The 57,671-nt window shown below is 49.6% G+C and carries 46 protein-coding genes (1 of these 46 running past the window's edge); 23 read left to right on the top strand and 23 right to left on the bottom strand.

The features are described 5' to 3' along the window. Window positions 1-671 precede the first annotated feature (671 nt). The 6 genes from QGP82_RS10455 to QGP82_RS10430 form a co-directional block, all read right to left on the bottom strand. Window positions 672-1,307, bottom strand: a complete 636-nt coding sequence (locus tag QGP82_RS10455; RefSeq protein ID WP_499058895.1) for a DUF6232 family protein — start codon at window positions 1,305-1,307, stop codon at window positions 672-674. Between the two features lie 17 nt (window positions 1,308-1,324). Then, complete coding sequence (locus QGP82_RS10450; RefSeq protein WP_499058893.1) at window positions 1,325-2,524, bottom strand: HlyD family secretion protein; 1,200 nt, start codon at window positions 2,522-2,524, stop codon at window positions 1,325-1,327. 48 nt (window positions 2,525-2,572) lie between these two features. After that, window positions 2,573-4,813 carry a peptidase domain-containing ABC transporter gene (locus tag QGP82_RS10445; protein ID WP_499058892.1) on the bottom strand — a complete coding sequence of 747 codons (2,241 nt, stop codon included), beginning with the start codon at window positions 4,811-4,813 and terminating at the stop codon, window positions 2,573-2,575. Window positions 4,814-5,500: 687 nt separating this feature from the next. Continuing rightward, window positions 5,501-6,004, bottom strand: coding sequence for a DUF937 domain-containing protein (locus tag QGP82_RS10440; protein ID WP_163660322.1), 504 nt, complete (start codon window positions 6,002-6,004; stop codon window positions 5,501-5,503). 57 nt (window positions 6,005-6,061) lie between these two features. Further along, window positions 6,062-8,989 carry a DUF4912 domain-containing protein gene (locus tag QGP82_RS10435; RefSeq protein ID WP_499058890.1) on the bottom strand — a complete coding sequence of 976 codons (2,928 nt, stop codon included), beginning with the start codon at window positions 8,987-8,989 and terminating at the stop codon, window positions 6,062-6,064. 63 nt (window positions 8,990-9,052) lie between these two features. After that, window positions 9,053-9,445: a hypothetical protein gene (locus QGP82_RS10430; RefSeq protein ID WP_163660318.1), complete on the bottom strand. Its 393-nt coding sequence runs from the start codon at window positions 9,443-9,445 to the stop codon at window positions 9,053-9,055. Window positions 9,446-9,738: 293 nt separating this feature from the next. On the opposite strand from QGP82_RS10430, the gene QGP82_RS10425 reads away from it, so the two are divergent. From QGP82_RS10425 to QGP82_RS10390, 8 genes are all read left to right on the top strand, one after another. Further along, window positions 9,739-12,720 carry an AAA family ATPase gene (locus QGP82_RS10425; protein ID WP_499058888.1) on the top strand — a complete coding sequence of 994 codons (2,982 nt, stop codon included), beginning with the start codon at window positions 9,739-9,741 and terminating at the stop codon, window positions 12,718-12,720. 218 nt (window positions 12,721-12,938) lie between these two features. Continuing rightward, window positions 12,939-14,387, top strand: a complete 1,449-nt coding sequence (locus tag QGP82_RS10420) for a glycoside hydrolase family 13 protein (protein WP_499059259.1) — start codon at window positions 12,939-12,941, stop codon at window positions 14,385-14,387. 53 nt (window positions 14,388-14,440) lie between these two features. Further along, window positions 14,441-15,637 carry an esterase-like activity of phytase family protein gene (locus QGP82_RS10415; protein ID WP_499058887.1) on the top strand — a complete coding sequence of 399 codons (1,197 nt, stop codon included), beginning with the start codon at window positions 14,441-14,443 and terminating at the stop codon, window positions 15,635-15,637. 41 nt (window positions 15,638-15,678) lie between these two features. Next, window positions 15,679-15,825 (top strand): hypothetical protein, encoded by a 147-nt coding sequence (locus QGP82_RS10410; protein ID WP_163660313.1) that lies wholly within the window; start codon window positions 15,679-15,681, stop codon window positions 15,823-15,825. A 185-nt stretch (window positions 15,826-16,010) separates the two neighbouring features. After that, window positions 16,011-16,418 (top strand): Gp49 family protein, encoded by a 408-nt coding sequence (locus QGP82_RS10405; protein WP_163660311.1) that lies wholly within the window; start codon window positions 16,011-16,013, stop codon window positions 16,416-16,418. Between the two features lie 320 nt (window positions 16,419-16,738). Next, window positions 16,739-17,938, top strand: a complete 1,200-nt coding sequence (locus tag QGP82_RS10400; RefSeq protein WP_163660310.1) for an NAD-dependent epimerase/dehydratase family protein — start codon at window positions 16,739-16,741, stop codon at window positions 17,936-17,938. Between the two features lie 263 nt (window positions 17,939-18,201). Continuing rightward, window positions 18,202-19,332, top strand: a complete 1,131-nt coding sequence (locus QGP82_RS10395) for a glycosyltransferase family 4 protein (RefSeq protein WP_163660308.1) — start codon at window positions 18,202-18,204, stop codon at window positions 19,330-19,332. Window positions 19,333-19,684: 352 nt separating this feature from the next. Next, window positions 19,685-20,755, top strand: coding sequence for a WD40 repeat domain-containing protein (locus tag QGP82_RS10390; protein ID WP_163702357.1), 1,071 nt, complete (start codon window positions 19,685-19,687; stop codon window positions 20,753-20,755). Between the two features lie 99 nt (window positions 20,756-20,854). Here QGP82_RS10390 and QGP82_RS10385 read toward each other — a convergent pair whose 3' ends face one another. The 3 genes from QGP82_RS10385 to QGP82_RS10375 form a co-directional block, all read right to left on the bottom strand. Continuing rightward, entirely contained in the window at window positions 20,855-21,310 is a 456-nt protein-coding gene (locus QGP82_RS10385) for a phosphatase domain-containing putative toxin (RefSeq protein WP_163702359.1), read from the bottom strand. Between the two features lie 28 nt (window positions 21,311-21,338). Next, window positions 21,339-22,484, bottom strand: coding sequence for an ACR3 family arsenite efflux transporter (gene arsB, locus QGP82_RS10380; protein WP_490793379.1), 1,146 nt, complete (start codon window positions 22,482-22,484; stop codon window positions 21,339-21,341). A 220-nt stretch (window positions 22,485-22,704) separates the two neighbouring features. Continuing rightward, a complete protein-coding gene (locus QGP82_RS10375) occupies window positions 22,705-23,718 on the bottom strand; it encodes an ArsJ-associated glyceraldehyde-3-phosphate dehydrogenase (RefSeq protein ID WP_499058883.1) in 1,014 nt (337 codons plus the stop codon). Between the two features lie 538 nt (window positions 23,719-24,256). Here QGP82_RS10375 and QGP82_RS10370 point away from each other — a divergent pair. Genes QGP82_RS10370 through QGP82_RS10350 form a run of 5 tightly spaced genes read left to right on the top strand, consistent with a single transcriptional unit; the run spans window position 24,257 to window position 29,324 of the window. Continuing rightward, on the top strand, window positions 24,257-25,888 hold the full coding sequence (locus QGP82_RS10370) for an ABC transporter substrate-binding protein (protein ID WP_499058880.1): 1,632 nt from the start codon (window positions 24,257-24,259) through the stop codon (window positions 25,886-25,888). Beyond that, a complete protein-coding gene (locus tag QGP82_RS10365; RefSeq protein ID WP_250564694.1) occupies window positions 25,879-26,883 on the top strand; it encodes an ABC transporter permease in 1,005 nt (334 codons plus the stop codon). Before QGP82_RS10370 ends, QGP82_RS10365 begins: the two co-directional genes overlap by 10 nt. Further along, a complete protein-coding gene (locus QGP82_RS10360) occupies window positions 26,880-27,740 on the top strand; it encodes an ABC transporter permease (RefSeq protein ID WP_499058876.1) in 861 nt (286 codons plus the stop codon). The genes QGP82_RS10365 and QGP82_RS10360 overlap by 4 nt, the downstream gene beginning before the upstream one ends. Before the next feature lie 2 nt (window positions 27,741-27,742). Further along, the gene (locus QGP82_RS10355; RefSeq protein WP_163660293.1) at window positions 27,743-28,672 is read left to right on the top strand and encodes an ABC transporter ATP-binding protein; all 930 of its coding nucleotides are present in this window, start codon (window positions 27,743-27,745) and stop codon (window positions 28,670-28,672) included. Next, complete coding sequence (locus QGP82_RS10350) at window positions 28,659-29,324, top strand: ABC transporter ATP-binding protein (protein WP_163702369.1); 666 nt, start codon at window positions 28,659-28,661, stop codon at window positions 29,322-29,324. The genes QGP82_RS10355 and QGP82_RS10350 overlap by 14 nt, the downstream gene beginning before the upstream one ends. Window positions 29,325-29,392: 68 nt before the next feature. Here the strand turns inward: QGP82_RS10350 and QGP82_RS10345 are convergent, their stop codons facing one another. Further along, the gene (locus QGP82_RS10345) at window positions 29,393-30,853 is read right to left on the bottom strand and encodes a serine hydrolase (protein ID WP_499058874.1); all 1,461 of its coding nucleotides are present in this window, start codon (window positions 30,851-30,853) and stop codon (window positions 29,393-29,395) included. Window positions 30,854-31,120: 267 nt separating this feature from the next. Between QGP82_RS10345 and QGP82_RS10340 the strand changes: the two genes are divergently transcribed. Both QGP82_RS10340 and QGP82_RS10335 read left to right on the top strand, forming a co-directional pair. Continuing rightward, complete coding sequence (locus QGP82_RS10340; protein ID WP_163660287.1) at window positions 31,121-32,386, top strand: sensor histidine kinase; 1,266 nt, start codon at window positions 31,121-31,123, stop codon at window positions 32,384-32,386. Beyond that, window positions 32,383-33,018: a response regulator gene (locus tag QGP82_RS10335; protein WP_499058871.1), complete on the top strand. Its 636-nt coding sequence runs from the start codon at window positions 32,383-32,385 to the stop codon at window positions 33,016-33,018. The genes QGP82_RS10340 and QGP82_RS10335 overlap by 4 nt, the downstream gene beginning before the upstream one ends. Window positions 33,019-33,055: 37 nt before the next feature. Here QGP82_RS10335 and QGP82_RS10330 read toward each other — a convergent pair whose 3' ends face one another. Then, window positions 33,056-33,901, bottom strand: coding sequence for a response regulator transcription factor (locus QGP82_RS10330; RefSeq protein WP_163660283.1), 846 nt, complete (start codon window positions 33,899-33,901; stop codon window positions 33,056-33,058). A 543-nt stretch (window positions 33,902-34,444) separates the two neighbouring features. Between QGP82_RS10330 and QGP82_RS10325 the strand changes: the two genes are divergently transcribed. Next, window positions 34,445-35,002: an RICIN domain-containing protein gene (locus tag QGP82_RS10325; RefSeq protein ID WP_499058868.1), complete on the top strand. Its 558-nt coding sequence runs from the start codon at window positions 34,445-34,447 to the stop codon at window positions 35,000-35,002. A 107-nt stretch (window positions 35,003-35,109) separates the two neighbouring features. Here the strand turns inward: QGP82_RS10325 and QGP82_RS10320 are convergent, their stop codons facing one another. Together QGP82_RS10320 and QGP82_RS10315 are read right to left on the bottom strand one after the other, a co-directional pair. Next, on the bottom strand, window positions 35,110-36,174 hold the full coding sequence (locus QGP82_RS10320) for a hypothetical protein (protein WP_499058867.1): 1,065 nt from the start codon (window positions 36,172-36,174) through the stop codon (window positions 35,110-35,112). Window positions 36,175-36,179: 5 nt separating this feature from the next. Beyond that, window positions 36,180-38,012 (bottom strand): purple acid phosphatase family protein, encoded by a 1,833-nt coding sequence (locus QGP82_RS10315; protein ID WP_163660277.1) that lies wholly within the window; start codon window positions 38,010-38,012, stop codon window positions 36,180-36,182. A gap of 332 nt (window positions 38,013-38,344) precedes the next feature. Here QGP82_RS10315 and QGP82_RS10310 point away from each other — a divergent pair, with 332 nt between their 5' ends. Beyond that, entirely contained in the window at window positions 38,345-39,187 is an 843-nt protein-coding gene (locus QGP82_RS10310; protein WP_499058865.1) for an energy transducer TonB, read from the top strand. Here the strand turns inward: QGP82_RS10310 and QGP82_RS10305 are convergent. Further along, the gene (locus tag QGP82_RS10305) at window positions 39,161-40,708 is read right to left on the bottom strand and encodes a site-2 protease family protein (RefSeq protein ID WP_499058863.1); all 1,548 of its coding nucleotides are present in this window, start codon (window positions 40,706-40,708) and stop codon (window positions 39,161-39,163) included. The genes QGP82_RS10310 and QGP82_RS10305 overlap by 27 nt on opposite strands. A gap of 108 nt (window positions 40,709-40,816) precedes the next feature. Between QGP82_RS10305 and QGP82_RS10300 the strand changes: the two genes are divergently transcribed. The 6 genes from QGP82_RS10300 (at window position 40,817) to hpsP (ending at window position 48,731) form a co-directional block, all read left to right on the top strand. Then, the gene (locus tag QGP82_RS10300) at window positions 40,817-42,085 is read left to right on the top strand and encodes a pentapeptide repeat-containing protein (protein ID WP_499058861.1); all 1,269 of its coding nucleotides are present in this window, start codon (window positions 40,817-40,819) and stop codon (window positions 42,083-42,085) included. Between the two features lie 266 nt (window positions 42,086-42,351). Then, a complete protein-coding gene (gene hpsL, locus QGP82_RS10295; RefSeq protein ID WP_163702384.1) occupies window positions 42,352-44,034 on the top strand; it encodes a hormogonium polysaccharide biosynthesis protein HpsL in 1,683 nt (560 codons plus the stop codon). Window positions 44,035-44,054: 20 nt separating this feature from the next. Then, window positions 44,055-45,083 carry a hormogonium polysaccharide biosynthesis glycosyltransferase HpsN gene (gene hpsN / locus QGP82_RS10290; protein WP_163660265.1) on the top strand — a complete coding sequence of 343 codons (1,029 nt, stop codon included), beginning with the start codon at window positions 44,055-44,057 and terminating at the stop codon, window positions 45,081-45,083. Window positions 45,084-45,116: 33 nt separating this feature from the next. After that, window positions 45,117-46,283, top strand: a complete 1,167-nt coding sequence (gene hpsO / locus QGP82_RS10285; RefSeq protein ID WP_499058857.1) for a hormogonium polysaccharide biosynthesis glycosyltransferase HpsO — start codon at window positions 45,117-45,119, stop codon at window positions 46,281-46,283. Between the two features lie 190 nt (window positions 46,284-46,473). Continuing rightward, window positions 46,474-47,511: a hypothetical protein gene (locus QGP82_RS10280; protein ID WP_499058855.1), complete on the top strand. Its 1,038-nt coding sequence runs from the start codon at window positions 46,474-46,476 to the stop codon at window positions 47,509-47,511. Window positions 47,512-47,537: 26 nt separating this feature from the next. Then, a complete protein-coding gene (hpsP, locus tag QGP82_RS10275) occupies window positions 47,538-48,731 on the top strand; it encodes a hormogonium polysaccharide biosynthesis glycosyltransferase HpsP (RefSeq protein WP_499058853.1) in 1,194 nt (397 codons plus the stop codon). Window positions 48,732-48,755: 24 nt separating this feature from the next. On the opposite strand, the gene QGP82_RS10270 is transcribed toward hpsP, so the two are convergent. The 9 genes from QGP82_RS10270 to QGP82_RS10230 all read right to left on the bottom strand — a co-directional run. Then, window positions 48,756-49,319, bottom strand: coding sequence for a hypothetical protein (locus QGP82_RS10270; protein WP_499058851.1), 564 nt, complete (start codon window positions 49,317-49,319; stop codon window positions 48,756-48,758). Between the two features lie 9 nt (window positions 49,320-49,328). Continuing rightward, entirely contained in the window at window positions 49,329-49,592 is a 264-nt protein-coding gene (locus QGP82_RS10265; protein ID WP_499058850.1) for a hypothetical protein, read from the bottom strand. Between the two features lie 85 nt (window positions 49,593-49,677). After that, window positions 49,678-51,156 (bottom strand): hypothetical protein, encoded by a 1,479-nt coding sequence (locus QGP82_RS10260; protein ID WP_499058848.1) that lies wholly within the window; start codon window positions 51,154-51,156, stop codon window positions 49,678-49,680. A gap of 49 nt (window positions 51,157-51,205) precedes the next feature. Continuing rightward, window positions 51,206-51,739, bottom strand: coding sequence for a hypothetical protein (locus QGP82_RS10255; protein WP_499058847.1), 534 nt, complete (start codon window positions 51,737-51,739; stop codon window positions 51,206-51,208). A 38-nt stretch (window positions 51,740-51,777) separates the two neighbouring features. Continuing rightward, the gene (locus tag QGP82_RS10250) at window positions 51,778-53,499 is read right to left on the bottom strand and encodes a hypothetical protein (RefSeq protein ID WP_499058845.1); all 1,722 of its coding nucleotides are present in this window, start codon (window positions 53,497-53,499) and stop codon (window positions 51,778-51,780) included. Window positions 53,500-53,508: 9 nt separating this feature from the next. Next, window positions 53,509-56,019, bottom strand: coding sequence for a baseplate J/gp47 family protein (locus QGP82_RS10245; protein ID WP_499058842.1), 2,511 nt, complete (start codon window positions 56,017-56,019; stop codon window positions 53,509-53,511). A 4-nt stretch (window positions 56,020-56,023) separates the two neighbouring features. Continuing rightward, entirely contained in the window at window positions 56,024-56,467 is a 444-nt protein-coding gene (locus QGP82_RS10240) for a GPW/gp25 family protein (RefSeq protein ID WP_499058840.1), read from the bottom strand. A gap of 23 nt (window positions 56,468-56,490) precedes the next feature. Continuing rightward, a complete protein-coding gene (locus tag QGP82_RS10235) occupies window positions 56,491-57,147 on the bottom strand; it encodes a polymer-forming cytoskeletal protein (protein WP_163660245.1) in 657 nt (218 codons plus the stop codon). 3 nt (window positions 57,148-57,150) lie between these two features. Beyond that, window positions 57,151-57,671 carry the 3' portion of a phage baseplate assembly protein V gene (locus tag QGP82_RS10230; RefSeq protein WP_499058837.1) on the bottom strand. The gene runs 331 nt beyond the window's last position, so 521 of the gene's 852 nt are visible here — the last part of the coding sequence; its start codon lies off the right edge, out of view; the stop codon is at window positions 57,151-57,153.

Raw genomic sequence — 57,671 nt, 5'->3', positions numbered from 1 at the left:
AGTGACCGGCAATCCACACCGAATCGACAACAAACAATATTAGGGCTTATGAGTCACACTGATGTAATAACAATATGGAAGGTCTGTAGTAGATTCTGTGGTAGAAGACCTTAGATGTGATTCAACCCCACCGTGCCTAGCTAGGACAAGATACTATGGACCAATTTTTTAAGTGGTTTTCAACTGGGAAATCTACGAAAAACTTAAGTACTATCGCGTAGATATTCTAGATACTTGCAAAACTGAGTAGCTCGTTACGGTTGTTTTACATCCCCACCAGCAACTTTGAAATATATTGACAACTCAAATACAACATTGTTCAAAACAATATAGGGTCAATTTGAAAATTGGTTGGTTTGCAAATGTTACTGATTTAGAGACAGCCAAAAAGCTAGTTTAATCTAATTTTGATCACGTATTTAAAGCTTCTGTAAAGACTGTGGCAAATAGTTTGAAGATTGTAGTTTTGCCCTTGTCAAACGTTGCTAGCGTATATTATCGACAATCAATATAACAGCCTAGATAGAACTCAGGAGGACATTGTCCTGAAGTATCCTAAGTAAATAGATGTCAGTGTGTTGCCCCTTCTTCAACCGTTAGACGCTTGCGCTTAAATCATCACCCCATTATTCCATCACTCATCCACCCCTCTACAGCCCCAACCTGGGTCTTTATGCCTTATGGAGGGTTTCGCCTGTGTACATATTAACCATCAGGGACTCATCGTTAAGATTGACCTGATCTAGACGGCGAAAAAGAATTTGATATAAGGTCTGAATTGCCTTGAGACTATGGCTTGTAATGACAACTTTTGACTCAGTCTGCATGGTCATGACAAGCCCGAATTCACCGCGTCTACGTTGTTCAATCCACCAATTAAAATACACGGCATACCCCAGACTACTGATGAATAGGAGCATGCCAAAAACGTGCACTAGCCAGGGTAGAGAGCCAATAACTAGCACTACACCAATTGTGGCTATAATCCCAGCAACAAAGTTACTGAGCTTTTTTTGAATGACGGATCGCCTGCGATGCAGTTTTACGATTTGCAGTGAGTCAATGTTCTTGATAGGATAGGCAGCCTCACCATAGAGTAACTCGGTGGCAGTGACCAAAGCTTCATCCCAAAAAATTTCTACCGTGTGGGAGCTAGGCTGAGACGCTTGCTTATCTACATGAAGCCTTGGGGATAGGGGGGCTGTATCCAGTACTAGTTCATTAGCTACTAGGGTCGCATCTCTAAGCGCTAATTTACCCTGTGACAAAGGCATTTCTTCTAGTTGTCGCTTGTCAGGCTGTACCACGGTAGTTTCTCAATAACTTAAATATTGCTGCTGAAACGCAGCTTCCTCAAAAAGAAGTTAAATAGCTTCTCTTGTCCAGTGATGATTGTTAGTTCCCCCTCCATCCCAGGTAACAACTCACAGGCCTCTGATCCGACAGCCTGTAGGGCCTGTTCTGTGGCTTCTACAGTGACTATGTGAGAGGTATCTGAAAGATTATCTGATTTGACTAGATCAGTTGCCACATCTGTTTGTGCTGATTCGATTAAGCTAATTTGGCCTGGTAAGGAACCAAATCTAAACGCAGCACATTTGGGTAAATGTAGCTTTGTAGGATGGCCGATTTCAATGTTTTGAATATCGTTATTAGGTAATAACGCCTTAATCACTAAACCTGTTTCATTGGAAATAACTTTAGCGATAGGTTCATCGGAAGCAACGGTCTGCCCTAACCTTTCAAGCTCTAAATCATAGACAGTACCTGCTTGGGGAGCACGAATTGTTAGGCTGTCGATTAATTGTTGAGTTTGTTCTAACTCTTTTTGTTCCTGCTTTAATTGGCTTGTAAGATTTTTTTGATATTCCAAGAGCATGTTCTTAGAATATTCAAATTGTGGCAGGTTATTGTTAGTTCCTATTCCCCCTGGCACCAATTGTTTTAACCAGCTAGACTCTGCTATACGTCTCTGTTCCAGGGAACTTAGCTGACCTTCAACTTGGGCTAAGCGCTCTTCAATCCCAACAAGCTGAGTTTTGATGCGAGTGGCTTTAGCAAGCAGTGTTGTATTTTTTAGAGTAGCAATCTCTTGATCTGGTTTTAGGGAGTCGTAATCCTTAACGAGAATCTTGTCAACAACTCCTCCCATACCTGCTTTGACAGACCGGATATCACCAATGGGCTCAACTACAGCTTCAGCTTTAACCGTTGTGTTGTAAGTGATTAAAGTAGATGCAAATGCCCCTATACCCAGTAAACTTGCCAAGCCTAAACCGCCAAAAATCAGTAGGCGGTTAGGGGACGGCAAAAAATCATCGACTACAGGTGATGCCAGAGACTGGGCCTCTTCTACAGATGTTTGCCGCGCTTGATATTCTTGTTTTGCTGGTAGGGTGCCTAAAGGTGATTTTGCTTGCTCAATTACAAGCTCAATGTCAGTAACGGACTCAATCGCTGTTGTTTTTTTTATTTGACTAGGCAACTCAAACATAGAATTTGAAATAGCATCATCATATTTCATGGGCCACACTCACATTGCCAATTATTATAAGTTTTTTGTGTAATTTGATTAGTTCTCTCGACGTCCTGGGAGAGAGGAAATATCAGAGATTGTTTTAGTGTTACTTGCCACGAGACGCTTAATTCCCCCTGAAGAGTAAGGTGATGACCCGTCTAGAAATTGTAAGTGACCACCTTCTTGACTGAGTAAGTATTCAGGCGAGCCAGCAATATCTGCTTCCCCGTTGTTAATGACGGTAACCCAATCAGCGATGCGGGTAACACTGGCGCGATGGCTAATTAGAACCGTTGTATGCCCCTTGCGATGCACTAACAGTCGTTGGAGTAGGTCAGCCTCACTGAAGGGATCTAATGCAGAGGTAGATTCATCTAAAATTAGGACAGCTGGTTTCAGCGCTAAGGCTCGAGCAATGGCCAAACGCTGTAGCTGACCTCCCGATAGATTAGATCCGGACTCTCCCAAAACGGTAAGATAGCCTTCTGGTAACTGGTCAATAAAAGAATCTGCGCCCGTAATGCGGCAAGCTGCGACAATCTCGTTATAGGTGGTCTTAGGTGCACAGAGCTGAAAATTTTCTAGAATTGAACGACTCCAAAAATGAGTCGTCTGGGATACTAAAACAATCTGTTGACGAACACATTCAGAAGATAAATCCCGTAGATTGTGTGGACCGACCAGTACTTCGCCTGACTGATAGGGATGTAGGCCCGCTAAAATCTTAGCAATCGTACTTTTTCCAGAACCAGAGGCTCCAACAAGGGCAGAGAATTTACCACCAGGAATTGAGAGGGAAAATGTTTCTAGTAAATTGAACCGCCCCGGATAGTGGAAGGTGACTTTCTTAAAGGTGATATCTCCATCTGAGGGAATTTCAGCTAAGGGCTTTAGCCAATCATCTGGATTTTCATCCTCGACATCAATAACGTCATCAAATCGTTGAACTGATGTCTTAACTTCCATAAATCTGTCTGAAAATTTAACCAGAAAACTAATAAATTCCAGAAAGCTATAGCTCATGATACTAAAGGCTAGGAGCTGCCCTAAGGTCAATTCCTCTTTAATCACCATGGAGGTGCCCAGCCAAAAGATACCAATTTGCCCAACACCTGATGTCAAAGTTGCTAACTGGCCAGTAAAAAAACTGAGTTGTACAGCGTCAGCTTTTTTACTAGCTAAATTACCAAATCTTCCCTGTATTTCTTTCCAAATTTGGGGCTGGGCCGTTGTTGTCTTTAATGTCATAGCCCCTCTGAAGATTTCCACCAGCATGGCCTGGTTCTTAGCTTTCAGAGATAGCAGACGTCGAATACGGATCTGAAATATAGGGAGTAATGTCAAGGTTGCTCCTAACATTAGGGCCGCTGTTAGCAGTGAGAAGGCTGTCAGACGATAGCTGTAGAAAAACAGCATGCAGCCAAGGGATACGGATGCTGTAAAAAGTAACCCAGGTAGCTGAACGGCTCCATCAACAATGAGCTCATTAATACGGGAAATATCTTTGAGACGACTAGCAAACTCACCGCTACGTCGAGTTTCATAGTAATTGAGCGGTAGCTTTAGTAATTTACGCCCAAACTCTAGGGTAATTCCTAGTTCTAATCTTTGAAAGATATTGGCGACTAACGTAACTTGGACTAGATTTAATAAGCTTTTAATGATAAAGAAGCCCAGAGCCGCTAAAGTCACCCTAGGCAACAGATGAATATCACCTGCAATTAGCACATCATCTGTGATGAACTGAATCAGAAATGGAAAAATTAGGGATAAAAAGCCAATGAAGAGACCGTATACTATTATTTGAATTAATGAAACGCGATAAGGCCAAAGCTTTTGTAGAACACCAATAACTCTGCTGGGTTGATCGGTTGATAAGCGATAAAATGGTTCATCGGGTACCAGCAAAAGCATGGCACCATCCCCCCAATTGCGCTTGATTTCGTCCGCACTGAGGTGGCGAATGCCAATACTTGGATCCGCTATAACGTATTTATTTTGTTCTTTTCCGTAGAAAACAACCCAGCGCTCCCTACCCCAGTGAATAATCGCGGGTAAAGGCAGGCGATGTATGCGATTAAAAATATCATCGGTTGCCTGACCAGAACGAGCTTGAAAGCCTAAGGCTTCAGCCCCTTGTTGCAGACCTAGTAAAGATGAACCCAGCTGGCCAGTTCCTACAAGTTCACGGACATGTGACAGAGGAAGTTTTTGACCATAGTGCTTGGCGATCATTGCAATACAGGCAATTCCGCAATCTTCTTCTCTAGGTTGATTAACAAATGAGTACTTCATAGGATTACGGTGTATGTGCCTTGGGGCCAATCACAAAACTTCCGGATATCAGATTCAATACCACAGGAGAAAAATACAGATAGAACCTATTTGTGATGATGAACCTTGAGGTAATCTTCGATAGATAACTCTTACTACCTGAAACGAAACCACCAGGATCAGAGCCGCTAAATTCAGTTAGATGGCGGATATTCTGGCTGAAATTCTATTTTTTAGTAGCTTTGAATACCGCCAATCAAGACTTTTCTCAACTACCTCCCTTAATACAAACATCATTAGTAATGAATAGCGATCCTTGAAAAAATCAGACAGGTAAACCTATGACCCATTCAAATGCATATGACAGCAAAAGTGGTCAATGTGTTTCTACGGAAGGATGGGGGCTTGTATAAATGTGCCCTAATGCTCAGTGGACTATGCAGAACGCTACTGCAAATAATGTTCTAGATTTGCACCTGTCAAGTAGGACGATAAAAAATTATGTATGTTTCCAAAAATCCAAGATTTTCGATAAAGTCTCTGCTTTTATACGGATTAAATGTAGTATGTTTTTTGGGGGCATACTACCTGTCTCAATACTTGGGCATGGTCTCAATACTTAAGCATGGATAGGATGCTCGCGAAAGTTTGCTATTTCACATCTAATTTATTGGAGATTCACATACTTAAGCAGCCTTATATGCTTAGTCAGGCTAAAAATCGCTCTGCAAATTTCATAACATGGCCTAAATCCGTATTTTTCCCACGATTGCTGTCTAAAAACACACTTAGCAGAGAGTTGATTCCACCGACGCTGCCTGGTGTTGGTGCACCCATGTTAAACAACTGCATCACAATGGGTAGTAGTTGTGGGAACATAGCCTGGGCCGTAGAGGCTTGCATTCCAGTTTTTTGGGCGACTGTGTGGGCGAGTTGTTCCTGTAGCTGTGGAGAAATGATCGATGTTAACACTGAGGCATCATCTGTGCGACCCAGCATGGAGGCTAGTTGCCCAGCGCCGAACTGAGACTGTTTTTGTTGTAAGACAGGCTGTAGAGCTCCACCTAAAACAGTCATCATGGACTGCATTTGATGGGGATTAACGCCCTGACTACTGGCCAACTTTTTCACTGATGTGATTATTTGTTCTAACTGACTGATGTTGGCCTGCTGGTTGGGATCGTTGATTGCACTTAATACTTCGAAAAACATGGTTTTATTCTCCAAAATGCTCTCACTATTTGTATTCCAATAGAGTTGTTGTGCCACCTATTGCTTGACTATTGACAGGGTGACCTCACCTGAGTTGTCATCTGGATAGGTGTCTAAAAAGAAGGCGCAAATTTTAACACGCTCTCTAACATCCAAAATTAGGGTGTCATCATATCCATTGAGTGTGGTCCAGGTGGAACTGACGGGAACCCCAGTTTTTTGATTGATGACTGTACCTCCATGAACCCAAAGCAACACAAAAGCTTCCCCTGGGTGACTGTCGTCAGCGTCATAGTTGAAGACTCCATCTCGAAGCTGCAATGTGTACATGCCCGAAGTTAACTGATAAGTGCTGGCAACATTATGTTCAATGTGGTGCAGCTGACCTTCATCAAACATAATGGCATTGTTGCGGCTATGGACTTGAACAGTTTGAGTAGAGCCTTGATTTAAGGGGGGGACTTGTGGTGTATCAAGGTTGTTTCCATCTGTGGGATCGGCCTGCCGAGCTTTGACTGTGGCGGCGGATAGACTGCCAGTGGCCACAGCGGCGGCGACTGGAATGGGGGATGTTTGCTCAGGGACTGTGTCTGCTAAATCAGCCGTATTGTCGGATTGGGTTAAGACTTGAGAGGGGGTCACTGGGATGGATCGAGCCAACGTTAGCCAGTCTTCAGAGGCTGTTTGGTAACCGACCTCTGCTACATACTCACTGTGATCGTTGGGTAGATGAACGGTGCGATCGCAATCCGACTCCGATAGACCATAGGTAAGTGTGCTGTTGGGCGACTGTCGCTCGATATCAATAGCTGTGACATCGTGAATACGCAACTGATAAGCCTGCCCCCCTGCTGCTTTGAGGGCCGATTTTGCTGTTTCAGGAACTTCCCAATAGGCATATGCCTTTTGAGAGCTGTGCGGAGCCATGACAATCCGACTGTTGGGGATGGCTGAGTTTGCAGCTTGTCCGACGGTAGCACCTGCGACCGCAGCAGCACCTCCCAGCACAGCAGCACCAGGAAAGTTGCCGGTTAACGTACTTTCTTGACGACCGCCAGCTTGTACCAAATTTGATTGAGCTAAGGATAGCCAGCTACCTGAGGCAGTCTGATAACCAACGTCTGCGATGTAGTCGTGACCTGACGTAATGGGGAAATGGGCATCCCTATCCGCCGCTGCACACTCCACCTGAGCAGCAGGTTCCGGTAAGGCTGCATCGGTGGGTCTATCGGTAACATCGTAGAGCTTCGCCACCAGAGTTTCACCCCCTTGAAGCTGAGCATCCGCCAAGTGTTCTTTGGGAATTTCCCAGTAAGCATAGGCGTTTTGCCCATTGCGCGGCGTGAGAACCATGCGCCCCGCTGTTGCAGACGGTTTTGCTTTACCCCTTGCTAGCTTAGTTCCTAGGGCCGCAGCTCCTCCCGCCAGAGCCGCCCCACCTAAAACCGCACCTCCCAGAGCACCAGCCATGCCTTGACCACTAGGTTTTGGTGCTTTAAGCTCGGATAGATTAGAGGCAACTGGCTTGACGTCAGGACGGACAGGTATCCGTATGGGAGCTGATTTGGTAATGGGTAACCATTGATTATCGTTGGTCAAATATCCCACTTCTGCACAGTAATTGCGACCGTCCCCTTCAATCGGTAAGTGGAGATCAGGGGTGGACTCCAAACAGGGTAACTCCGCTGTGGGGGTAGGCAGAGGCGAATTTTTACTGCGTCCAGTGACATCGTAGAGGCGCAGCATCATGGTTTCTCCCCCTTGCCGCTTTACTTCAGCCAAATGCTCTTGGGGAATTTCCCAATAAGCATAGGCATGCCGATCGTTTCGGGGAGTTAATACCATACGAGGTTGGACTGGACTCTCTGCCACGGATGCAGGGGGAGCACCACCGCCGCTTTTTAACAGCCACCACAGCAAACCTCCTAATAACGGAATCGCGAGCAGTGGCAGTAGCCAAAATGGAAATCTACCGGTCTCTCTACTGGTTGTTGCCCCCGCTGGTGGATCAGCTGCTGTTGTACCGGGAGCAGTCGCTGATGTATCAGCATCGGTGGGAGCATTACCACTGGCTGATGTTGCGGTTGGTGTATCGGTTGGTGTATCGAGGCCAGATGCAGCGTCTCCAACAGCAGGAACCTTTTCCCCTAGTTCAGTGGTTGCAAATCCTAAAAAAGCAAGGGCTGCGGGACTAGCGCCTTCTTTATAAACAAAGGCACGATATTGAGAATAGGGATAGCGGGGATCATCTGGTAACGTTTGGTGCATGGAGATGATGGTCACATCATCGCGTTCGGCCACCTGGGACACCACCGCATAACCAATACCATCAGCGCCAAGGGCTGAAATCACACTTTCAGTTTCATCATCTGATACTGGATCAGCGATGGTCCCTGTTGTGAATGGCTGTCCTTCAAAGACGTTATAGGTACTGAAGGCCCGTCGGGTATCACTATAGCCAGGTCGATCAACTAAGCGAATGGGAACATTCGGACCGCCCACTTCAGACCAATTGGTAATGTCTCCTCGAAAGATACGGGCAAACTGATCAAAGGTGAGATCGCCTTCAAATCCGTTCTCTGGGCCAATGATAATGGCCAGTTTTTCCCGCTGTTCCAGAGGAACTTCTATGGCACCCTGCGATTTTTCTGCATCCGTTAACGGTCGACCTGTGGCCAGGATATCAATGTCGCCATTAATCAGCGCTTGAAATGCTTGATCTGTGCGGCTGGTATCGAGCTCAACATCCACATTGGGAAACTGTTTCTCAAATCGACTCTCTAAATCTTCGTTGGTGAGGCGCATGCTGGTGGAACCATCCACCTTGAGAGTTGTACCATCTGGTAGAGCATTGGGAATCGGAAAGCTTTCAGGAGGCGCTTCAAACGATTGAGCGAACAAATTTTGTCGCGAAAAGCTCTCATTAAGCACCTGGGAAACTGCTATTGTTGCAACAATAATTTTGGCGAATTTAACCAAAGACATCTTTCGGTACACGTTTTTGATCCAAATGTATGGAATACGAGAGATGGGCAGACAAAACCACGCTCAGAGGGTGGTGACAGATAGGGTTAATTCACCACTGTGGTTGCCTGTGCTGGTATCGAACAAAAAAGCACACAGCGTTGCTGGCTCAGTCACATCCATTGTCAAGGCGTCATCGTAGCCATTTAGCGACGCCCAGGTGGCAACAACTTCCACATTTGTTTTTCTATTCATAACTTTGCCACCATAAATCCATAGCAAAATCCAGGGTTCGGCCTTGGCCCCCGTGCCCGTTGTGTAAGAAGTCTCGTTTTTCAGAAGCTTGACAATGTTAGTGCCAGGATTTAGCGTCACCGAAACACCCTTATCTTGAATCGCATTCATTTGTTCGGGACTTAGGCGATAACAGTTATATCGACTATGCACTTTCAGATCTGTAACTACGTCAGCTTCCATGGTTTCAGCCTCCTTTAATCTGCCAGTGAAAAATTACAAGTCCATTTTTAAGGACAGATAAAGTTTTCTATCCACTTAGTCAAAACGGAACCTTATCGGTTATGGTTTTTGAACTTTGCTACAACATACGGCGAATTTAGCCCAAGAATAATCTCTCTTAAGGATAAAACTGGAATTACAGGGCGTTATAAGTAAACCAGATCGATGGGATCGCTAGTTATTTAAAAAACAGATCGCAAGTACTAAAGATCGTATGTACTTGCTATGGTGGGCATAGGCTGTAAAGCTATGCCATGATTCCCAAGCGTCTAACCCTAATTAACTTTTTGAGCTATCGAGAGGTTACCCTCGATTTTGCGGGGTTGCATGTGGCCTGTATCTGTGGCCCCAATGGTGCCGGTAAGTCTTCGTTGCTAGAGGCGATGGCATGGGTGATTTGGGGACACAGTCGGGTGGCCACCGATGATGACGTTATTCACCTAGGTGCCAAAGAGGCCAGGGTAGAGTTTACCTTTGAGCACCAGGGCCAAGTTTATCGAGTTTTGAGGGGACGCAGACGCAAGCAAGGCTGTTTACTCGAATTTCAGATACAGACAGAAAATGGATTTCGCAGTCTGACCCAGCGGGGAGTGCGGGCAACGCAGCAGCTGATTCTTCAATATCTGAAGGTGGACTACGAAACGTTTATCCATTCGGCCTATTTGCGGCAGGGCCGAGCGGATGAGTTTATGTTAAAGCGCCCAGGTGAGCGGAAGCAGATTTTGGCTGATTTGCTAAAGCTGAGTCAGTATGACCGTCTGGTGGAAAAAGCGCGGGAGCGGGGGCGTGACTATCAGGCTGAAATTAAAGTCTTAACTACAACGCTAACTCAGGCGGAGGAGCAACTGGCAGAACGCAGTGCGATCGCAACCCACTATCAAACATTGCAGCAACAGGTTACAGACATCCAACAACAGCAGCAGGCGGCTCAAGAACAGCGCGATCATCTGCAACAACAGCAACGGCAGCGGCAGCGGCAGCAACAGTTATTGCAAACCCTGCAACAACAACTTGAGCACTTACACCAAACTAAAATGCTGCGGTATGCAGAGCTACAGCGGGTTGAGGAGCAGTTTAATGCTTTTCAGGTGGAGTTAAATGCAGCTACCGAAATTGAAGCAGGCTATGGTCAACTGCAACAGTTGCAGGTCCAAGAAGAGGAGTATGCCCAACGCTTTCAGCAGTATCAGCAAACCCAGACTAAACAGGTGCAGTTGCAGGCCCAACGCCAGGAACAACGAGCCGCATTACAGACCGCCATTGGCCAAATGCAGCTGAAACTTGCCTCACTAGACGAGACAATTGCGGAGCTACAGCAGGGTCTAAGTCAGCGGGAAACCGTGAAGGTCAGTTTGACACGGCTCCATGCTGCTCGTCAGCAGCTGCGCCTATTGGACCAACGCCAAATGGATGTCACACCGTTACTACAGCGACGGCAGCAGGTTCACACCCGACTGAAACAAGCATCGGCACGATTGGAAGCCCGTTTAGAAGCCATCAGTCAAACCCAGGCTACCCTCACCCCTCAGCAACAGCCGAAACTCCATCAAACCCTGGCCCAGGTACAGCATCAGCTCACCTATCTAGAACAACGTCGAGCCTATCAAGCTCAGGTTCGTCAAAAAGGTCAAGAGCGACGAGATTTTATGGCACAGCTCCAAAGTGAGCAGCGTCAGATTGAGCAGCAGCTGATCCAGTTAGAACAGCGGCTAGCGGTGCTGACCCAGCCAGCCGCAAACTGTCCTCTATGTGAGCGCCCCCTGGCGGATCATGGCCCCCAGGTGATTTCCCAACTACAACAGGAGCGAGACACCTTACAAAAGAGAGTATGGGTGATCCGTGAACAGTTAACCACCTCTGAACGAGAGATTCAGGTGCTCCGGCGGGAATATCGAGCCCTGGAAGCAGAGCTAGAAAAGTACGGTATGGTGTTGCAAAAGCAGGGGGCTCTCAAGGCTCAACTCAGCTCTGCAACAGAAGTGACCATGCGGCTCAAAGCACTGGAGCAAGAACGGCATCATTTAGAACAATGTTTAGATTCAGAAGACTATGCAGCTGACTTACAACAAGAATATCAACAGCTAGAACAACAACTTACCCGATTAAATTATGATGAGCGCGATCACGCCCTCGTTCGTAATCAAGTTGAACAGCTACGTTGGGCCGAATTTAAGCAAGCGGAATTATCTCAAGCCGAGCGCAAATTAGAACGACTGTTGGCGGAACGACCTGAAAAAGAAAATGAGTTAGCGGCATTGCGATCGCAACTCGACACCTTTGATCAACAACTCCCTCAAGAACTATTGCAGTTAGAGGAAACCCTGGCAGCGCTGGATTACTCCTCTGAGCATCACCAACAGCTCCGGCGACGTCTACACGCCCTGCAACCCTGGCAGCTGCGCCATCAGACATTACAGCAGGCCCGCTCCACATTGCCTGATCTAGAACAGCAGCGCCACACCTTATCCACTATTCAAGCGGAACAGCAGCAACAATGCGAGATGCTACAGCAACAGATTGCCAATACTGACGTCAACCTTATTCCTGATGCCACCGAGCAAATCCAGCAGTTGGATGTTACGTTGGCCCAACTGCAAACCCAGCGAGAAGCACACATTAGCCAGCTGGGTCGTCTAGAACAGCAGCTACAGCAGTTGGATGCCCTACAGCAACAGGTCGATCAACAGCGGCAACGACTCCACAGTCATCAGCATCAGTACAGGGTGCATCAAGAGCTGCAGCATGCGTTTGGCAAAAACGGCATACAGGCATTGATGATTGAAAATTTACTCCCCCAGCTAGAGGCAGAAACCAACCAAATTCTGGGACGTCTCAGTGCCCATCAGCTGCATGTACAGTTTGTCACGCAGCGTTCGGGGCGTAAAAAACTGATTGACACCTTAGATATTCTAATTGCCGATACCCAGGGTACAAGGGCCTACGAAACCTATTCTGGTGGTGAAGCGTTCCGGGTCAATTTTGCCATTCGGTTAGCCTTGGCCCGGCTTTTAGCCCAGCGATCTGGCATGGCGCTGCAGATGCTGATCATTGATGAGGGGTTTGGTACCCAGGATCAGGCAGGGTGTGATCGATTAGTGGCAGCGATCAATGCGATCTCACCTGATTTTGCTTGTATTTTAGCCGTGACCCACATGCCCCATTTTCGAGAGGCCTTTCAAACCCGCATTGATGTGATGAAAACGGAAGCGGGCTCCCAGGTACGACTATCGGGATAATGTAATACGAAAGGGAAATACGGAGGGGAAATACGAAGGGGACCTACAGGGGGGATCGACAGTCAGCGCTGGGGATCAACTCCCTCTGCCACGGCCTCTACATGGCCTCTACATGGCCTCTACATTCAGGTAGCAACCATATCTTTAAGCATCCTAACGTCTAAACGATTTTCCCTAACAAACCGCTACCCTAAGCGATGCAGTCTGCCATAGCTTCTATGCAAATCCAAACTCCTGACTGGGTGAAACATGCCGTCTTTTATCAGATTTTTCCGGACCGGTTTGCCCGCACCCAGCGACAATCCCGACCTCCTATGATGCAGGTGCCTTTGGAAGCGTGGCAGGTACCGCCCACCCTCAGCGGGTATAAAGGGGGTGATTTATGGGGTGTGGCCGAAAATCTAGACTACCTCAACGACTTGGGTGTGAATGCCATTTACTTTACCCCCATCTTTCAATCTGCCAGTAACCATCGCTACCATACCCATGACTATTATCAAGTCGATCCGTTGCTGGGGGGCAATGAGGCCTTTTTTGATTTACTAGAAGCCGCTCACCAACGAGACATCAAAGTTGTTCTTGATGGTGTTTTTAACCATGCTAGCCGTGGATTCTTTTTCTTCAATGACATCCTTGAAAACGGTCCCACATCTCCCTGGTTAGACTGGTTTAAGGTAGAAGGGTGGCCCTTATCTGCCTATGATGGAGCTAAACCTGCTAATTACGAAAGCTGGTACGATAACCGAGCCCTACCGGAGTTTAATCATGATAATCCCCAGGCTCGCGAGTACATCATGCAGATCGCTGAATACTGGCTTCGTCAGGGAATTGACGGCTGGCGATTGGATGTCCCGTTTGATGTAAAAGCAGAGGGTTTCTGGCAAGAATTTCGTCAGCGGGTAAAGGCCATTAACCCAGAGGCCTATATTGTGGGAGAGATATGGACCGATGCCCGCCAATGGCTTGATGGCACAAAGTTTGATGGGGTAATGAACTATCTCTTTACGGGACCAGTGCTGGCCTTTACAGCTAAAGATCGAGTTGTTATGTCCCTGGTGGAGAGACCCGCCTACTTTCCCTATCCTGCCCTCGATGCCCAGGGCTATGCCAAAAAGATAGACGAGTTGTTAGCCCTGTATCCCTGGGAGATTCAATTAACCCAGTTAAATTTGTTATCAAGCCACGATATTGCCCGTGCCATTACTGTTGTTAGCGACGATCAGCGGAGTTTTCAACTGGCTGTGTTGTTACAAATGACCTTCCCTGGTGCGCCCAGCATTTACTACGGTGATGAAGTAGGATTGGCGGGTGCCCACGATCCAGACTGTCGTCGTAGTTTTCCTGATAAACCAGATTGGCATCAAGCTTTGTTAGCCTTGCACAAAGAACTCATTGCCCTGCGGCATCAGCATCCTGCCCTACGTACCGGCTCCTATCAAACCTTGGTTGCTGAAGACGATCTTTATGCCTTTGCCCGCAGCCATGAAGAAGAAACAATTGTAGTGGTGGTGAACACAGGTAGGCAGCCAGACATGGTTACCCTACCAACGTTGCCAACGTTAAGGAAGGACATGGACGTTCTTTGGGGAGAGATTGAGTTCACCAGCGAGACTCAGCAGGTCAGACTCCCACCGCAGTCAGGAGGAGTCCTAGGTACATCAATTTAGTGGGCCGCTTTTACAGACGCTTTAATGAGCCGTCTGCTACCCTAGGAGGGTTTATGAAGCTTTTGTTAGAGGCGTGGGTAATGAACAGGCTGAAACAACGGGGGGGAAGCGGTTTTTTAGGTTTTTTAAACGCTTTTCTGTGGATAGGATTGTTGGCGGTTGTTGTCAGTAGCTGTGCCGTTTCCCAGGTCAGTGCCGAAGAACGTTTATTTCTGGATCTATCGGTAGAGGCTATTAACCATATAGTGCTGCCCATGGAAGACTTTGAAGGGACTCAAGTCGGCGGGCTATCAGCGATTGCCTACGATCGCGATCGCAACCAATACTATGCCCTCTCTGACGATCGCCAACGCCCGCGATTTTACACCCTCAGCCTGGCGCTGAAGCCGTCTGGCATCCAGGCTGCCAGGGTAGAAGCCGTCACTGATCTACAAGACCAGGATGGCAACTCCATTGCGCCTCTGGATGCTGAAGGCATGGTTCTTACCCCTAGCCGCAGCTTAATTGTTTCCAGTGAGGGCTCCCCTCAGCAAAAAATCCCACCAAAATTACAGGAGTTTGATCTAGAAACTGGGCATCTCAAAACTAACTTTCGTATTCCAGAACGGTACTTGTTAGCCTCCCAGGATGGCGAAATTTCGGATCCCCAAACCCAGGGCATTCAAGAAAATATTGGATTTGAAGCATTGACCCTGAGTGCTCCCGGTGGCTCCTATGAACCCTTTCGACTATTTGCTGCCACCGAAGGCCCACTGTACCAGGACTTAGATGTTGACCCAGATATTCCTTTTAAGAACCGCTGGCTCCACTACCTGATTGATCCCAATTTTGTCGGCACAGGGCAGTCTACACTGCTGTCAGAACACTTGTATTCCATGGACCCTGCTCCCCTGGGGGCACTGCTTAATGGGTTATCGGAAATTTTATCTATCGATGTGGGCGGGCACTTTTTGGCCATTGAACGGGCCTTTGGCCTGCAAGGACTATCCATTAAGCTCTATCAGCTGGCCACTGGAGTGGCGAGTGATGTCAGTGCGATCGCAACTCTCAAGGGTGACACCAGCGGCATCACCCCCATTCGCAAGCGGCTTGTGGCAGATTTAACGCCTTTAGAGCCAGATAATCTAGAGGCCATGACCTTAGGCCCGAAACTGTCAGATGGACGTCAAAGCCTGATTATGGCCAGCGACAATAACTTTGACAATCGGCAGGAAACGCAGATTTGGCTCTTCACCTTAAGCGGTCTCTAAAGACAACCTCTTACAAACGCCACTAGTCTCGAAACTAATCAATGCTTTACAGGGCACATCACACAGCGCGGGAATGCTGGCGTGGGGAGCGATTAGCTGCGATCGCAGCGGTAATCAGCGTTAGCATTGGCACCTTTGACCGATGGCTAGTACGTGACAATATCCGGGAAACTTACGAACGGGGATGAATCATCGTAACGGATAACGTTGCAACGTCACGCTATGACCAGGCTCTAGCCGGTAATGTGACCGCTGCTATCTGCGGGCTGAAGGTCAGCTAGGATGGCCTGATCAGTCGCCTCGAAAAGCAAGAAACTGCTCAAGTAGTGTTCTACATGCCCGACAAAAAATGAGCTACGTAAGGAGAAGCCTCATGCATCAAACTTACATCGGTGTCAAAGAAGTGGAAGCTAAACCACTCAAAAAACATGGTCGAGATGGATATGAGGTGATCTATCCTGATGGGTATGTGAGCTGGAGCCCGAAAGCCACCTTTGAAACCGCTTACTTTCCCATTAGTGACAGCACCCGCATTTCTGAAACAGTGGTAGAGGCCTTTATCGATGATACGGAAACCCTCACCTTGGGAGAAAAAACCACCATTATCAGAGCCCGGTTAATTAATGGATTTGAACTATTTGCTCATTCTGCCTGTGTCGATGCAGCCAACTATAACGAGGTGTTAGGGGCTGCCGAGTGTTTGCAAAAAATCGAAGCTCAGGTATGGCACCTTCTAGGCTTTACCCTCCGGTGGGCCAGAACTGGAGTACCCACCGATTAAAACCGCTTAACTAAAGATGTGATCACCCTGGGGGTTAAGCAGTGCGATCGCAGATGGACAAGGTTGAGGCAATGGATACAAGTACACTAACCAGCAGCGACTCCGGTCGCCACTACTCCAACCGACGCCCAGAACGCTAAACAAAAGTGACGATCACAGCCAACATCGATCCTGGGAATGTCCATATACACAGACGCTCTCTTATTTTCTCAGAGGTGAGAGAAAATTTTGGTTCTTTGAGTTTTGCAAATCTTGGTTTACGCTTGGTAGGAATCGCCCAACAACTCTAGGGCGTGTGAAGGAGGCTTAAGCGCTAAAGGATGAAAGTAATCGTATTAGGGGGAGATGGCTTTTGCGGCTGGCCCACTGCACTGCATCTATCCAACGCAGGTCATGAAGTTGCCATTATTGATAACCTATCGCGACGTAATATCGATAATGAGCTAGAAATTGCTTCTTTAACTCCCATTAGCTCCATGTCTACTCGCCTATCGGCGTGGCAAGAAGTCAGTGGTAAAACCATTGACTTTCATAATCTCGACATTGCCCAAGAGTATGACAGACTCTTGCATCTAATTTGTGACTACGCTCCGGATGTGATTGTGCACTTTGCCGAGCAGCGGGCTGCCCCCTACTCCATGAAGTCAGCAAAGCACAAGCGTTTCACCGTTGATAACAACCTTAACGGCACCAACAATGTCCTATGTGCCATCGTTGAGTCTGAGCTAGATATCCATGTGGTTCACCTCGGTACCATGGGTGTTTACGGCTACGGCACCGCTGGTATGAAGATTCCCGAGGGGTATCTGGATATCCAAGTAGTGACCGATTCGGGTAAGGTCATCGAAAAACAGATTCTGCATCCAGCTAATCCTGGCAGTATCTATCACATGACCAAAACCCAAGATCAGTTGTTCTTCGCGTACTACAACAAGAACGATCAAGTACGGGTGACTGACTTACACCAGGGAATCGTTTGGGGTACCAACACCCGTGAGACTGCCATGGATGAGCGGTTGATCAATCGTTTTGACTACGATGGTGACTTTGGCACAGTGCTGAACCGTTTCTTGATGCAGGCTGCCATTGGTCATCCGCTAACTGTTCATGGCACCGGTGGTCAAACACGGGCATTTATCCATATTCAAGACACCGTCCGCTGTGTTGAGCTGGCCATTGATAACCCACCGGCCAAGGGTGACCGCGTTAAAATCCTGAACCAGATGACAGAAACCCATCGCGTGCGGGATCTAGCGCGCATTGTGGCTGACATTGCGGATGCTGAAATTCAGTATATGGAGAACCCCCGTAATGAAGCGGCAGAAAACGAGCTAGTCGTTGACAATCAGTGCTTCTTAGATATGGGGCTCCAGCCTACCCAACTGGACAAAGGTCTAATGCTGGAAGTAACAGAGATTGCCAAGAAGTATGTTGGTCGCTGCGACACGTCCAAGATTATCTGCACATCCAAGTGGACTAAGAAGTCTACTGCTGCACCTACCCCCATTCCTGCAGGTTAGGTCCCAGTGATTACGGTCATGTGATTACTGGATAGGCAGAGTATGGGATCAGGGAGTCGCTCCCCATTGATTCTATGCTCTGTTTTTTTATTTTAGGGGCTCATCCCATCTCAAAGCTCACTATCGATCAATGCAATCGATGTTGCCTAGGATATTGCCAAAAAAAAGATTTTATGAAAGCTTGAGCCTGAGGCAATTTCGCGATTGAATAATCAACAGCTCAGTATTTTTTGATACATCTGCATTCAATCATTGCTAACCGTATGCGCATTGCTCTGTTTACCGAAACATTCCTTCCCAAAGTTGACGGTATCGTAACCCGTCTCAAGCATACCGTCGAACAGCTTCAGGCCTTAGGGGATGAGGTATGCGTGTTCTGCCCTGAGGGGGGGCTAACGGAATATAAAGGGGCCAAGGTGGAGGGTGTTTCTGGCTTTCCCATGCCGTTATATCCAGAGCTGAAGTTGGCTTTGCCCCGTCCATCTATTGGTGAGGCACTAGAAGCATTTCAGCCTGATTTGGTGCATGTGGTTAACCCAGCGGTCCTGGGCTTAGCAGGCGTCTACTATGCCAAGGCCTTAGAAATTCCGCTTGTGGCTTCTTACCACACGCACTTGCCTAAGTATCTAGAGCACTATGGCTTCGGGATGTTTGAGGGCATGCTGTGGGAGCTACTCAAAGCAGTGCACAACAATGCACGGATGAATTTGTGCACGTCTACAGCAATGCAGCAGGAGCTAACTGAACACGGTATTGAAAATGTCAAGGTTTGGCAGCGGGGTGTCGATACAGACCTATTTCGCCCGAGTCTGGCCAGCCGAGAAATGCGTGGGCGGCTGAGTGAAGGCCATCCAGATGCACCATTGCTGCTGTATGTGGGACGTCTATCTGCTGAGAAAGAAGTGGATAGAATCAAGCCAATTTTGGAGGCGATTCCAGACGCTCGCTTAGCTCTGGTGGGTGACGGTCCCTATCGAGAAGAACTGGAGGAGCATTTTGCAGGAACCGCGACTAACTTTGTCGGCTATCTTGGGGGTGAGGAATTAGCGTCTGCCTATGCCTCTGGCGATGCGTTTATTTTCCCATCTCGAACAGAGACGTTGGGATTGGTGCTGTTAGAGGCGATGGCGGCAGGCTGTCCCACTGTGGCCGCTAATGCAGGCGGCATTCCCGACATTGTTACCGATGGTACCAACGGATTCTTGTTTGATCCTCAGGATGAGGAAGGGGCAATTAAGGCGACACAGCGTCTGTTGGCGACCCGTGCTGAAATTGAGTTGTTGCGCCGCAATGCTCGCATGGAAGCTGAGCGTTGGGGCTGGCGTGGGGCCACGCAGCAGCTACAGAAATTCTATGCTGAGGTGCTTGCTGCTGAAATACCCATGGTGGCTTAATAAACGGGGGGATGTCCAACCTCCATTTCATTCATTGACATTTAGATCATACTCAGGTAGCGTCCAGACAAATCTCATCTGGGCGCTGTATTTTTGTGTTGAGTGGATCGTATGCCAGTTCTTGGTTCTTGGTTTTGAGTTGTGGAACTATGACATTGCTCAGTTCTGACATTGCCAAGTATGGAGGGCTCTGAACTGTAGACATGCCTTTGGGAACTGATATTAGATGACTATGCTAAATTCAGAAATATGTGATTGTTGATACTCAACGTGGGATGTCTGGTCTGTTCACTTGTTGTTAGCAATGGGATAGCTGTCTTAAGTAAGACATTTAAGACATTAGGGACGCATCATGAACTATCTAAATGGCTGGCTACGACCATGGTTTACTGAACTGAACCAGCGACCATTGTTATGGGTACCCGGTATTGCTGGATTAGTCGCGGCGCTGGCGCTGGTCATACCGGCAAGCCTAACCCGTACTGTAGAGCCCACGCCGACCAACGATAGTGGATCTGCACAGCTGTCCATTGTGCCTAAGACTCAATGGACATTGGCCCAGTATTTTCAGGGGGATAGCCCAGTATGGACAGTGGTTACCCATACCCAGGAAAGCGGTCTCTCTCTTTTAATTGGCGGCGAGGCTAATGGCCAAATAAAGGTGTGGGATCGGCAAACGGGTGACCGTCTGCACACTCTCATCGGGCATGAGGATGCGGTTAGGACCTTAGCGATATCAGCAGCTGGCCACTGGCTGGTTAGTGGCGGCGGCGATGGTTTGAAGGTGTGGCGATTGGAAACGGGAGAACTGCTGTATAGTCTTCCGGTTAAAAATTCCCCCGTATGGTCAGTGGCTTTGAGTCCTGATAATCAGATATTGGTCAGCAGTGACTATGCTGGCAATATTACGGCCTGGGATTTTAGGACTGGCGAACAGCTTTACAACAGAAATATCAGCGAGCCCGTGTGGTCAGTCAAGATTACACCCGATGGTAAATCCTTGATCAGCGGTGGTAGCGATCGCATCATTCGCCAATGGGATTTGGCCACCGGTACCCTCCTAAACAAGCTCACCGGCCATGACGATACTGTGCGCTCACTGGCCATTAGCCCAGATGGTGAAACCCTGGCCAGCGGCAGTTGGGATCAAACCATCAAGCTGTGGGATTTGACAACCGGTACGTTGCAAACCACCCTGACTGACCATAGCGATCGCGTCGTTGCTCTGGATATTAGCCCCGATGGCCAAATCCTGGCCAGTGGTAGCGTAGACACGGCGATCAAGCTGTGGGATTTATCCAGCCATCAGGTAATTCAAACATTGGATGACAACGATAATTGGATTTTGTCGGTGGACTTTGACGTTTTGGGACAAACGCTGATTAGCAGCGGCAAAGACCAACCCGTCAAGGTGTGGCAGTAAGGTTGGCAAAATCCAGCGCCTCCCTGACGGTTCCCCTTACCAAGGGGAACCAGTTGTTGCCAAAAGTTTCACAGGATCGCTCACGTATCTGAACAGGCCTTAATCCGAGAGACTTTTGAGAAAGTTAATTTGTGCTTCCCTCAGCTCCACCGCTGGATTAACCGTCAAGATGGTATTTAAAGCCTTTTCATAGCTGTCTCCTGCCTTGATTAATAATGCAGCCAGCACCGTACCGGTACGGCGACGACCGCTGGAACAGTGGATAGCCACGGCATGCCCCAGACAGGTTTGCGCATCTACAAAGGTTTTGATTTGTTCCACCTGCTCCAGACTGGGGGCTTTGCCACCGAGGATGGGTACCCAGATATGGGGAATTTGATGCCGTTGGTAAAGCTCCAAATTGCCATCATCACTCATCAGTGAGACCAGTGCGCCAATGCCCTCACCCATCAGCTCTGCTAGCTCTGCTTCAGTGGGTTTGCGCACACCAGCAAGACGCTCGGGGATAACCCACCACAGCTGCTGAGAAATGGGGGGCAAGGACAGGTCTGACATGGTGGTCTTTGGGAATAGCTCTAAATATCTAGGAAAGGGGACGGATACAACGGGGGTCAGGCAGGGTGGCTTTGTGGGGTTCACGGGAGAACCAGAACGCTGTGCGTTTGCACAGGGCCACTAGCATGAGCATAACGGGTACTTCGATCAGCACACCTACCACGGTGGCCAGGGCCGCACCGGAGTTGAGGCCAAACAGGGTGACGGCGGTTGCGATCGCAACTTCAAAATGATTGCTAGCCCCAATCAGCGCCGCCGGTGCAGCATCTTCGTACACCATGCCCATTTTTTGAGCGGCCACGTAGGTAATTAAAAAGATAAAGTTTGTCTGCAGAAATAAGGGCACCGCAATCAGCAAAATATGTAGCGGATTACGAACAATCAATTCTCCCTTGAGGGCAAACAGCAAGATCAAGGTGGTGAGCATGGCCAGAATCGCCACCGGTCCCAAGTACTTCAAAAACACATTCTCAAACCAGGCTTTGCCCTTGTGTCTTAGAATCCAGGTACGTGAGATACTGCCTGCCAACAGGGGTAGTCCCACGTAGATGAGCACCGACAGCACAATGGTTTTCCAAGGAACGATCAGGTCATTGGCAGAGAGTAGCCATCCCCCCAGAGGGGCGTAGAGAAACAACATGGCCAGCGAATTAATAGCCACCATGACTAACGTGTGGCCCTGGTTGCTATAGGATAGGTAGCCCCACATCAGCACCATGGCTGTACAGGGGGCAATCCCTAGCAAAATTGCCCCAGCAATGTAGGAATTGGCCAGGGTCACTTCACTGCCGCGAATAATCTCGGTGCCTGTGAGTATTGGTTGAAATAACCAGCCCAGGAAAAACTGGGCCAGCACCACCATGGTGAAGGGTTTAATCAGCCAATTAACAACCAGGGTAAGCAGCACTGGTTTTGGTGTTTGAGCCGCTCGTTTAGCCTGGGAAAAGTCAATTTTCACCATGATGGGATACATCATGAAAAACAGACAGATGGCAATGGGAATCGATACTTGATAAACACTCATGGCATCCAGTGTTTGGGCCACACTGGGAAAGACTCGCCCGAGGAGAATTCCGGCAACGATGCAAACGGCTACCCAGAGGGTGAGATAGCGTTCGAAGATATTGAGTTCACCACCGGCCTGGGGGGGAGCTTGGGAATAATCGCTGGTCATGGGATACGTCCTGATTTGGTTATGAAAAAAGTGTGTGTGTAAGGCTCGAAAGTGAAAAAAGAGCTTTAGTTTGTCCTCCCCTTTCGAAGGGGATATGCCGTAGGTGGAGGGGTTTCTTCGATACTTCGCGCTAGTGTCGAGACCCCCTGTAGTCCCCCTTCTAAAGGGGGACAGCTCTCTAGAATTGAAGTTATAAAAAGAATTCTTTTTGCATTAGCCATTAACTGCCAGTCCCCAGTGTCTCCGCCACCTTTCGTGTCAGCTCAGCCATGCGGCAGGCATATCCCCACTCGTTGTCATACCAGGCCAAAACTTTTACCTGGGTGTCGTCGACCACCATGGTGGATAGGGCATCAATGATGGATGAGCGAGGATCATCCCGGTAATCAACGGATACTAGAGGTCGTTCCTCATAACCCAAAATGTCCTTGAGTTCTCCTGCAGCAGCGGTTTTAAAAAGCTGATTGACTTCCTCGACGGTGGTGGGTCGGGCGACTTCAAACACGCAGTCCGTCAAAGAGGCATTGAGTAACGGCACCCGTACGGCAATGCCGTTAAGTTTACCCTTGAGCTCAGGGTAGATGATGGTGATGGCCGTAGCTGACCCAGTGGTGGTGGGAATCAGGGATAGGCCGGTGGCCCTGGCCCGCCGCAGATCGTTGTGGGGTTTGTCGACGATGGTTTGGGTGTTGGTTTGGTCATGAATTGTGGTGATCACGCCATGTTTAATGCCCAATCCTTCTTTAATGACTTTGACAACGGGGGCCAGACAGTTGGTCGTGCAAGAGGCGGCTGTTAATAAATGATGCTCGGCGGGATTGTAGAGATGATCATTGATGCCGTAAACAATATTGAGTGCCCCCTGTTTGACTGGGGCCGCGACAATCACCTTTTGAACCCCGCGCCTAAAATAAGGCTCTAACCGGTCGGGCGTACGAAACTGACCGGAGCACTCTAGAACGATGTCTACACCCAGGTCGTCCCAGGGGACTTCGCCGGGGGTGGCATGGTCGCTAAAGGTAACGGATTTGGTATCGATCAGGATGCGATCGCACCCAGCCGCTTCAACGTCTGGAGTCCAACGCCCATGAACAGAGTCAAACTTGAGTAAGTGGGCGGCAGCGACAGTACCACCAGTAATTTCATTGATATGGACAATGTCCAACTGTGGCCAGGCAGCCCGCAACACCAGGCGACCAATTCTGCCAAAGCCATTAATTCCAATCCTCACCATTACCCGGTCACCTTGAAACTGCGTAGACTATATTAATTATTTCAATTTTAGTTGAAACTTAAAGTTGTCTGCACGACAATTAGGCAACTCTATTCAACAGATACAGCAACAGATAAGAGCTAATCAAGTATTACGTCTGTATCAGAGAAGAGATTTTGAAGCACTACAGGCATATGCGGTACACATGAGTCGAAAAGCTTATAACCACAACAAAAGGAGGTCTAACGATAGATATCTCGATAGAATCGTCCGATAGTTCAAAACCAGCACCCAAAAATCAAGGGGTTACTCAAATCAAAAATCTTACTTAAAAGATTGGATTTATGCCCCTCAGGGGCATGGAACCCCTGGGAACTGTTCCGATAACCTATGGGGCAGACGAGAGTCTTCAGGCTTAGCGATCGCACCCGTAGTTGATTGAGAAAGTCTTCTACCATCTCATGACCTGCCCGCTCCACTGCGGAGACCACCAAGCGAGCTAAGAGATCTGTTGACCCTCGTCTAAGCCCCCACGCAATTAATAGGGTGTAAGCTCGCCATGGGTAAACGAAAACAGATATTACTTGGGTCTCTGGGAACCGCTTTGCTGGGAGCCGTTTTAGTCGGCTGCGGGGCTGGTCCAACGGGGTCTGGGACAGAGGAGCCTGCTGCCCAGACAGGATCAGCACAGCAGATTGTCCTAGCGATCGCGGGCGAAAGTGAAGAAGGCTACGACCCCACTTTGGGCTGGGGGCGCTATGGTTCCCCCTTGTTTCAAAGCACGCTGCTAAAGCGAGATGCTGACCTAAACATTATCAATGACCTCGCAACAGACTATAGGGTGAGTGGGGATGGGCTGACTTGGACCGTGACCATCCGCGATGATGCGATCTTTTCCGATGGTGAACCCGTGACGGCGTCTGATGTGGCCTACACCTTCAACCAGGCTGCTACAAGCGGCGGGCTGACGGACGTGACCGTTCTAGAAGAAGCGGTTTTTATCGATGACACCACCGTCGAACTGCGCTTAAACGAACCCCAAAGCACGTTCGTGAATCGCCTGATTACCCTCGGCATTGTGCCAGAACATGCCCACGGTCCGGAATATGCCCGTAATCCCATCGGTTCGGGCCCTTACCGGATGGTGCAGTGGGATGAAGGGCAACAGCTGATTGTCGAGGCCAACCCCAACTACTACGGCGAGTCTGCCGGTATTGATCGCCTCGTCTTTCTGTTTGTGGAAGAGGATGCCGCCTTTGCTGCGGCCAAAGCGGGAGAGGCGCAGGTGGTGAGTGTGCCCCAAGCATTAGCCGTGCAAACCATTGAGGGCATGACGCTTTACGATGTGACCAGCGTTGATAACCGGGGTCTGATGTTTCCCTTTCTGCCAGCGTCAGCCGGTGAAACAACCCCCGATGGTGACCCGATTGGCCATGATGTGACGGCGGATCCGGCCATTCGGCAGGCGGTGAACTATGCCATTGATCGCCAAGCTTTGGTGGACGGGGTCCTCGAAGGCTACGGGTCCGTTGCCTTCGGTCCTGTCAGTGGTCTCGCCTGGGAAGAACCGAGTGCGACCATCGAAGATGCTCAGCCCGAAAAAGCTCAAGAGATTTTGGCGGCGGGCGGCTGGACAGATAGCAATGGCGACGGTGTGTTGGAAAAAGACGGTCTCACGGCTGAATTTACGATCCTCTATCCCGCCAGCGATAGCACTCGGCAAGCGCTGGCCCTGGCCACGGCAGCAATGCTCAAGCCCGTTGGCATTCAGGCAAACGTCGAGGGTAAAAGCTGGGATGAAATCGAGCCCGCCATGCACAGCAATGTGGTGGTATTCGGCTGGGGCAGTCACGACCAGACCGAGATGTACAACCTGTACCACAGTCAGGCCGCCCAGGGAGATTTCTACAATGCCGGTTACTACGCTAACCAAGCCATTGATGAAACCCTGGATCTGGCCATGGGCGCACCGTCAGAAGCGGAGGCGATCGCCTTTTGGAAAGCAGCTCAGTGGGATGGCGACACCGGATTTACCGCTAAAGGCGATGCGGCTTGGGCCTGGCTGGTCAATCTAGACCACACCTACTTTGTCAGTGACTGTCTGGATATTGGTCAACTCCAGGTTGAACCCCACGGCCACGGCTGGCCGATTACGGCCAATATCGCTGAGTGGGAGTGGACATGCAGCTAACAATATTGACCTTTACGGCCCAAAAGCTGTTGCGACTCGGCCTCTTGCTGCTGGCAGTGGCCATTTTCACCTTTGTGTTGCTGAGCCTATCCCCAATTGACCCGGTGCAGGCGTATATCGGTGCCGACATGATGCGCATTAGCCCGGAGCAGCAACAGCTGATCGCCGAGCGCTGGGGTTTGGATCAGCCCATGGCGGTGCGGTTTTGGGATTGGCTAGGGCAGCTGCTGCAGGGTAACTGGGGCACCTCGATGGTGTTTAACCAACCCGTGGGCGAGGTGATTGCCAAGCGATTTTGGGTGTCGGTGCAGATGCTTGCGATCGCATGGCTGCTGTCCGGCACCCTTGGCTTAGGCCTGGGCATCCTGGCGGGAGCTTTGGCGGGCTCCTGGATCGACCGAGTGATTCGCCTCTACGCTTACACGATGGCCTCATCGCCCACCTTCTGGGCCGCGCTGTTACTGCTGATTATCTTCTCGGTTTCGCTGAGAGTAACGCCCATCTGTTGTGCTGCACCCCCCGGTGTTTTGGCAGGCGATGTCACCCTCTGGCAACACCTGCACCACCTGCTGCTGCCTGCCATTACCCTCAGCATCATCGGCATTGCCAATATTGCCCTACATACCCGACAAAAGCTGATTGATGTACTACACAGCGACTACATCCTGTTTGCCCGTGCCCAGGGTGAACCGCTCTGGGGCATCATTCGTTACCACGGATTTCGCAACTTAATCCTGCCCGCGTTGACCCTGCAATTTGCCTCCCTGAGTGAGCTTTTTGGCGGGTCGGTGCTGGTGGAGCAGGTATTTGCCTATCCCGGACTGGGGGAAGCCACGGTACAGGCCGCCCTGCGAAGTGACATTCCGCTGCTCGTCGGCATTGTTTTTTTCAGTGCGCTGTTTGTTTACACCGGCAATACGATAGCTGACTTGGCCTATCCCATCGTTGATCCGCGCATTCGGCTGGAAAGTTCACTGGGGAGTTCACAGTCATGACGATTACAGTTCCTTTTGACCCTGTCTCCCGCAGTCTCCGCAATAACCGGCGACAGCGCACGCTTTGGGGGATTGCCCTGTGTACGTTGTTTTTACTGGCAGTCATTTTTAGCACCTGGGTAATTGGCGATGGCGGCCTTGGCCCTGTGCTATCTCAGCGTAATCAAGCACCCTCTCTAGCCCACCCCTTTGGCACCGATTGGCTGGGGAGAGATATGTTCAGCCGCTCCCTCCACGGCCTGTCCCTCAGCTTACGAATCGGCCTCCTCGCCGCCGCCATCAGCGCCCTGATCGGCACTGGCTTGGGTTTGGCGGCGGGCACACTGGGGGGCTGGGTCGATGCCGTGATCACCTGGATTATTGATGTCTTCTTTAGCCTGCCCCACCTGGTTCTGCTGATTTTGATTGCCTTTGCTGTTGGCGGGGGCACCCGTGGGGTAATCATTGCCGTGGCGCTCACCCACTGGACAAGTTTAGCGCGGGTGATTCGGGCGGAAGTCTTGCAGGTGAATAGCGCTGACTATGTAAAGATCTCCCACCGCTTTGGCCGATCGCCCCTCTGGATTGCCCGACATCACATGGTGCCCCACATCATTCCACAGCTGATAGTGGGGCTGATTTTGCTCTTCCCCCACGCAATTTTGCACGAAGCGGCCCTGTCATTTATTGGCATTGGTCTGTCGCCCCATATTCCGGCAATCGGCATTATTTTGGCGGAATCCATGCGCCACCTGTCAACGGGATACTGGTGGCTGGGTGTCATGCCGGGGCTGCTGCTACTGCTGTCGGTCAAATCGTTTGACTGGCTGGGAGAAAATATGCGCGCGTTGCTGGATCCAAAGACAAGTCAGGGGTAACCATGCTCACCATCTCAAACCTGGGGATTACGTTTACCCAATACGATCAAGGACTGCACCGCAAGCGGCTAACGGTGATTACTGATTTGGATTTAACTGTCCAGGCAGGAGAACTGGTGGCGGTGGTGGGTGCCAGCGGTTCCGGGAAAAGTCTTCTGGCCCATGCTCTTTTGGGGATATTGCCGGAGAACGCTCAGCTCTCTGGGACGATGGAATTTCAAGGAAAACCATTAACCCAGAAGCGATGCGAGGCATTGCGGGGTAAAGCGATCGCACTTATTCCCCAATCGGTTGGCTACCTCGATCCGTTAATGACCGTCGGGCGGCAGGTGCAGCGGGTGGGGCAGCTCAATGGTCTCCCTGCGCGCTCAGCCAGAACCCTGGTGGAGCGCACCTTTGCTCGCTATGATTTGCCCGCTCATACGCCAAAGCGCTACCCGTTTCAGCTCTCGGGTGGGATGGCGCGGCGAGTTCTGGTCTCAACCGCCGTCATGACCCAGGCTCAGCTTGTGATTGCCGATGAACCGACGCCGGGTCTGCACCCTGACGTGGTGACTGAAACCCTCAATCACCTGCGCGAACTGGCTCAGGGGGGTCGAGGCGTGATGCTGATTACCCACGATATTGAAGCGGCCTTACAGGTCGCTGATCGGGTGGTAGTTTTCTATGGCGGCACCACGGTTGAAATCGCCAACGCTCAGGATTTCACAACTGGTAATCTGCGCCATCCCTATACCCAGGCTCTCTGGCGATCGCTACCTCAAAACGACTTTGTGCCGGTGCCGGGGAATCAGCCAAGCCCTGACCAGCTGCCGGTGGGCTGTCTGTATAGCGATCGCTGTTCCTGGAGCACGGCTGACTGTAAACGGGCGCGACCAGAACTGCAATTTATTCGTCAAGGTTGGGTGAGGTGTATCCATGCTGAAGGGTGAAGGTCTGTGGTTTCGTTATGGCGCTAAGCTGCCGTGGGTGGTGCGCGATCAGTCGCTTGCGATCGCACCAGGAGAAGTGATAGGTCTGATCGCCCCGTCCGGGTATGGCAAAACCACACTCGGTAAACTCCTCGCTGGATATCTGAGGCCCAGCCACGGGCGCATCACGTTAGATCAACAACCGCTGCCAGGAGGCTACTGCCCCGTGCAGCTGGTCTTTCAAAATCCTGAGTTGTCGGTCAACCCGCGCTGGCGCATCGACCGCATCCTGCGAGAAAAACATCCGCCCCAGCCCCACATCCTGGATGCCCTCGGCATTCATCCCGGTTGGCTGACCCGCTATCCCCATGAGTTGAGCGGTGGAGAACTGCAACGGGTTGCGATCGCCCGCGTGCTTAACCGCAACACCCGCTATCTGATTGCCGATGAAATGACGGCTATGCTTGATGCCAATACCCAGGCCTTGATTTGGCAGGCGGTCCTAGAGTTTGCTCGCCAACATAGTGTTGGCATCATCGCCATTAGCCACAATCAGCCATTGCTACAGCGGATTTGCCAACGAGGTTGTTTGGTCGCTGAGCAGACTATCGTTAATCTCGTGTCCGAGAGACAACCTTCCCATCGTCGTTGCGGCACCACCGCCAACTCCTAACGCCTATCTGATTCAATCCGAAAAGATCGCTCTGCCACCTTCACTAACCGCAGTTTATAGACTTACCATTAGTCGTCTAACCTGGGTGCAAAGAGTTCATAACCATGGTCGAATAGGGTAAACCCTTCGACGGTGCCATCATCACTGAGGTTGAACTTGATGAGAATGTCCACCACCTGGGCAAAAAACTCGGTTTCTGAGCTGGGATAAAGGATCACCGACGCTTGCCCTGTGGCTTGGCTGACAAGCTGGTTGTTCTCAACTCGTAGTTTGACCTGGAGCTCGGGCAACAGTTGATAGGTGCCGACATACTGCTCATAAAGGGCGGGGTCCAAATCAATGACCTCACGCTGTCGAGGCATGGTGTAGGGTTCGTCTAAGAGAATAGCGGCTAGCCCTTCAGCTATAGAGTCCGTGGCCTGATTGGTCAAGTTGAGGAGCACACTAATGGTTAAGTTCTCTTCGGGATAATGCATCAGGCTAGAGCGAAATCCATTGATGCCACCACTGTGGTGAATCCGCTGTCGGCCAAGATGGGCATCGCTCACCAAGCCATAACCGTAGAAGGCATCGGGCTGATCCTCAGCGGACTCCATTTTGGCCACTGGCTGGGCCAGCAAGTCAATCGATGCTTGACTCAAAATGGGTTGTTCCAGCTGCTGATCACCGTAGAGCCATTGATTCCAAATGGCGAGGTCTCCTAACGTGGAATATAGGCCCCCTGCCCCCTGGGGGATACTCATGTCGATGGGGTCGGCTTGCAAGTAGAGATCAGGCCCTGCAAATGTGTACCCCTGGGCCAAATCGGGAATCACCGCATGGGGAATCTCATAGCCTGTATTATTCATACCCAACGGTGTAAAAATGTTGGCCTGCACATAGTCGGCATAGGTTTGCCCAGAGACCGTTTCTAAAATCTGGGTTAGCAGAACGTAGCCAGAGTTGCTGTACTTAAACTGGTCTCCAGGATCAAATTCTAGGGGCAAATCTTTGAAGCGATCCACCAACTGGTCCAGGTTAGAGGGCAGTCGCAGCCATTCCTGGATGTCAGGGAATATCTCTCCATCCAGATATTCTGGAATGCCTGAGGTGTGGGTTAACAGATGATGGCTGGTGATGCGATCGCCATCTGGATAGTCAGGGAGATAAGAGGAAATAGGGGCTTGTACATCTAATCGCCCCTGTTCTTGTAACTGGAGGATAGCAACGGCGGTAAATTGTTTGGTAATAGACCCGATGCGGAATTTGGTCTCTACAGTATTCGCGACTTGATGTTCGCGGTTGGCTAAACCGTAACTACAGGTAAATGTTGAAGCAGTACCGTAGTCAATGGCAACATTGCCCGAGAGCCGCCCCGTTTGGTCATAGGCATCTAAGTACGCGTTGATTTCATCGATGGTATCAGCTGTCAGGGCAGTTTCTGTTGAAGATGTGGCGCACTGATCGACCAGTGCTGGTGCGTTTGCAAGCATAGGTGCATCCTGGGGTTGTAAGAACTGTAGCGTTGTTAAATCCGACGATGAAGCCATGGCATTGGCGCTCCAAGCGAAGCCGACAGCCATGCCTATCAGTGAAGCTAATTGAAGTCGCCTGCCCATTGTCCCGTTTTATACCTGTCTTAGTAGCAATGTATGTGTACTTTAACGACGGGGAGCATGCGGTTCCATAGTGAAAGGTCATGCGTTGTCATGACCTTTGTCATGGAGCCAATCAGGCGAATGGTTTAGCATTAAGCAACGGTAAACCCTAGTTAAGTCAGCCACAGCCCAATTACCCTGCTACACCATCAACCAAGCATGAACGCTGTTAGTCACGTCCCCAGATTAGGCGAAAAGACCAAGCCCCTATCAGCCGCTAGCGCCAATCTGTCCCCATCTATTCCTAAAACCCTGCGGTATGTGGAATGGACGTTTGTGTTACTGGTGGTTCTGCGCGTTGGGCTACTGATGCTCAATAAACCCCTGGGGTATGAGATGGGTCCAGGAGACTATCTTGGTTTCACTGTGCTGGGGGTGCTGGTCATCCTTAGCATTGTTTTTCCCCTACAACAGCCCATGGGGCTACGGCGGGGATACATTCTGTTAGAAATTGTTGTTTTACTGATTAGTCGTCTGTTCACTAATTGGGGATTTGATCCGTTTTTGTATCTTGTCCTGGTCAAGAGCTGTTTCTTGCTAAGTCGTCGCGATGTCATTTTTACAACAATCCTGGCGGGGATTGCGTGGCAACTTAGCCTGGCCCAGCGAATTTTTCATGAATTCTCTATCCCCACAGAAGAACTGCGAGCCCAGTTTGAGGAATCCTTAGCAGCTCCTAAAGCTCTGTTAGTGTTGGATGTGATTATCAACAGCACCACTATTTATGTGATTACTTGTTTGTTAACCATTTTGTTGTGTTGGGCAGTTTTATCTGAACGTAAAAGCCGACAACAAGCGGCGGCACTATCCCAGGAAGTGGAAACCCTGGCAACAGATTTAGAACGAACTCGCATTGCCCGAGATATTCACGACTCCCTTGGGCACACGCTGACCACCCTTAATGTTCAATTAGAAGTGGCTCAAACTTTATATTCTCAACAACCTGACCAGTCTTTGCAGGCACTCAATCGAGCTAAGATACTTTCTAGTCAGTCTCTACAGGAAGTACGACGGGCGGTTTCAACCATCCGCCATGGCACGTTTAATTTGCCCGATGCGTTGACGGGGTTAGTGGAGCAGATTCAGCAGGCCCACGCTACTGAGCCCCTGAAAATTGAAACTCGCATCAGCTTGCCAACCTTGCCCCTACAGGTAAACCAGCAGCTGTTTCTAATTATTAAAGAAGGGCTAACAAATATCCAAAAACATGCTCAGGCATCTACCGTAAAGCTGTGGGCTCAGCAAACCACAGAGGGCATTGCCATGGGTCTGGCGGACGATGGTGTTGGCTTTGTGCCTGAGGCATCTAACTCAGGCTATGGATTGCGGGGCATGCAAGAACGGGTACAGTTACTGGGAGGGCAAATGACAATCCAGAGTACTCTTGGAAAAGGCACATTAATTCAGGTTACAGTGCCACAATGATTCAGATTTTGTTGGTGGATGATCAATCAATGTTTCGGCAGGGATTGGCGTCGTTGCTATCCCTGGAGGATGATCTTGAAATTGTCGGTGAAGCGAATCATGGTCAGGAGGCCATTGCTCTGGTCCAGCAACTGCAACCGGATGTTATTTTGATGGATGTGCGCATGCCAGTGTGCAACGGTGTGGAAGCGACCCATGAGATCCATCAGCGGTTTCCGTGGATTCGGATTTTGGTGCTGACTACGTTTGATGAGGATGAGTATGTATTTGAGTCGCTGGAAGCAGGAGCATTGGGGTATTTGCTGAAGAGTACCCCGGCGAAACAGGTTGCGATCGCAATTCGTAACCTTCACCAGGGCTACAGCCAGTTAGGACCCACCATTGCCCCCAAGGTGTTTTCCCATGTCAAATCAGATAATGGCACCAAAACAGATGTGGACATCCTTTTTAATAATCGGGAGATAGACATCCTCAAGCTATTGGGCCAGGGCCACAGCAATCGCGAAATTGCCGCTGCTTTACACCTGACGGAAGGTACGGTCAAAAACCATTTGACTAATATTTTTAGCCAGTTGGACGTTCGCGATCGCACCCAGGCAGCTCTCTGGGCCCACCAGAATCTGCTGTCCTAAAGCCTCAGGTCTACCCTTGAGATCTCAACATTAGACCCTAAAAAGTACTTTGGTGAGAAAGATGCTTGATCAAAATCTCCAGAACAGATTTTGCCTTGATGGGTTTACTCAAAAAATCTGATGCCCCCACCATTTTTGCCCGCAACCGTTCAGGGATTCTGTTTTTATTGGTCACAATGATGATAGGCGTGTTCTGAAAGGAAGAGATGCGTCGAATTTGGGCACAGAGTTCGTAACCATTTGCCACCGGCAGCACTAATTCTAAAAAGATTATTTTAGGCCTCAAGTCCATGAGCAGAGACACTGCCTGTAAGGAATCAGAAATATTAGCGTAGCTATAGCCAGCCGCTTGAACAATGTCCCCCAGTGCTTGACTATCTACTGCACTATTGTCCACATAGACCACCGTTACCTGGCCTACCTGACTTTGAGCATAGGGTGTCTCCTTTGGCCCCCTGTGCGACGTTGATGCAGACATTGATGCAGAAGATGGATTACCGCTACTACCGGTCAGCTCTTTGGCAACTTTATCCAATAAGGATTCTATTCTTTGCAAAATGTGTCTAGCAGCAGCGGGCTTTCTGACATAGGTGTCAAACCCAGTCTGTATCAAAAGTTGACCAGTAACCGTTGGCTGCGCCAGGGCAATTACAGGAATGAGCCATGTGGGACTAGACTCTTTAAGAATCTTAATCGCTTGCCAACCATTAAGTCCCTGGGCATCAATATCCATGACAATCAGGTCAGGAGCCTCCTCAACGGCCAGTGATAAGCCCTTATCACCACGATGGGTACTGACTACCTCATAGTCATATAGCTTAAGGGCATGCTCAAGGATCTGACGGCTTGCCCTATCTTTGTCTATTAATAGGATTTTAGCCATAAAACTATTTACAAAATTAGCCAGTCCCTTTGCAGGGCTTAGCTAGCGGCATTCTTTATCGTTGAGATCCCTTTGTCTTTGAATACTCAGATACGGCTTCAAAAATTATTTCTGAATATTCAAGGGCAAAGAAAATTAAGGAATAGCAAACCATATTGTACCTGCCCTTTCTACGAATTTACACAGATACGCTATAGAACATTTAATGATAGTCCATTTAACGCATGCTTTCAGGAAAAATCAGGCAGAATCAGCACCTTCACTTAAAACGCAACTTTTTCCAAAGTAGTGATTTTACTTACGTACATTGAGCGATGGTAATTAATTTCACACAGTTGATCCTCAGGAAAACGATCAAAAATGTTGTTTGAACGCTTGGTCAGGGTAAATACACAGAACGCACAGTCACAAAGTTCACACTGATCCCATTGTTTTTCCGGGAGAAAATCTTTTAGTTGTTTTCTACTATTTTCGACAAGGGTGCATTGGCTAAAAATTGTCGCTAACGGCATCCCATATGGTGAAAAACAAAAAAGAGACTCTATGAATTTCAAGAAGATTCTCACGGTAGCAGCGGTCTCCCTAGGTGCTACATCCATCGCTCTTTCGGCTTCTAAAAATGTTGCCGATGCTCAGGTGGGCTACTTTAAGCTAACGACGATGTTTCTTGAAGATGAAGACAAGTGTTTAGAAGGGAATCGGTTAGCCCCTGAGTCTGTGTTAGAAGGTGCGGCGTTTATGGATGATTGTCAAAATGTGTCAGGTCAATTTTGGAAAATAATTCCGGCTGATGGTGATTATTTTAAGTTGACAACGATGTTCCTTGAAGGTGAAGGTAAGTGTCTTGAGGGAAATCGTCTGGCCCCTGACTCTGTGTTAGGGGGGGCTGCCTTTATGGATACTTGTCAAAACGTGTCGGGCCAGCTGTGGAAGAAGATCCCGGTTGGCGATGGTTATTTTAGGCTAACAACCATGTTTTTGGAGAATCAGAATAAATGTCTTGAGGGGAATCGGTTAGCCCCTGAGTCTGTGTTAGAAGGCGGAGCCTTTATGGATGATTGTCAAAATGTGTCGGGCCAGCTGTGGCGGATGGAGGAGTAAGGGGATGGGGTGGGTTAACCGCTGCTGCTGTTAGACAAGCAGGTGGGTAAATACAGGGAGCGGTCAATGGCGATAACTATTCAGGGGTATTTACCCATCCTCCAACTCTACAACCCGGAATCTCTTACCTTATAATCAATCTCCTCCACCGGCAGATTCTCGCCCTCGCCATCGCCATACCGCAACTGCAACCGCCGCTCCTTGGCATACTCCACCAGCTGACCACCATACTTGTCAGCCTCGGTCCCCAACCCCTGGATCTGGATCTTGCCATTAAACACCGTTGCCCGTGCCAGATAAATCACCAGATCATCCCGCGAAGGGCGATTGACCGTCACACTGGCCGTCAAGTGCGCCACCCCCCGCTCATCTAACTCCTGGGGTAATGCCATGGCCGTATTCCGAATTCCCCGCACCGCCACAATTGCCGACGCAACGGCCATGGTAATATCCACCCCATCATCCGTAAAAATCTTATTATTCGAGAGATACTGAAAATTACGTTCCCGCAGATCATCTCGAATGCGGCGATGGATCAAATTATCTGGATGATACTGTTTCAGCGCTCCCACAATCGCCCCGCAGGCTGCCCGAGGTTCACGCCAGGGAGACTCACGAGTGATGCCATACATCTGGTTTTCACCGTCCCGCAAACGACCCACGTGGGTTTTAAGATCAATCGCCACCAGCGATATGGACTGCGGATTACCTGCATACACCCGCTGCTTTAGCTGTTCATCTAACTCATGGGCCACCGTCACATGGGCCAATGTCGCCCCATTATCTGTACCCCCGCCAGCTGGGAAAAATGCCTCTAGTTTTAGCTCGCCAATTTCTGACAGCGTTGCAAACCGGGAGGCAACCACGTCACGATAGCGTTTGGTTGCCTCCCCCTGGTGGATGCGATCGCCACAGTTGGTATAGGCCAATGTCGTCACCACACTGGGCAAATTCATGTCCGCCCCGCAGGCCTTAATATCCGTTGGACTCGCCGCTGCAAACTGGAGTTCATCTCGCAAAATTTGCAATCCTTTGATCAGGGCGTAGCGATCGCTAACAATTTCATTAAGATAGTTGTGGTACGCATTACGCTCCATGCCAAAGCTAGCGCCAAGCTTCCAAAAATTGTCTACTCGACGCTGGGTGGCTGCTACATCAAACGGGGTGGTCATGGTCGTTATCTCTCTCGCTGGCCAAGGTTAAACACATCAAAAGGGATGACAGCGGATTCAGGCTTGCGCGTATCAAAGTAGTAGCTGGTGATGGTTCCCAAACCCGTGTCTAAAATACTGAAAGCCGTAATATCATTACTGGCAATATAGGGCATTGGATTGTCAAACTCATCTGTTAGGGGCTTCAGGGTGGGCATGATGGGAGTTAACCCATTGGGGTCACCAGTGGCAACATAGGTTTCTTTAAAGCGGCTGTCTTGGGGCACCGGTCTCGGCCTGGCCTCCGTGTGAGCGTGATAGGTATTACCCACATTAGAAGACTCTAAAAAGTGCATACCGCTGTCGCCTTTAAAGCGGTTCCAAATATGAGAGTGCCCATAAAACACCAAATCGGTTCCGGCCTCGTCTAATAGCGGTACCAGATATTTAATGATGTGATCCTCTTCTTTGGGATACTCATAGCGAATACCGGTGAGATTCCCTTCATCGCCATAGTCGTAGACAGGAACCGGAGTGGTAAATGCAGGTACTACATTATCCCCCAGGGTGTGGGCTGGATGGTGCAGCATAACAATCTTGTACTTAGCCTGCTGGAACTCGTCACTGGCCAGTTCTGCCTGTAGCCATTCATACTGGGGGCTGCCGGGTTCAATGCTTTCAAAAATCATTTGACCATGGCCCCAGTTTTGAGGGTTACCCAAATCAACGGCCCGTTCCTGGTAGCGCCCCCGAGTTTCATCATCCACCTTAAACATGCGCCAAATCTGGGTCACATAGAGAGACACCAGACGTACATCGCCAAAGGTGGTGGCGTAGTATCGTTGGGTCTGACCATTATCACGTTGGGCTTTGGGGAGAGAGAAAATCTCGTTGTAGGTATCGATGTTAAAAGAATTTTCTTTAAGCCAGTGTCTTTCTACAGCCTCATTTTCGGTGGGGTTAAAGATAGCTTTGTGTTGATCGTACAGGTCTTTAGCGGCATTCCAGGGAACAGGATCGTTGAACTGTTTATTTAAAGCAGTTGTGGTGCTGTAGCGCCCCATGACTTCATGGTTGCCCACGGCTGTAAATAGGGGCGCATTTTGAATGATTTTCCCCCCTTTGTAGACAGTGCCTTCTTCGTTTTCATCGTTGATCAGGTTATAGCTGGCTCGTCCCTGCAAGCAGGGGAAGAACGCACCCCCACGGGCATCATCAAACCACTCGGAAGCGCGGTCGGGTATGTTCACCAGGTCGCCTGCCAGGAATACACCATCCACCTGGCCAATGGTTTCTTCTACTTTTTGTAGGTTGGCGGCGGTCATCGGCATCAGCTGATGATCGGACGTGAGCAGGATTTTAAGGGGCTCACCTGCCGGTGGTAAAGCCCTGAGGGAGAATTGATCGCTTTGAACAGTGGTGCCATCGTCCGTGGTGCTAGCAACTGCATAGGGAACGGGTAGACCAGGGCGTAATCCACTGATTTCAGCCTCGTGTCGCCAAATGGGGCGTTGAGTAACGGCCTCATAGGGCTCAACGGTTTTAGATTCGGCATCCTCACGGGTGCGGCTAAGCTGGGTGGTGTCGGCAAAGACCGTCTGATCGCCAGGGCCGTACATGACTTTGTGGTCGCTACCTGCAAATTCGGTAAACCAGACTACGCGTATCGATGACTCTGTTGGAGATTGTAAAAATGGGTCTGTGAGCAGGGTGACTTGGGGGGGCATGGATAATGGCTGTTGAAGGGGCACTATCGGTCGGTTGGTCAACTGTACAAATAGCACCACGCCCAGGGAGAAAAATAGTCCCAAGGCTACTAAGGTTCCGGTTTTGGTTTTTCCGGTTTTGGCTGAGGCCATAGAACGTTCCTGTGGGTTCCCTAACCTATGTCAGGGGGTAGGTATGCAACTCAAGTCTAGATAGTAGCCAATTAGTGCCCCAGATCTGAGTGACTAACGTCAATGCAATTTAATGGGGGCTAATTTACCCTTGTACAAATGCTATGTAAGCGTTAGATTTACCCCAATTCAAAAATTGTCTAACGGTGTATCTATTTCTAACGTCTGCAAGGAATGATAGATAGGTAAAGTGTTTGGAGAATTAACGTCTGCTTTTGCTGGGCTGACCTTTTAATCACGCTTTAATTCTGATGGCGCATGGGCATAGTTGACGGTTATTACAGCAATCTTTTATGACCAAGTTTCGCTTACCAAAATTGAATAGTTGGGTAACGACCTTGGTGCTGGCCTCCATTGGTTTGCATGGCCTGGTGCTGGCCCTACCGATGCCAGATCTGATTGAAGAAAAACCGGACGTACCTGAAGAAACTGAACCAGAGGTCATTCAAGTGGTGACATTGCCAAAATTGGCACGCACGCCTGGTTCGTCTAAGCCGCCTTTACCTGAGCCTCCACCGGAAGAACCGCTCCCGGTGGAGGAGCCAGTTGATGAGATGGTTCTGGCGAATCCGGAGATCTTAGAAGAGTTGGAAGAGATTGAACCGGAGCTGGATGACTTCAGTGAGTGGGAGGAGGAACCAGGTTTCGATGAGGAGCTATTGGATGAGGGTGATGGTGGAGATGAAGCCCCCCCTGAGCTAACTCTGGATGAACGTATTGCCAGCCTAGATAGCTACACTGATTTTGATGACACCCAAATTGGCAATACCCCTGTCCTGACGCAACTGGGCAAGATGGCGGAGCAGGGTTCTTTGCCTGCACGGCTACGGGATTTAGAGCGAGCGTTATCTGAAGTTGAGGTACCCCTGCAGGAGTGTTTAGAAAATCCCCCCGGTACCTCGGTGAGTTTTGTGGTTGAGGTGGGTCCTGATGGCACCTTAATCCATGATCCGAAACCGTTGAATAGTTCTGGTTACCAGGTGTTGGATGAAAAAGCGCTGGAGATTGCCCGCGATGCGGACTACGCTGCTTATCACGCGATGGGCAAAACAAAAGCCTATTCCTTTAATATTGAAATTGACTATGAGGCCTGTAATTTGGCCTCTGGTTTAGCCAATGCCGAGGCGGCCAGCTAAGGCGGGGCTTAGGGGTAATAGGGTGGCCAGCATCAGGAATAAAATCAGCAATGCCAGGGCGGCACGGGTATCGTCTGGTTCACTAATGTCGTCAAGGCAGGGGCGTTCTTCACCGCGCTGCAAAAACAAAATTAGGGCTCCCCAATAGAGGGCAAGGGGATTCGCCAGGGCCACAAAAATTAGCAGGATGAGGGTAACGGCTGTGGCTCGTCCGGCAATCTTGCGACCATAAATGGCTTGAACAATACGGCCACCATCAATACGTCCGGCAGGCATCACGTTTAGCGCCGTAATGACCAGCCCCAGCCACCCCATCAGCACCAGGGGGTCAACGTCTATCAGATCGTTGTTTTGTAGGGTATCGCCAAGAATTGTACGGGCCAGGGTGCCCACCAGTATAGATTCTTGAAAAAAGTCTACCGGTAGCTGATAGAGGCTACCGGGATGGGAAAGCCCTAGACCCACTAGCAGCATTGCCAGGGATAATAGGCCACTGGCTGCTGGTCCGGCAAAGGCAATGTCGAACAGCACGGTGCGATTGGGTAGCACCGACTCAAACCGAGTCAGGGCACCAAAGCTACCTAGCTGCCAGGCGGGCAGGGCAAAGGGCGGACTGAGTTTGATGTTGTAACGTTTGGCTTGCCAGCGATGGCCGATTTCATGGATGGCCAAAATGGCGAAGATGGCGAGGGCAGTGGGTAATACTTCTGGCCAGCGGCCTGGTTGCTCAAACAGGTCAAAGTCCTTGAGTAGGGCTCCGGTTTCCAAGCTGGTGATAAATGTTGCGATCGCAAGCGCCACTGCCAACCCCTTTTGACGGATGTCAGCGGGTTTGGGATCTGTCTTGCTGGGCAGCGCAATGATGGCAGGTCGGTCTTCGGGGCCGTTAATTAAAAACAGCCGATACCGATCGTCCTCAAACTGGTTTTTCAGCTGAGCATTGAGGGCATTGATTGTCGTTTCAGCCTCGCCCCGCAGGTTGCCTTTAAAGAAAACACCGGCTTGATAGGGAACCGTCTCCGTTCTAAAGAAGGTATCGACGCCAAAAATAGATTCAATGGCCGCTAGATCCTCTGCTGGGATCGCTGGAGGCGTTTGGGGTGGGGCAGTTGCCTCAGGGGCACCGCTCTCGTCACTCTCCGTCTTAGGGCTCGTGGGGGATTCCCTACCTGCCTCCAGGTCTGGCTCGACCACGACGTCTACCGTCGGCAGGGGTTCGTTTTGGGAGACTGTAATGGGATCTTTAGCCTGGGCCTGACCTTCAGGGGCTGCTTTGGCCAGGGTTCTTAACTGCCGTCCTAAATATATGTAGATGGCAGTTGAAACCATCACAGCGACCAGGACCCAGGCAATGTTGAGATAGATGCCAAAGGTAAACAGTCCAAAAAATATGAGCCAAGGTAGCATCAGCACCACTGACTGTAACCAGGCGAAAATGCCCAACTTGCCGTCAGGACGGGCTCTGATAAATCCCCAAATGAGAATGCCAACTGCGGCTACTAAAATTAGAACCGTTATCATTGCGCAGAAAAACCGACAACACCATTAAAACTCTGCTGATAGTTTAAGGGTAGACGTCCCTTTCAGGTTAAACTCAACACCGCGAAGCTTTCTGCCAATTTATGTTATATGAGCGCCCAAGAGCCATTTGATCATGCTGCGACGCCAGCAGACTTGATGCCTCAGACTCCGAGGGCATCAGAGCGGTTTACCGTTGATTACAATCCAGACCCTGATTTTGCATCCATTGGGGATTTGCACCATGAGGAGATGGCAACGTTGCCCCTGAGCTCGCCCATGAAAGTGTCAGTGCAGTTATTGATTGCGATCGCATCCACCCTGATCACCTTTATTGGTCTGGTACTCGACAGCTTCTGGCTAATTTCGTTTGGCTCTTTAATCGCGTTAGCGATTTCGATCCGGTTGGCGATGCCCACCTTGCGGGCAGTGGTCAACGACCTATCTCCAGAGCAACGATCGTTGATTGTCGCCACCCCTGGCTTAATTCTCGGCATCTACGGCTTGATGCAAGTCAGTGGGATCAACCTGCGACTATTGCAGTGGGGGGCCACCCTCAACTGGAATGCCATTGGAGCCCTCGGTGATTTTTTGGGGGCCTTAGGACAAATATTTATCGCGATTTTGGCGCTCTATGTCGCTTGGCGACAGTTTATTATTTCCCGCGATCTAACCACTCAGCAGAATTTAATTACCCAGCAGCAAACCATTGATGCTTATTTCCAGGGCATTTCAGAACTGGTCCTGGATGATGAAGGCTTACTTGAAGACTGGCCCCAGGAACGCATCATTGCTGAAGCTCGAACGGCAGCTATTTTGGGCGGTATCGATGGCGATGGTAAAGCTAAAGTTCTACGGTTTTTGTCGCGCTCTAAACTACTCACCCCCCTAGCCCGTGATCAGCGGTTGGGACGCCCGATTTTAGATGGCTCTGGCGGCTACGCTGAAGATCGCCTTAATGGTGTACGGGTGATTGATATTGGCGTGATGCTGGCAGCGGCAGATATTTCCGGCAATGATCTACGTTGGGTAGACCTGAGCGGCATTAATTTAATCCGCGCCAACCTATCCCAATGCGAGTTAGTCCGCACCGATCTAACCCGCACGGTGTTATGTGACGCAGACTTATCTGGGGCCGATCTTATGGGCACCCGCTTCTTTCATGGCCCCCCCGAAACCGCCACACCTCGTACCCGTAACGATACACCTAACTATGAAACCGGCGAGTTTACCGGAGCTGTGGTAGAAGGCATGGATCTATCCAATGCCCAGCGCCTATCTGAAACCCAACGCTGCTATCTATGCACCTGGAGCGGTAGTAAAACTCGGGCTACTATTCCAGGTGGCTGTCGGGATATTCCAAATCGGTTGGGTAGATAGGGGAAGTCGGGAATAAGGAATCGGGTTACGCATACCTGCTTGTATAAAAAGTTCTTGTAAGGTTGAGCCAAGTCCAGTGTGATTTATCTATCAATCACATTAGGTTTGGGTAAATTGAAACTAGCCAGACCTGTTCCTGTTGGCTAATTGTTACCTTGAAGACAGTGGGGTCACACCCGCCATCAGTGGGGTCGCCCACCATCGGTGGGGTCGTCCACCATCGGTGGGGTCGTCCATCATATCTATTGCCCTTCTTCTAATCGTCCATGGTTGCCAAGAAACTTAAGAAGCGCTCCAAAAAACGTTCTCGCTCGGCTGCGCCAGAGCAAACGGCAGAACCCACCCTCACTCGCAAGGAGCAACGGGCAAAAGAGAGGGAAGTGGCAAAGGCTCGTTCTCAGCTGATTCAGTTTACGGTGCTGGCCTGTGTCGCATCGGGTTTAGTGGGTCTTTTGCTGGGCGTCATGGTGGAGCCCACCTTAGGCATAGCCGCCACAGCCAGTTTGCTATGTCTCAGTTTGTCCTTTAAGTATCAGCGATACGCCCTCTACGCATTTATCATCTATATCCCCTTTTCAGGGACGGTGACCTACATGCTAGGGGGCAATTCCTTATTACAGCTTGCCAAGGATGCTTTTTACGTACCTGCCTTGATTGGTGTGATTCAGATGTGCCGTAGAAAGCGTCAGAAGATTTTATTGCCGGAGGCATTACAACTGCCGTTGGTGCTGGTACTGGCGATTGTCATCCTCAATATTTTGCTGATTAATCTACCTCAGCAGCTCCAGGCACCTGGGGATGAAATGCCTCTGATGATGGGCATCCTGGGTCTGAAAATTTTGCTGGGATACCTACCTGTTATCACCTGCATTTACTATTTGATACGCACGTCGGAAGATCTATACTTTTTGCTACGGATCCAGGCCGTGTTAGTGCTCGTGTCCTGTGCTCTCGGGTTTGTTCAGTACCTGATGCTCAAAACCGGTGTTTGTGCTGGCACAGAGGGGATTGGAGCCCAAGGCGTAGACCTGTTTAAGGCGTCTTTGCGGTCCCGCTGCTTTGTGGGAGGCTCCCTGTTGTACAGCCCATCCCAAGGTCAGATTCGATTGCCGGGTACTTTTGTGGCCCCCTGGCAATGGGGTTGGTTTTTAATTTCCAGTGCATTTTTTAGCTTTGGTACGGCCTTTAATGATCGCTCTCCCTTCTGGCGATTAATCGGCATCATTTCCCTGATCACCGTATTCGTTATGTCGGTGATCTCTGGCCAGCGGATTGCCTTATTTTTGGTTCCCATTGTCGTTGGGGTGTTGAGTGTCCTAACGGGGCAGGTGGCTAACCTTAAACGCTTTGTGCCGATTGGTGTGATCCTGGGGCTGATTTTAGTGGGGCTGACGATTCGTAACCCAGAGTTAATGCAGGAACGTATCGATAGCTTTGAGGATCGATGGAATGCCTCTCCACCCCATGAATTTGTGATGCAGCAGTTTGCTGAGGTCATGGAGGCCCAAGAAGGCATCTTAGGTAACGGCGTAGCTAGGGCTACCAACGGGGCACGTTTGTTTGGCAAAGTACGTCTGGTGGAAACGTATCATCCTAAACTGCTCTATGAGCTGGGGCCTCTAGGGTTGTTGTTTGTGGTGATGCTCTATACGGCTCTGACCATTGCTACGTTTAAGGCTTATCGGAAAACAAGGGATAAGAACCTGCGGGGATATGCTGCCTCCATGTGGGTGTTTGTGCTCTTTATTAGCTTCTTTCCCTACTACTATCCTTTGGATGTGGACCCGGTATCGGTTTATTACTGGCTGGCAGCCGGGATCGCCTTGAAGATTCCTACCCTGGATAAGCAGGAGCGGGAATTGGCCAATCCCAGGAAGAAGAAGCGGTTGCGATCGCAGAAAAAAACAGCCCTAAAATCAGCTGACGTCGAGGAACCCCAACCCGTTTAAGACGATTCCTTCAAATAACTATGGATACGGATCTATTTATTTCAGTTGTCATTCCCACCTACGGCAGAGAAGCCGTTCTCTGTAGCACTATTGAAAATGTATTAGAGCAAACCTATCCAGCCTTTGAGGTGATTATTGTTGACCAGACCCAGACCCATGAGTCAGCAACAACAGCATTCCTCAATGCCATAAAAACAGATCCTAAAGTAACGCTGTATACCGTTGATTGGGCCAGTTTACCAGCTGCGCGAAACTATGCGATTGAGCGTTGTCATGGGGATATCATTCTGTTTTTAGATGATGATGTGGAATTGCCCCCAGGCTTTTTAGCAGCCCATGGGCAAAACTATAAAACCCGGTCTGACATCGGTGCCGTGGCCGGGCGTGTGTTTGATCGCATGAAGTTGGCAGAATCCAATGCCGCCAAGCAGATTGAAACCCTGCCGCCGGAGGCCATGGATCCCGGTATTGCCTGGTACTACATTGATTTAGTCCATACCGTGAACCCGCAGCAGGTATTGACAGCACGGGGATGTAACATGTCCTTTCGACGAGACGTGTTTGCAAACCACGGATTACGGTTTGATGAGCGTTTCCAGGGCAGTGCCGTGCGGGAAGAGTCGGATTTTTGCCTGCGTTTTCGACGCACACAGCTAAAGATTTGGTACGACCCAGAGGCCAATTTGATCCATTTGGGAGAAGAGACCGGTGGCTGCCACGATATCAGCACCCGCTCCCTTAAATACCAGCTGACCTTTTATCACAACCATTTTTTAATGGCATTAAAAAACCTGACACCATGGCAGTTGCTGCGACTGTCGGGACGTTTATTTGACTGCCATGTTCTGGGCAATCCCCCCTGTAATAAGAGCGGGTCGCCCATTAAAATTGTCACCCGGTTTGGTTTTTACACCCTAGGTTTTATCCAGGCTTGCTGGACCTTAGCAACCACCTTTAACAGTAAGGGACGGTTGTTTAGCCTACCGGCCCAGACTATGCCCCAGCCCACCCACCCCAACAATACCTCCACCAGGGTCGTTACTGGCTAATACTGGAGTACGGCAGACATCATCATCCAACCCATGAAAGTTTTAGTTGCCAGCCACAGCTACATTGTTGACCTAAACTGCGAGAAACTGCGGGAATTAGCCCACATGGGCCATGAGGTCACGGTAGTGGTACCAAAACGTTGGAATCCGGGAGGAGTACAAAATCGCATTGTTGAACCTGAACCGCGTCAAGAAGGCTCATTTCGCATAGTCCCCATCGCCAACTTTAGCCAGAACAATCAAGGTCTGCTGAGTTTTGGCTGGGGCATTGTTGACCTCCTGAAAACATTTAAGCCTGACATTATTCAAGTGGAGCAGGGGTCCAAATCTTTGGGCTATGCAGAATTGATCACCTTAAATCGTCTCCTGGGGGGTAACGCCAAAACTCTCTTTTTCACCTGGTGGAATCTGCCCTATGAGGTGAAATTTCCCCTCTCTCTGCTAGAGGGCTATAACCTGCGGCACACCGATGGCCTGGTGGTGGGCAACCAGGACGGAGCCAATATCTTAAAAGACCATGGCTACCATGGTCCGGTGCGGGTAATGCCGCAATTGGGGGTGGATGAAGGACTGTTTTGTCCGAAAGAACAGCCACAGCTACGACAAACGTTAGCGATTCCTGACCATGACTTTATCGTCGGATTTGTCGGTCGCTTTGTCCCTGAAAAGGGCCTTGTTACCCTATTCAAAGCATTAGAGACCCTAGTTAATTTATCCTGGACCCTGGTGTTACTGGGGCGTGGTCCCTTAAAGGAAGCGTTACAGAATCAAGCACAAGCCCTTGGCATTGCTGAGCGCATCCGTTGGATTGAAAGCGTCCCCCACGATCAGGTGCCCGACTATATAAACCTGATGGATACGCTGGTGCTACCTTCAGAAACCACCTATGAGTTCAAAACCCTGACCTCCGTGGGGTGGAAAGAGCAGTTTGGCCATGTATTAATCGAAGCCATGGCCTGTCAGGTGCCGGTGATCGGCTCTGATTCTGGAGAAATCCCCTATGTCATTGATGACAGTGGCTTAGTTTTTCCAGAAGGTGACCCCATGGCCTTGGCCGATCGACTAAGTCAGCTTATGCAACACCCTGAACAGCAGCAGGCCCTTGGGAAAAAGGGCTACGACAGAGCCATGACACACTATACAAATAAGGCCCTAGCAACAGAGCTACTGGCATTTTATGAAGCGCTACTAACAGCTTAGTAACGCCTTTTCAGACATGATCAATGTGCCTCCACTCCTTACTCACCATTTCCCCAACATCATCGTCAAGTTGCCACTTTAAGAAGCTTCATAATATATATTCCCAGCAAATCTTGTTGATGTTCCGATTAAAAGCAGGGTGAAGTTATCTAAACTAAGCCTATTCAACGAAATATATTGATGACAACCAGTGGTCATAACATCAGAACGTGTCAGTAATTCCTTAATCTGTCGGCTTACAGTCTTGGGCAGTGTTGCCTTTGTGATCTCCTCCTGTACTGGCGGCAGTGGCGGTGGCAGTTCAGCTACCCCCGTCTCCATCTCCGAACCTGATCAACTGGTTCTAGAAGTTCAACCCATTCAAGTGTGTGATGACGATGGTATCGTTTGCGCCCAGGTTGAGCTGTTTGAAGCCATTGCCGATAAAATTTGGGGTCAGGCCGGTATAGATATTGCGTTTCTGCCATTAAATCAGCTGAACGACAGCACCTATCTGACCACAGATGAAGATGAATTTATCGATCTGTCCTTCTCTGGCGATGCTGGGGATTTTGGGCGGCATCCCGACTCAACACGAACCGATGGCCCCATCAATCTTTGGTTTGTAGATGTGATCGAAACAACTACGGGTTTGGTGCAATTTGGTAATGCCTGGATCGGGTTAAACGGTGTGTTGGTCAGCGATGACATTTTGGACTTCAACAATGGGGCCGGACGCATTGATGTGATTGCCCACGAATTAGGCCACAATCTGGGGTTGAGGCATTCCACCTTTGGCGCAGGGGAGGCTGATAATGTGATGAGTAGTGGCGCTGTACGTACCGTCCCTGAATCGATTGACGATATTTTTCCAGACGGCGATAGGTTATCACGCTTAACCCCAGAGCAAATCGAACGGGCTCGGGAAAGCGACTTTTTGACTGAAGCAGAGCCGGATGACAACAGTCTACCGATTACGGAAGCAGATGCCATCCCTTTGCTATTGGCAGATGCGCTATCGGCGGATGAAGGTAGTCTGCCAATACCGGACGTATCTGCCATGCCTATGGCATTGGCAGATAGTCCAATTGCAACCATGGCTGGGAAACGGAGCCTGGCTCCTCAGCTATTAGCCTCCACCCAGGCTGTGGCAGCCGTTCCCGAACACTCACCGTCACCGTTGACCTGGCTATTGTTATTGCCTTTGGGTTATCGGGTTTATAGTCGAGTCAGTCGAAGCAAACGTTAGTCCTTTCGTTAGTCCTTTCTAAATTTATGGCCAGGGCATTAAACATTTTGCAAATTGTGCCTTCCATCTCGTTGGTATACGGCGGCCCCAGCCAGATGGTGCGGGGATTAAGTAGTGCCTTGGCCCGACAGGATGCCAATGTGACCGTACTGACAACAGATTCTAATGGCGATGAAGGCCAGGCTCCTTTAGATGTGCCTCTGAATCAACCTGTCGAGACAGACGGCTATCGCACCGTTTACTTTCGGTGCGCGCCGTTTCGGCGCTATAAGTTTTCTCTACCGCTACTGCAGTGGTTAAACCGCCATGGGGCCGAGTATGACATTGCCCATATCCATGCCCTATTTTCTCCGGTGACCAGTGCGGCGGCCACGGTGGCACGATGGCAACAACTGCCCTACATTTTGCGGCCCTTGGGCACCCTTGATCCGGCAGATTTAGCCAAGAAAAAACAGTTTAAGCAGCTCTATGCAGCGGTGTTGGAGCGACCTAATATTCAAGGCGCAGCGGCGCTCCATTTCACCAGTCAACAGGAGGCTACTGTATCAGAACGCTTTGGGGTAACAACGCGAGATATTGTACTGCCCTTAGGAGTGACCACCCCCAAGGCAGTCAGTGCGGATGCTGGAGATATTCGACAGCGCTATGACATTGCAGAGGGTGTGCCCATCGTCTTGTTTATGTCGCGAATTGATCCTAAAAAAGGGCTGAATTTATTACTGCCTGCCCTAGAATCGCTGCGTCAGTCAGGTAGTCAGTTTCACTTTATGCTCTGTGGTGGTAACCCCCAAGACCAGGGCTATGTAGAGACCATCAGTCAGCGGATAACTCATTCCGTACTCAATGATTGCACTACGATTACAGGGTTTGTCTCTGGTGAACTGAAGACCCAAATTTTGCAAGCGGCGGATTTGTTTGTTCTACCGTCCTACTATGAAAACTTTGGCATTGCCGTGGCGGAGGCCATGGTGGCAGGCAAACCAGTGGTAATTTCAGACCAGGTCCACATTTGGCAAGACATTAAAAACAGTCAAAGTGGCTGGGTTATGAACTGCGATCAGACTGCTCTGACCCAAACTCTACATGATGCTCTTGCCGATTCTGGAGAACTCCGTCGGCGAGGAGACAATGGCCGTATGTTTGCCCGGGAGAATTATGGGTGGGATGCGATCGCATCCCGTATGCTCACTATATACAATCAGCTTCTGAAGATAAACTGAATAGTTGAAGTGAACCCGTATCTTTTATTTTGTAGAGATATTAATGGTTTGGATAATGTCTTGTGAGTCTGGCATGGATCTGGACATGCTCAGGTGGCCGATCGCAGTGAAGTTCAGCTGTAAGCCTAAGACATTTGAGGCATAGGTGGGAATGCCAGCATGAAATTGAAATTGCCTAAGGTGATGACAGGTTGAAATTTGATTGGTTTGATAGTTGGCTTGGATGTCCGTGGTGTTGTAACGCTTGATTAAGCTGTCGTGGTTGGTAAGTAAACCGCCGATGACCAGGGAAGCTCGCTTTTCGAGATCACTTGGAGTTTTGTCGTAAAGTTCAATTACAAAGTCTTGCTGGAATTCTTGGGTAATGGTTAATGGAGCTGGAGGGTCAGGCTGTGTTGAAGAATGAGATAGTTGCTGTAGGGGGTGATCAACCTGGAGTTTGCTGAGGTAAAGGGTGAGATAAGGTAAGGTAATGCTAGTTGGGTCAGTAATCGGAGTTACTCCCCAATGATTATCATCTTCAGGAATCTCTTTTTTTAGGTCGAGTTTTAGGGCGTCGGTGATGGCCTGTAGGAGATGGTGGATCACAGGAGTAGCCTAGGGGGTTTCTGCTATGGAGGGGATTGCCTTATCTAAATTAGTGGAGGAAAGTGGGTGGCCGTTGTTGTCGGTTGCAGAATCATTGGGTTGGGTTTCATCTGCCTTGGCAAGTTCTTCTTCAATGACTTGAATGGCACCACTGATGCGTAATAGTGTTTCGCGAACGTTATTCTGTTTTGCTTCTAGATCAGCAAGAACTTTTTGACCTGACTCAAGTTCGGTTTTGAGTTGTTGGAGACGTTGTTGAAGTTGTTGTTTCATATTAGTGAAATTTATTTTTTATTGAGCAAATTATTCCAGGATATTTCTCAGTATTGTTGATTTAAGCCCTCAGTTGAGCTTTTCACTATGGAGCTATAACCTTGCTCGGATGCCGCCATTGGTGGGTTACTCTAATTTTATTATCTATGTCAACCCATCCTATCCAATAGAGATCTTGCCATCCAGGAAGATTTGCAATGGCTCTTGTCATTGTACCCACTGACTGATTAGCTAATTTGTCTTTGAAATACTTTAAAATAGGATGGCCAGGGGTGCCCCATTGATCGCTGCCACTACAGTCGATAACATTTAACTTCTCAAACATAGAACCGATTATATGTAATGGAGCTGCTGGTTCAGTTGTTCCGATGCCAACGCTACCCTGAACTAAAAGATTACCAGTGCCCCCCCATTCTTTGCCAATCGTGACACCTTTTTTGTTCAGCAGGTATAGGATCTCTTCTCCAGATATATGCAATCGTCCTGGGCACGTAATGGTTCCTTTATCGCTAACTGTTAAAGTGCCATTACTTTTGAGAGATAGAACAGTTTTATGAGTGTTGAAGCTGTTGTCAGTTAACTTAATATCTAGCTGAGTCCGAGAATCTGTACCTACATTTTCGTATCGCCCCAGGGATAGAGAGACTTTATTGCCATAGGCCTGGCCACCTACACCTTCCCTAACGAGATGTAAAATATCGCGGATACCGTTGGGATTATTGCCACCATTGTGGTTCGGGTCAAAGATGGTTAAGGCGGCCTCACCAAACGTACTAAAGCCACCGTCATGCGCTATTTTTTGATTGATGGTTAGTTTTGATAAAGGCGCTGTATTGTAAATGCCAACGTTACCGTTGTCTTTGGCAATGAACAATGCAGTTTTCCCTGCAGAATCGTGATGGTGGCGCAAGAAGTTTAAGCCATGGATTATTTCCCGTTCGTCATTTTCAATCGTAAAACCATTGTTGTCATCATAAATTTTGAGTTTAATGCCAGCTCTATATTTATGCCCACCTGCAGTACTGATTTTAATATGGTTATCTGATTGACTAAAATCGCCAATTTGGAGCTTTTCAGTAGGAGCTGTTGTGTTAATACCAACATTGCCTGCTGTTACACCAGTAGCCTCATCAGTTTTACCGATGATGGTTAACCTAGCACCAACGCTGCCTGGTGCATCAAAATGAATGGTCCCTGGAGCGACGCTTAAAACGGTATCATCCTGATAATCTATGTGTCCTCCTAAGCGAGATGTGCCACTGACATCCAGGCCTTGACCTGTCGTGTCTTTGGTGGCAATTTTGGCACTGCCATTGATTTCAAGGGTTATATTGCCAGTGACTGCTAGCTTTGTATCGGCATTTTGAGGATCCGCAACAATATTGACGCTATTAGCCAGTGTTAGCGCCCCTCTAATGGTGAGTGGTCCTTCCAGGGTGTCGGCTCCCTGACGATTAACTTTGGCTGATTCTAGCCGCACTACTTCTTCCATCGCGGCATTCCAATCGGCAGCTTTTATCAGACCACCAGGTTTCTGTTCTTCAGGAGCAAAGGGGCCGGTCATAAAAGGGAACCTCCAAACATCTAAAACCTTATAAAATCAAGATGAGATACTAAAAAATGATTTCCCAAACCAGGGTGAGTTTAAAGTCTTTAGTTTTACTAATATTTGGAAAAACAACTCGGTTATACATAATGCCTGCGTTGGGGTCTCCGGCGTTAAATAGACCGGCTTCTCTGAGTTCGTAGGGTTTGCCTCCATTGTCAGACGGGTTGGGCTCTTCGAAGTCGAGATCAGCGCTAAGAACAATGCGACGGCTTTTTTGCTCTTTTTCTCCAGACTCCGTTGGTACAACCATTTGAATATCGGTTAAATCTTTGGCTAAATTGAGTCCTTTTAGTTCTTTACGAAACACTTCTTTGGCTAACTTTGTATCCGTGTCTGGATTGACTGGCTCACCGCCTGTGCCAACAGCAATGTAGCGAATAGGGTCAATGGCTTGTTGGGCAAACAGTTTGGCAACTAAATCACGACCAGAATAGACAATCGCATTGTTGGTGGCAGTGGTATCGATCGGCTGCCCGCTGGCATCGTATCGGTGGATGGTTAAACGGCCTCTCATGTCCAGTGCGTCAGCAATTTTCATAGTGAACCTGTCCTATGTGAACCTCGGTAAATAGCAACCTAAGCAAAGCGATTCCCGGAATTAAACTCGGTATAGTCAAAGACACCCGAGAGATGAAGCTGATCGGTTAAGTCATGGTGAATACCCTCGGGATAGGGTTGGAGCTGACTGCCGATGTCGAAGTTGGCTTCTTTGATTGGGTGCTGTTCTGTAAATGGCGATCGCACCACCGTCAGCCAGTCGATAAGAGCATGGTACTCTGTAAAACGCTTGCTATAAGCAATCACAGATAGCACCCCTGCTGCTTTCACCTGATCAATAATGGCAGGAATCTGGCGACGAGGATGGTCTTCTAACTCACCAAATTTATCGGTAAAACCAGGAATATCCCAAGGCACCTGGACTCGAAACGAACCAGGAATTTTGCGAATGACCTCAACGGTAAGATGGATGCCATAGTTGCTTACCTGTTGATGGGTGAGGGGGACGGGCTCATTGATGGGAACATCAAACCGCGATAAGTCAAACAGAGTTTGGTCAAACCTACCTGCGGGTTCACCCACCCTGGCTTCGATCCGCCAGTGGGATTGTCCCGTGGGCAATAGTGGAGGACTCTCTTGGGCCGGGATTTCTATCCCATTTAAAAATAAGCGCCCATCGGCCAGGACCTGTAATACATCTTCATTTACCCTGAGGGTGCCCTGGTACTCAAAAAAATCTTGGGTGTCTATATTGATAAACCGTAGATGAGTCAGGGGCTGTAATACAACTGCATTGGCCTGGTTATCTGCCCTGCGCACGTCTTGAATTTGGAGGCGTAGACTGGGTGCCGTTGGAATAACATTGGGGTTATTGATCTCGAACTGCTGTGGTAAGGACAGGTCTACCGTCTCAGTTGACGATGGAGCCAGCGCAAAGGGATGAATTTCAAAATGATCGCGGATCAAGTCTGGCAGATATTCTTCGATTTGAATCTGGGCCTTTGCCGCCTGGGATGCGGAATCATTACCAAAGATACCTAAGTTGGCTGCCACAATGTCTCGAATACCGGCTTTTGTCGCTGCGCCCTGCCGCAAGACTTTGATTAAGGCTTTGAGGCGATCCCGATAGGGAGCATAGCTTTTTTCAATCTCATTGGGGAACGCGGTTTCGATCAGCGCTCGATTAAGAATTTCTAAGGGCAGCCCATGGGTGGGAGCCTGCTGTAGCAGTTGTTGGATAGCAGGCGTCAGAATTGCGGTGGGGAACTGCTCCTGATTTTTGCGGTATAAGCCCGTGTCTTTTAGACAGAGGTTGAGGCCATCGGCCAGGGCATTGCGGACGCCCCTGGTTTGTGAGGCCGTGCGGGTTTGAGGATCTATCGCGATAAATAGACTTACAGCCTGTTGCGTTTCACGGGGAAGACAACGCCACAGATATCGGGCAAAGCCGGTGTGGCCAGTGTGGAGTTTTTGGGAGAATTCGGGCAGTTGTTTGATGGCACCGGGATAAAATTGGGGATTTACCTGAATCAGCTGCGGTGTACCGCCCAGACGTTCTAAATAGAGAGAGAGTATGTTATCCAAATCGCCCAGTAGGTGACTGCTAAATCCTTCAGAGCCCTGGTTGTCTGCGGTATCGACAAAGTGCGATCGCATCACCCGCAACAGATCTGTATCGGCCTGTTCCAAAATCTCGCCAAACACCGTCAACACATCTGGCAACAGCCCCTCGGTTCCGTCCGCCTGGTAAAAGGAAGGGAAACGACTGAGAAGACTGAGGGTTTTTCCGGTGGGGGGCATGGGGATGACTTATGGATTAGACAGCGGCCAGTCGATGGTGACGGTAATGGCCTCAGCCGTTAAGGGCTGGAGAACGGCACGTTCGGTGAGACGAATCAGGATGTCACCGCCGGGTGGGAATAGGCCCAGGATGGCGAGGGTATAGTTGGAGCCTTGTAGTAGGGCTTTGGTTTGTTCGGCTAACTCAGCGGCATCTGGCGCATCTGGTGCGGTCTGAATATCGGCGCGATCAAGGCTATTAATGTGGGTGCCGATGGCGTTGAATATGTCTGTTTTAAACGAGTCATAGGCACGAGATTGGGCTGGTTCAAATTTAGTGAGCTGAGGGACAAAGTCGGGTAAGTGAGTTTTGAGGGTTTGCTGAATGGCGGTCTCTAGGGCGGCTTGATTGTCGAAGGGGGTGCCCGTGATGTTGAAGTGCAGGGTGAGATTCGTAATACTGATGGGAATGGTTTGGATGTCGGTTGCGATCGCAAACTCCGTAGCCAATCGGGGTCGTTCAAACTGATCAACCCGAATCTCATTACCATCCAGGCGATCTGCCTGCAGCGTTCGCATCTCTCCCGTAGACCGCCACACTTGCACATCATCCTGTCGCCAGTTAACTCCTAGCACACCCTTCACCTCGCTAGCCAGGTTTGCCAATTGGCCCATGTCCACATTTTGCTCGGGTTGGAGTCCGGTCAGATAAGCGCTCAGCTGTTGTTCCACTTCAGCCTGGATTGCCCGCTTGTCTGCGACCGTTGCCTTAGGGGCAACCGTTAGCTTCAGGGCACCGGAGATGTCTAGATCATGTTCATAGATAAAGGCAAGACCCAGCTCAGCTTGTTCGACTAAACTGACCGGGATGGCGTTGCTGGTGTTGTTATCGGCCATATCGGCCCAAAATTGAGGAACCAGCTCAACGGTGGCCTCAAAATTTTGGTCGGGAGCCACCGCCTCAAGCTGCTGGATCAAACGCTGTCGCTGGATCGCCTGGGCCGGTCGCAATCGATTAAAAAAGGTTTGCAGAACATCCTCAATGCTGCGATGCAGCTCATCGCTGAGCCCCGTTGCCTGTATATAAACCTGTACTACCAGCGGTTTAATTTCTGTAGCCACCCGCAGGTGGCGGGGTTCAAACTTTTCATGGATGTCGGCCTCTAGTCGCTTGGTGGCGGCATCATGGGTTTGTTCTGGGGACGCTGCCAGGGTTGTGGTCAGGCTAAAATCCACCAGGTCATTGACAGCTGCCGGGGACAACAGGGTTTGCGTAAGTTGTGACATCAACAGCGGTTGCCCCATGCTTTGTTGCTGCAAATGCTCGGTTAGATCGGCCTGGAGCTGCTGCTCCAGGGTCTGGCGTTCTTCGGTTGACCAACGTCGCCCTGGGGTGAGTTCAACGAGAAATACGCCGTCTAATTGGATCGCCTGGGCAGGCTTGGGCAAGACATAGATGCCAGCGGCGCGGGAGCGGTCGATGGCGGTTTCTAGGGCCTGTACCTGGGTGGGGTTAGTAAAATCGACACCATCCACAAACACTTCGATCAGGCCAAAATCTTTTAAGACAATGGCATTGTCATTGCGAATGGTGACAACGACACCGCCATCCAACTCCAGCGGTTGCCACGGTGCCGCTGCGTCTACTTGCCCAGCTTCTCCACGCACAACGGCTTCTACGTCGACCTTTTGGGATGACTCTGGATCAGGATTGGGGCTTAGCCTGACCAGGGTGCGAGTTTTAAACCGGTTTCCTCCTGGGTCTAAAACCAGCTCGGTGCCCCTGGGGATTGTGATTTCTGTTGTGGTTTCTGTTGTAGTTTCTGGATCAGGGGTCAGGGTTACCTGGCCACGGGCAAAGTGAAAATTCTCTCGCACCTGCACTTCTTTCACACCGGGCAGGTTAAAGATGGCATTTTCGACGGTGGTGACATTGGCCCCGCTGGTGGCTAGTAGCGCGGTTTTGGCCCGTGCTCGCAGGTCGTCATCGGTTTCTCGGTGTTTGCCAGTAAATCGAATCGGTTGTTCATTGGTAACGGTTTTGATCCCCGATAGGGGTTGGGGCATGACTTCAATGGTGTTGGCCGCTGTCGCTTCACTGTCCCCCGGTGCGATCGCTTGCACCCTCACCTGTACCTGGTTGTCGGTTGGACCTAGCTGTTTGGTTTCCACCGTTTGATATGACTTTTTAACCGTGTCGGCGTCTTCGCTGGTGGTCACCACAAACCCCAGGGGAATTTCTAAGGTTTCATCAATGCCCAGATCCCGCTCAAAGGTGACCAGCCCGGTGGCAAAATCTGGTTCTCCGCGCTGGATGCCCAATACGGCCACCACCCGCTCTAAATGAATACCGGTGGCGGTTTCGACAAATCCCGACAGATATACCTGATGCATTTGCTCATACAGCAGCGCCATTTCGTAGGCGAAGGTTTCGTAGAGGGTGCGGGCAACACTGCCGGTTTCAAAGTCAGAAATGCTCGCTGGGGTGCGATCGCGCATTTCCGTAAACAACTGAGAAAAACTTTTTGGTTCAAATGCCATGGCGTTAGCCCCCCAACCCCAATGCCAGGTCCAGTGTCAGCGGCTCATCGTCATCGATGGGGCGGACGATTACGGTAACGCCTAAAATATCTCGCGCCCCCCCCCGGGATGGAGGCGCAAATACAACATTAACCACTTCTGAAATGCGAGATTCTTGGGCCAGACAGTCCCGAATATACATTTCTGTCAGCAGCTGGGTGCGACGGTTGTTGGGTTCTCCGACCAGTTCATGTAGGCGAGAACCATAGGTGCTATGCCCCAAAGATTTCAGCTCACCCTGGCGGGTATGGAGACGATTTAGCAGGGCCTGGGCCAGATTGTTGCGTCCGCTGACGGCAGCAATATCTTGCTGTTCCACCGTCAGGTCAACCCCCGCCCGAGCCGCTACCGGCTGACCCATCTGACGGCGGGTGAGTTTGAGATCAATTTTATTCAGCCCCTCTGCCATTGACTCTCTCCTAAACACCCACGTTATGCTTGACTTTTTACCTTTAAAACAATCTGATCGATGAGCGTCTGGGGCAGGTTCACCGTTGCCTTAGACAGGTCCAGACGACCTGTAACGGTGACGTTGCCATTGACCGTAACATGACCATTGACGGTTAAATGGTTACCGACAGTTAAGTTCTTGTCTACCACTAGATTGTTGTTTGTGGTGACGTTGCCATTGATCGTGACCTGGTTTTGGGGCGGCACAGACAGGGCGATATTGCCATTCTCTGCAATTTCAATACGAGTTTTGTGGCGCTGTAGCACAATATGGTTAGGCCGCACGTCTAACGAGGTTTTAGCATCTGGCCGTAGCCGGATGCCATTTTGTTGATCAACCACTAACTGGTTGCCGTTATTGGTTTCTAGTCGAATGCCCTCATCCTGATGCAATGAGACTACGGCATGGCCTGATTTATCACCCTTATGGGGGCACTGGCTGTCGGTGCCTTCGCACCAGTTTCCCTCTTGCTCATCTAGGGGCTTTTCCACCCGGCTGGGCATATCGTAAGGACAGATAAAAATCTTTAGGTAAAGCGGTTGTTCAAAATCAGGGTTTTCCGTTGGCTTGGGGCCTTCAATCTGGCCGGTATTCACATCAAACTTATAATCGCTATTGGCCCCTTTAATGCGCACCATCCCTTATCCCACCTTTGTATTTCGTGCTTTTGCCTGAATCGAGTTAATCTTTTCTGTGGGGACCATAATCGGGCAGGGTGCGCCTAGATTTCCCACATGTTGATGCATGCTAAGAATAATATCGTCATTGTCTGCCACCGCATTACCGGGCATGCGCCCGCCGATTTGCACCGACCCGGTTGTCGCGTCTCCGACTTTGATCGAGCCCATGCTTTTGACGGTGACGCTACTGCTGGCGGCATCCAGGGTAATGCCACCTCCCTCTATGTTGAGTTTACAGGTGCCATTGTCGATGGAAACATTGCCCCCAGAAAGGGTAATGGTACATTGCTGGTTTTTGATAGTAATATTGTCGTCTTTAACGCTCACCTCACTCTTTTCGTTAACGGCACTGAGTTCACCATCTTTTACGGTTACAACATTTTTTTCATCTTTACTGGTAAGGGTGACTGCGCCTTCTGTATCAATTTTGAGGCTGCCGCCTTCTTTTAAGCCATGCTGCAACAAAAATTCTTTTTCTTTAT

Source organism: Leptothoe sp. LEGE 181152 (assembly GCF_032906605.1).
Lineage (GTDB): Bacteria > Cyanobacteriota > Cyanobacteriia > Phormidesmidales > Phormidesmidaceae > Leptothoe > Leptothoe turfae.
The sequence above is the reverse complement of the archived record's forward strand: the minus strand, read 5'-3'. Positions and strand labels throughout refer to the sequence as shown.

Coding starts and splice junctions, on each gene's coding strand:
- QGP82_RS10450 (WP_499058893.1), bottom strand. CDS start 2,524: ATGAAATATGATGATGCTATTTCAAATTCTATGTTTGAGTTGCCTAGT.
- QGP82_RS10445 (WP_499058892.1), bottom strand. CDS start 4,813: ATGAAGTACTCATTTGTTAATCAACCTAGAGAAGAAGATTGCGGAATT.
- QGP82_RS10440 (WP_163660322.1), bottom strand. CDS start 6,004: ATGTTTTTCGAAGTATTAAGTGCAATCAACGATCCCAACCAGCAGGCC.
- QGP82_RS10435 (WP_499058890.1), bottom strand. CDS start 8,989: ATGTCTTTGGTTAAATTCGCCAAAATTATTGTTGCAACAATAGCAGTT.
- QGP82_RS10430 (WP_163660318.1), bottom strand. CDS start 9,445: ATGGAAGCTGACGTAGTTACAGATCTGAAAGTGCATAGTCGATATAAC.
- QGP82_RS10425 (WP_499058888.1), top strand. CDS start 9,739: ATGATTCCCAAGCGTCTAACCCTAATTAACTTTTTGAGCTATCGAGAG.
- QGP82_RS10420 (WP_499059259.1), top strand. CDS start 12,939: ATGCAAATCCAAACTCCTGACTGGGTGAAACATGCCGTCTTTTATCAG.
- QGP82_RS10415 (WP_499058887.1), top strand. CDS start 14,441: ATGAAGCTTTTGTTAGAGGCGTGGGTAATGAACAGGCTGAAACAACGG.
- QGP82_RS10410 (WP_163660313.1), top strand. CDS start 15,679: ATGCTTTACAGGGCACATCACACAGCGCGGGAATGCTGGCGTGGGGAG.
- QGP82_RS10405 (WP_163660311.1), top strand. CDS start 16,011: ATGCATCAAACTTACATCGGTGTCAAAGAAGTGGAAGCTAAACCACTC.
- QGP82_RS10400 (WP_163660310.1), top strand. CDS start 16,739: ATGAAAGTAATCGTATTAGGGGGAGATGGCTTTTGCGGCTGGCCCACT.
- QGP82_RS10395 (WP_163660308.1), top strand. CDS start 18,202: ATGCGCATTGCTCTGTTTACCGAAACATTCCTTCCCAAAGTTGACGGT.
- QGP82_RS10390 (WP_163702357.1), top strand. CDS start 19,685: ATGAACTATCTAAATGGCTGGCTACGACCATGGTTTACTGAACTGAAC.
- QGP82_RS10385 (WP_163702359.1), bottom strand. CDS start 21,310: ATGTCAGACCTGTCCTTGCCCCCCATTTCTCAGCAGCTGTGGTGGGTT.
- arsB (WP_490793379.1), bottom strand. CDS start 22,484: ATGACCAGCGATTATTCCCAAGCTCCCCCCCAGGCCGGTGGTGAACTC.
- QGP82_RS10375 (WP_499058883.1), bottom strand. CDS start 23,718: ATGGTGAGGATTGGAATTAATGGCTTTGGCAGAATTGGTCGCCTGGTG.
- QGP82_RS10370 (WP_499058880.1), top strand. CDS start 24,257: ATGGGTAAACGAAAACAGATATTACTTGGGTCTCTGGGAACCGCTTTG.
- QGP82_RS10365 (WP_250564694.1), top strand. CDS start 25,879: ATGCAGCTAACAATATTGACCTTTACGGCCCAAAAGCTGTTGCGACTC.
- QGP82_RS10360 (WP_499058876.1), top strand. CDS start 26,880: ATGACGATTACAGTTCCTTTTGACCCTGTCTCCCGCAGTCTCCGCAAT.
- QGP82_RS10355 (WP_163660293.1), top strand. CDS start 27,743: ATGCTCACCATCTCAAACCTGGGGATTACGTTTACCCAATACGATCAA.
- QGP82_RS10350 (WP_163702369.1), top strand. CDS start 28,659: ATGCTGAAGGGTGAAGGTCTGTGGTTTCGTTATGGCGCTAAGCTGCCG.
- QGP82_RS10345 (WP_499058874.1), bottom strand. CDS start 30,853: ATGGCTTCATCGTCGGATTTAACAACGCTACAGTTCTTACAACCCCAG.
- QGP82_RS10340 (WP_163660287.1), top strand. CDS start 31,121: ATGAACGCTGTTAGTCACGTCCCCAGATTAGGCGAAAAGACCAAGCCC.
- QGP82_RS10335 (WP_499058871.1), top strand. CDS start 32,383: ATGATTCAGATTTTGTTGGTGGATGATCAATCAATGTTTCGGCAGGGA.
- QGP82_RS10330 (WP_163660283.1), bottom strand. CDS start 33,901: ATGGCTAAAATCCTATTAATAGACAAAGATAGGGCAAGCCGTCAGATC.
- QGP82_RS10325 (WP_499058868.1), top strand. CDS start 34,445: ATGAATTTCAAGAAGATTCTCACGGTAGCAGCGGTCTCCCTAGGTGCT.
- QGP82_RS10320 (WP_499058867.1), bottom strand. CDS start 36,174: ATGACCACCCCGTTTGATGTAGCAGCCACCCAGCGTCGAGTAGACAAT.
- QGP82_RS10315 (WP_163660277.1), bottom strand. CDS start 38,012: ATGGCCTCAGCCAAAACCGGAAAAACCAAAACCGGAACCTTAGTAGCC.
- QGP82_RS10310 (WP_499058865.1), top strand. CDS start 38,345: ATGACCAAGTTTCGCTTACCAAAATTGAATAGTTGGGTAACGACCTTG.
- QGP82_RS10305 (WP_499058863.1), bottom strand. CDS start 40,708: ATGATAACGGTTCTAATTTTAGTAGCCGCAGTTGGCATTCTCATTTGG.
- QGP82_RS10300 (WP_499058861.1), top strand. CDS start 40,817: ATGAGCGCCCAAGAGCCATTTGATCATGCTGCGACGCCAGCAGACTTG.
- hpsL (WP_163702384.1), top strand. CDS start 42,352: ATGGTTGCCAAGAAACTTAAGAAGCGCTCCAAAAAACGTTCTCGCTCG.
- hpsN (WP_163660265.1), top strand. CDS start 44,055: ATGGATACGGATCTATTTATTTCAGTTGTCATTCCCACCTACGGCAGA.
- hpsO (WP_499058857.1), top strand. CDS start 45,117: ATGAAAGTTTTAGTTGCCAGCCACAGCTACATTGTTGACCTAAACTGC.
- hpsP (WP_499058853.1), top strand. CDS start 47,538: ATGGCCAGGGCATTAAACATTTTGCAAATTGTGCCTTCCATCTCGTTG.
- QGP82_RS10265 (WP_499058850.1), bottom strand. CDS start 49,592: ATGAAACAACAACTTCAACAACGTCTCCAACAACTCAAAACCGAACTT.
- QGP82_RS10260 (WP_499058848.1), bottom strand. CDS start 51,156: ATGACCGGCCCCTTTGCTCCTGAAGAACAGAAACCTGGTGGTCTGATA.
- QGP82_RS10255 (WP_499058847.1), bottom strand. CDS start 51,739: ATGAAAATTGCTGACGCACTGGACATGAGAGGCCGTTTAACCATCCAC.
- QGP82_RS10250 (WP_499058845.1), bottom strand. CDS start 53,499: ATGCCCCCCACCGGAAAAACCCTCAGTCTTCTCAGTCGTTTCCCTTCC.
- QGP82_RS10245 (WP_499058842.1), bottom strand. CDS start 56,019: ATGGCATTTGAACCAAAAAGTTTTTCTCAGTTGTTTACGGAAATGCGC.
- QGP82_RS10240 (WP_499058840.1), bottom strand. CDS start 56,467: ATGGCAGAGGGGCTGAATAAAATTGATCTCAAACTCACCCGCCGTCAG.
- QGP82_RS10235 (WP_163660245.1), bottom strand. CDS start 57,147: ATGGTGCGCATTAAAGGGGCCAATAGCGATTATAAGTTTGATGTGAAT.